The following is a 40,436-nucleotide window of genomic DNA, read 5'->3' on the forward strand; positions in this document are numbered from 1 at the left end:
CCAGATGTTGTCAATAACTCTTGGGGTGGTGGGCCTGGTCTTGATGAATGGTATCGGGACATGGTCAAAGCCTGGAGAACAGCTGGCATTTTCCCTGAATTCTCGGCAGGAAATACAGATTTATTCAATCCAGGTGGACCTGGTTCCGTTGCATCACCATCCAATTATCCGGAATCATTTGCAACTGGTGCAACAGACAGTGATGATATGATTGCTGACTTTTCATTACGTGGTCCTTCACCATACGATGAAATTAAACCGGATATTGCTGCACCTGGTGTCGATATACGTTCCGCCATGCCAGGTAGTGAATATGGTGGGATGAGTGGTACCTCAATGGCAGGACCTGCTGTGTCAGGCGTAGCATTACTATTAAGACAGGTAGATGGAAATATAAGTGTAGATGATATGGAAGAAATTTTAATGAATACCGCAACTGAAAGAACCGATGATGAGTATCCAGAAGCGCCGAATAATGGATATGGTTCCGGTCTCGTTAATGCATATGATGCGGTTTCTTCGATGCAGGATGGGCTTGGAACGATCGAAGGACAAGTTACTAGAGCAGGCGAAGATAAAGACGCATCAAAGGATAAAGATAAAACCAGTCTCCATGCAAAAAGTGATAAGACTTCCGCAAAAGCGGATGATACAAGCGGACTGGCAGCAAAAGTGAGTGTACTTGAAAGTGGACGTGCAGTAAATACAGATCCAGACGATGGAACCTATTCACTTCTTCATGCGGCGGGGGATTTCACCCTGCAAGCGGAAGCTTATGGTTTCCATTCAAGTGAACAATCAACAGCAATTGCGAAAGACGAAACATCAGAAGTAGATTTTAGTTTAGAGCAAATCGCGCAAAATACGGTTAATGGGACAATTACGGATGAAGCGACTGGAGAACCAATTGAAGATGCAACCGTTATGCTTGTAGAAGATGCTAATATTTCTCCAGTAGAATCGGATGCAGATGGTAATTTCTCCGTAGAGGGTTATGAAGGTGAATATACCTTAAAAGTATTGGCGAGTGGTTACCATGGAAAAGAAGTAGCAGTTAACTTAGCAGATGGCGATGTGGAAGTTAATGTGGAATTAGAACCACTTTACACCTATCCAGGTGGCGAAATTGGCTATGATGATGGCACCGCAGAAAATGCACGTGCATTCTATGATGCAGGCAATGGCTGGGCAGTAAAAATGTCCTTGCCTGAAGGAAAAGATACAGGTGTTGTAACAGACGGTGTATTTAAATTCTGGGGTGAGGAATTCCCTGAGCCAGGTGGTACAGAATTTGCCGTGGAAGTCTGGGATGCATCCGGTAAGGACGGTTTACCAGGTGAAAAACTTGCAGGGCCAATCGATGCAGAAGCAATCCGTGATGAAGGGGATTGGACCGAAGTAGATTTAAGTAAAGAAAGCATTCAAGTGGATGGCGACTTTTACATGGTTTATATTCAAACGAATGCAAACACCGAAGCGCCTGCATTGGCAACGGATGAAGACAGTCCGAATGCAGAAAGAAGTTATCAGTTTGTATCTGGTGACTGGGAAGCGTCTCCAGCAGATGAAGGAAACTATATGATCCGTGCACGTGTCGATTATGAAATTGAGACACCAGAAATCACTTCACCAGAAGACGGCAATTTAACGAATGAATCGGAAGTTACGGTGGAAGGGACTGCTTCTCCCACAACAACAATTCAGCTAGAAAATAACGGTGAAGAGGCGGCTTCACAAGAAGTCGACGATGATGGTAAGTTTTCTTTACCTGTTGAATTAACAGAAGGGGAAAACGCGATCACAGCCGTCTCTCAAATGGATGGGGATACGGTAGGAACTTCCGATCCGGTAACCGTAACATTAGATACAGAAGCACCAGAACTAACGATTGATAATCCGAAAGATGGAGACAAATCAAATAGCGAAACAGTGACAGTTGAAGGAACGGTTGCAGATGAACATCTGGATGCCGTTGAAGTAAATGGACAGAAGGCTAAAGTGGAAGATGGCAACTATTCTAAACGGATTCTACTAGATAATGGAGAGAATGAAATCGAAGTTGTTGCAGTAGATGAGGCTGGAAATAGTGCAAAAGAAAGTGTAAGCCTTCAGGTGAAATATGATGGTCCTGAAATTGAAAACCTCACACCAACGGAAGATGTAACCATTGAAGCTGGTGAGAGTGTGAAAGTTGAGTTTGATAGTGAGCCTGGATTGAAACCAACGTTTTTAATCCATTTACCACTTACAAATGCGAAGGCTACTGTTGCCAATGCAACAGAGCTTCCAATGATGGAGACGTCTGAAGGACATTATGAAGGGTATTGGACAGCAACAAATAATGTAAAAGCAGACGGCGCGGTAATTGAAGTGAAAGCAGTCGATGACTTCAAGAACGAAACCCGTCAAGAAGCGGATGGAAAACTTTTTATTAATGTTGATTAACTTACTGTATAGAACGGTTGGTTAACATCTTAAAATGGAAAAAGGTGTAGAGGCAATTTGCTTCTACACCTTTTTATTATATATTTCGTCTTTTAATTTTAAATAATCTGTGATAGAATTGAAAGAAAATTACTAATATGAAATAAACGAAGGGGGAATAGCATGAAGTTATACGTCTCAGTCGATATGGAAGGAATTACAGGCCTGCCAGATCAGTCATATGTTGACGCTGACAAGCATAATTATGAAAGAGCACGGAAAATCATGACAGACGAAACGAACCATGTCATTGAAGCAGCATTCGCGTCCGGCTGTGAGGATATTTTAATCAATGATAGTCATTCAAAAATGAATAATATATTAATAGATCAACTGCATCCGGAAGCACAATTAATTACCGGAGAAGTGAAACCGCTGTCAATGATGCAAGGTCTGGACAAAACATATGCAGGCGCAATGTTTGTCGGTTATCATGCGCGTGCCGGACAATTCGGCGTCATGTCCCATGCAATGGTCCATGCCGTTAGAAACTTCTATATCAATGACCATGTTATCGGAGAAATGGGTTTTAATGCATATGTTGCGGGCTACTTCGGTGTTCCAGTACTCTTCGTTGCTGGTGATGATCAGGCTGCAAAAGAGGCAGAGGAACTGATTCCCAATATCACAACAGCTGCTGTCAAAGAAACCATTTCACGCTCTGCTGTTAAATCACTGACACCCAAAAAAGCGGGTGAATTGATAACAGAAAAGGTAAAACAGGCGGTCGCAAATCGCCATCATGTAAAGCCACTTATTCCACCTGAACAACCCAAACTGAAGATAGAATTCAATAATCATGGCCAAGCAGAATGGGCCAATTTAATGCCAGGAACAGAGATTGAACCCGGAACAACGATTGTCAGCTACCAGGCGAAAGACATTTTAGAAGCGTATCAGGCGATGCTGGTAATGACGGAGCTAGCTATGGATACAACCTTCTCCTAGGAGTGGATCAGATGCTGCGTTATATTTTAAAACGATTACTCATTATGATTGTAACCATTTGGATTATTGTTACGCTCACCTTTGTCTTGATGATAAGTATTCCAGGTTCCCCATTTAATAGTGAACGGGGAACAAATGAAAATGTGCAGGCCAACTTGGAGGCACATTATAATCTTGATAAACCCTATCATATTCAGTATCTATTATATTTAAAGTCTATCGCTACCTTTGACTTTGGCCCATCGATCAAACAGCCGGGCCAGACAGTAAATGACTTACTTGGAAGGGGCTTCCCAGTTTCATTGGAACTAGGACTTGTCACAATTATTGTAGCGGTTATTTCTGGGATCATCTTAGGGATTCTCGCTGCCTTAAAGCATAATGGAATCCTTGATTATGCGGCAATGAGTTTTGCAGTGCTAGGTATTTCCATTCCTAACTTTGTTTTAGCGACATTACTCATTCAGGAATTAGCAGTAAATTGGCAAATTTTCCCGCCAGCAACATGGTCAAGTCCTGCACATATGGTTCTTCCGGTAATCGCATTGGCAACCGGCCCGATGGCAATCATTGCCCGATTGACAAGGTCCACCATGCTGGAGGTGCTGACCCAAGACTACATAAAAATGGCGCGCGCCAAAGGACTTTCTCCCTGGAAGATTGTTGTGAAGCATGCACTAAGAAACGCGCTGATGCCTGTTATAACCATTATGGGTACGCTCTTAGCCAGTATTTTAACGGGTACGTTTGTAATTGAAAAAATATTTGCCATCCCGGGAATGGGGAAATATTTTGTGGAAAGTATTAACCAGCGGGACTACCCGGTTATTATGGGTACGACTGTTTTCTACAGTACATTCCTGATATTTATGCTATTTCTTGTAGACATTGCTTATGGCATACTCGATCCTCGTATAAAAATAAACAAAAAGGGAGGCGAGTAATATGAAAATAAGAATCGGGACAGAGGCTTCCCAATCTACTGATCAAGTGCCTGATGATTGGTTTAATTGGAAGAAGAAGGATAAAGAAGAAGCCGAATCCGTTGCCAGACCATCGATGTCATATTGGCAGGATGCATGGAAGCGGCTCATCAAAAATAAATTAGCCATGCTGGGATTAATTTTTCTCATATTGCTCGGGTTCATGGCGATCTTTGGACCGATACTATCTCCCTATTCCGTGAAAATACAGGATTTGCCAAATCAGTATCAGCCTCCATCCAGTGACCACTGGTTCGGTACAGACTCCCATGGACGAGATGTATTTACGCGTACATGGTATGGGGCGCGAATTTCCTTGTTTGTCGGTTTAATGGCTGCACTCATCGACTTTACGATCGGTATAGTGTATGGCGGTATTTCCGGCTACAAGGGTGGACGCACAGATAGCATTCTCATGCGTATTATTGAAATCTTATATGGCCTGCCATATTTACTTGTCGTTATATTATTACTTGTTGTGATGGGACCGAGTTTAACGACGATTATTGTTGCTTTAACGGTAACTGGTTGGGTTGGCATGGCAAGGATTGTCAGAGGACAGGTGTTGCAGATTAAGAACTATGAATTTGTCCTTGCCTCGAAGTCGTTTGGCACGAAGACACCACGGATTATCCGAAAAAACCTATTGCCAAATACAATGGGGCCGATCATTGTACAGCTAACGTTAACCGTACCGTCAGCTATTTTTGCCGAAGCATTTCTGAGCTTTCTGGGGTTAGGGATCCAGGCACCACATGCCAGTTGGGGTGTGATGGCCAACGACTCACTTGGAGCTATTTTATCAGGAAATTGGTGGACATTATTTTTCCCGGCATTTTTCATTTCGTTTACGATGTTTGCATTTAACGTTTTAGGTGACGGTTTGCAGGATGCACTCGATCCGAAGTTAAGAAAGTAGGTGACCACCATGGAAAAAATATTAGAAGTAAAGGATCTTCACGTAACCTTCTCCACTTACGGGGGAACCGTCAAAGCGGTACGTGGCGTGAACTTCCATTTGAATAAGGGAGAAACACTGGCAATTGTTGGTGAATCTGGCTGCGGCAAAAGTGTCACTTCCAATGCGATTATGCGCCTAATTCCAGACCCACCAGGGAAAATTTCCAAAGGAGAAATCATCTTTCGTGGAAAAGATCTCACGAAGCTGTCGGAAAAGAAGATGCGTGGGCTACGGGGTGTGGATATTTCCATGATATTTCAGGATCCGATGACAGCACTAAACCCAACGCTTACAATTGGAACCCAGCTGAAGGAGGGTCTGCAACAGCATCGTAAAATATCCAGTGATGCTGCGGAGGTCAAGGCTATAGAGATGATGGATTTAGTTGGGATACCAAGTCCTAAGGAACGATTGAAACAATATCCACACCAGTTTAGTGGTGGAATGAGGCAAAGGATCGTTATTGCTATGGCTTTAATTTGTGAACCTGAATTGCTGATTGCAGATGAACCGACAACTGCGCTGGATGTAACAATCCAAGCACAGATTTTGGAACTTTTTGAAAAGATTCAGGAAGTGACTGGTGTATCGATTATTTTGATTACACATGACTTGGGGGTAGTTGCAAAAATTGCTGACCGAATTGTTGTAATGTATGCCGGAAAAATTATCGAAGTTGGGACCAAACGGGAAGTTTTTTATCAGCCGGAACATCCTTATACAAAAGGTTTATTGAATTCCGTTCCACGACTTGATTTACAGGGGGAAAAATTAACCCCAATCGACGGGACACCACCAGATTTATTCTCACCTCCGGCAGGTTGTCCGTTTACGGCGCGCTGTCCGTTTGCAATGGAGGTGTGTGATAAAGTTTATCCCACGGGTACTACGCTAAGCGAAACACATCAAGTGGATTGCTGGCTACAGGATGATCGAGCGAAACGTTTATTAGCAACAACAGCTGCAACAACAGCTGAAAAATAAATCACAAGGGGGAAACAAGATGAAGAAGTGGCTCGTAATTTTAATGTCCTTATTAACAATGATGGTACTCGCGGCATGTACTGCGAACGAAGATGCTGGTAAAGAAAAAGATGATTCCGGCAGTGATGATGGCGCAGAGGCAGCGGAGGAGGACAGCGGTGAAAAGGTACTTTATTTAAACAATAGTAAAGAGCCAACATCCTTCGATCCAGCAATCGGTTTTGATGCCCAATCATGGAATTCCTTAAATAACTTAATGGAAGGATTAACACGTCTAGGTGAAGATCATACGCCAGAAGCTGCCATAGCAGAAGATTGGGATGTCTCTGAAGATGGAAAAACATATACCTTCCATCTAAGGGAGAATGCGAATTGGTCGAATGGAGATCCGGTTACTTCCGATGACTTTGTTTATGCTTGGGAAAGGTTGTTGGATCCAGAAACAGGCTCTGCTGCTGCATTTCTAGGCTATTTTATTGAAGGCGGCGAAGATTTCAACAGTGGGGAAGGATCTGCCGATGATCTTGGTTTAACAGCGGTAGATGATAAGACGTTTGAAGTGCAATTAGAAAACCCAACAGGTTACTTCCTGCACGTTTTAACAAACCCGGCATTTTTCCCGGTAAATAAAGCAGTTGCGGAGGATAATCCCGATTGGCATACAGAAGCAGACTCATTTGTATCTAATGGTCCATTCGCTTTAGAAACATGGAAACATGATGATGAAATGATGATGGTGAAAAACGAGGAATACTGGGATGCAGACACAGTGAAATTAGATAAAGTTCACTGGGCAATGGTGGATAATGAAAATACAGAATACCAAATGTACCAAAGTGATGAACTGGATGCTTCAGATATCCCGGCAGATCTTTCCGACGAATTAATCGATGGAGACGATGTTGCAATGGAGGAACAAGGTGGATTAGAGTTCTATCGTTTCAATGTAAATGAGGAACCATTCACCAACAAAAAAATAAGAAAGGCATTTGCACTAGCTGCTAACCGTGAAGAAATTGCTCAATATGTAGTTAAAAATGGGGTAGAACCTGCCTTTGGATTTGTTTCACCTGGTTTCACCAGTCCGGACGACGGTGATTTCCGTGATGCAAATGGTGATCTTGTTACATTTGAACCTGATGAAGCGAAAAAGTTGCTGGCAGAAGGGATGGAAGAAGAAGGTTATGATGAGCTTCCACCAGTTACCTTGTCATACAGTACAGACGATACAAATAAAGCGATCGCCGAATCCCTGCAAAATATGTTTAGCGATGCACTTGATGTAGATGTTACATTGGAAAATAAAGAGTGGAACGTGTTCCAGGAAGAACAAAAGGAATTAAAGCATCAATTATCACGTAGTTCTTTCTTGTTTGACTATGCGGACCCAATTAATTTCTTAGAAAGCTTTATCACCGATTCGTCAATGAACCGTACAGGTTGGTCCAACGAAGCATATGATCAATTGATTAAAGACGCCAAAGCGGAAAAGGACGAAGGTAAACGTTGGGACTTGATGTATGAGGCAGAAGCATTGCTAGCAGAAGAAATGCCTTTATTCCCGATTCGTTATTATAATCAGGTGGAAGTAATCAAAGATGGTGTTACAGGAATACTTCGTCATCCAGTAGGTTATTTAGAGCTTAAGCATGCAGATGTTGAATAAGAAAGCAGATAGGAAAATGGAGGAAGGATTGGTCCCAATACATCTGTATCAGGGCCGCTCCTTTTTCTTACATTGATATGGAAGGCAGGGATGTAGATGATTTATCCGACACACTTACAACCTGGTGATACGATTGGTATCATCGCGCCAGCTGGCCCTGCAGATAGTGATAGACTCCGTAGAGGAATGTTCTTCTTGGAGGAAATGGGCCTCCATGTTAAATTGGGAAAAAACATTCACCAAGTATATGGCTATTTAGCGGGTACGGATGAAGCGCGACTTGCCGATTTCCATGAGATGGTGACTGATCCAACAATCAAAGCGATTTTTTTTGCGCGTGGTGGTTATGGAACAGGAAGGATTGTGTCTGCGATGAATTATGACACCATCAAGAATAACCCAAAAATCATCTGGGGTTACAGTGATATTACGTATTTACATACAGCGATAAGGCAGAAGGCGGGGCTCATTACCTTTCACGGTCCGATGGTTGCTTCAGATATCAGTAAGGATGATTTTGATGAACTGTCTGCCGGCATGTTTAAACAGCTCTTTGCACCAGCGGAATTAATTTATTCAGAGGCTATTTCGCCTTTACACATACATGCTCCTGGAGAAGTAACCGGGGTATTGGTGGGCGGCAACTTATCTGTCCTTGTCAGTACGATTGGAACAGCCTTTGAAATCGATGTGAAAGGAAAAATCCTTTTGATAGAAGATATTGGGGAGGAACCTTATCGAGTAGATAGCATGCTAAATCAATTGAACTTAACTGGGAAACTAGCAGAAGCGGCAGGAATTGTCGTTGGTGATTTTGCAAATACAGACACAGAGAAAAATCTAACACGAACGATGGAGCAAGTATTTGATGATTATTTTAATACGTTACCGATACCGGTGATGAGCGGCTTTAAAATCGGGCACTGCCTGCCACACTTTGCAGTTCCGCTTGGCACAGCGGCAACGCTCTCAACCAAGAGAAAAACACTCATTCTACAACCCGGCGTCAAATAATGGGGCAAGTCCCCGTCCGAGAGGAGCAGTCAACAGGATGAAACAAACATTTGAACCGTTTCCGGAAGCGATGTGGTTGACAGCAGTTCAAGTAGCGACCGTTTGGACGAATCCGGAATCGGCACGAACGATCGACGTATCTGGAACAGGAAACCCCACTGATATTGATGATTGGATTGCTGGTTTAACCTATGAAACAAATCTAGCATTATGTGACGAAAACAGGGTGCAGACGCAACTACTGTATGGGGAACCTGTCTTGATCATAGCAACACAGGGTGACTGGGCGCATGTTGTTATCCCGAGCCAACCTTCGTCCAAAGACACGCGCGGTTATCCTGGTTGGGTGCCATTGAACCAACTCACAAAGGTGAAAAAGAAAAACTGGATAAGTGATACCACTGCAGTCATCATGGATGATAAAGTCTGGTTGGAGAATGAAGTGGGCGAAAGGCAAATGAAACTCAGCTTCATGACACTTTTACCCATTGAAGAAATTGTAGGGGACCGTGTACAGGTTAAAACACCGCACGGAAAACGTTACCTGCCACGCAACCAGGTGAATATTTTTCCTAGTAAAATAGGAATGGAACAAGGAAGTGGCCGGGATATCGTTCAGTCTGCAGCAGCGTTTATTGGTCTTGATTACTTTTGGGGCGGTATGAGTGCATTTGGCTATGATTGTTCTGGTCTTGCCTATGCAGCATATAAGGCAAATGGTTATAAAATTGCCAGGGACGCAGGAGACCAGGCGACAAAAGGAAAGGCGGTCGCGTATGATCATTTACAGCTAGGTGACTTACTATTTTTCGCGTATGAAGAAGGAAAAGGCGCACTGCATCATGTCGGCATATACGCAGATGAGGGGAAGATGATTCACGCACCACAGACCGGCAAAGGTGTGGAGCGGCTCACTATAAAAGGCACAATTTATGAAAAAGAGCGCTGTGCAGTCAGGCGCTATGTTAGTTGAACAGAATCAGGAATTTACGGACTGTTTATCCACACCCTTCAGTTTTTCAAGTTTACTTATACTTAGAGGTGGGGATATTACAGCCCGTTAATGCGTGAGAAACAGAGGAGGCAGGCTAATGAATGAAAAAATTTTACAGGTGGAAAATCTGAAAAAGCATTTTACTGTCGAGAAAAAACAAGTCCTCCAGGCCGTTAATGATGTTAGCTTTTATGTGAACAAAGGGGAAACGTTTGGCCTTGTAGGTGAATCAGGTTGTGGCAAGTCAACCATCGGACGTACGATTATGGGACTCTATGAGAAAACTGCTGGCAATGTAATGTATGATGGCAGAAATGTTCATGAATTAACCGACAAGGAAAAATTCGGATTTTATCGGAATATGCAAATGATCTTTCAGGATCCATATGCTTCATTAAACCCCCGTTCCACGGTCAAGGAGGTTATTTCCGAGCCGATGGAGGTGCACGGGTTATATAAAAGTAAACGCAAACAGCTGGATCGGGTTTACGAGCTTTTAGAGGAGGTTGGCTTAAATCGCGACCACGCCAATCGTTATCCCCATGAATTCAGCGGGGGACAGCGTCAGCGCATCGGGATTGCCCGTGCACTGGCGTTGGATCCGGAATTCATTATCGCGGATGAACCGATCTCTGCCCTGGATGTCTCGGTGCAGGCACAGGTTGTTAATCTATTAAAAGACCTACAAATGGAAAAGGACTTAACCTTTTTATTCATTGCCCATGATTTATCCATGGTGAAGCAAATCTCTGATCGAATTGGCGTGATGTATTTAGGTAATCTGGTTGAGTTGACTGCAAGTGAGGCGCTTTATGAAAAGCCATTACACCCGTACACAAAAGCATTGCTGTCAGCGATACCGATTCCTGATCCAGATATCGAAGAAAGCCGGGAGCGGATTATTTTAGAAGGAGAGCTGCCGAGCCCGATCAACCCACCGTCTGGCTGCGTGTTCCGAACCCGCTGTCCGATGGCAATGGATATCTGCTCGATCGAGAAACCGCAATGGCAAGAGGTAGAACAAGCTCATTATGTTGCCTGTCACTTATATGATCATACAATAGGCAACAGGGATCCAGTAAACACATAGCATACATGCCTGTGGATACGCTGATAATTAGTATCCATGGGCATTTTTTGTACGGATAAGAATACTTGAGCTATGTATCGCAGAAGTAAACACCCTCGGTTAAATACGCACGGCTATCGCTTGACGAATGCTAAGTTTTCCAATGTGTGCGAACTTTTTTGGTCTAATTCTATTGTTTTCTGTATACATTAGTAGTAGGGATGCTAGAGTAATAACGATTTAAAACCACATCATGTACTGCTATGAACAGAATATCGTTTTCTTCCCGCATCTCAAATCAAAAGGGGGAAGGCAATGAAAAATCGCAACTATTCTAAATGGAATTCAAAAGCCCGCAAGAAGAAGCGTGCCACACTACTCAAACAGATACAGTTGAAGCAAAAGGTAAAAGTGCAAAAAGACAATACAACAAGCAATCAGACAGCTCCCTTTAAAAAAATAACACCAATCAAACGGAAAAAAATCTATAGAAACACACCACCACCAACCTGGAGAATTCCAACGGTTTTACTGTTGTCCAGTTTAATTCTATTTATACTGATCATTCCTACGCTGATTGTTGTACCATTCGCAAAGGATAATGAAAAGGGATCGGTGCCGGTGGAAAAACAGGAAGAACAAACTGCAGATGATACGGCAGCAGAAGCGGGAGCGGAGCAGAATGAATCAACAATATCTGTCGCTGTGATGCGTACGAAATCAGAGACGGTGGAAGATATTCCGTTAGAGTCTTATGTAGCGGGGGTTGTTTCATCAGAAATGAGCCCGGATTTTGAACCAGAAGCATTGAAAGCACAATCGCTGGCAGCCCGAACTTACATTGTTGATCATTTACTGCATCAGGATGACGGTCAAGAATCCGATGTAACGGACACAACGCAGCACCAAGTATTTAAAAATGATAACGAACTGAAAAAACAATGGGGTAGTAAATATGATGAAAATATGAAAAAAGTAAAAGCGGCAGTCACAGCTACAAAGGGCGAAATTCTGACATATAAAGATGCACCTATTTTTCCAGCCTTTTTCTCAACGAGTAATGGGTATACTGAGAACTCGGAAGACTATTGGGATGATGAACTTCCCTACTTACGAAGTGTGGAAAGTCCTTGGGATGAGGATTCACCTAAATTCCTGGATCAACAAACATTTACAATAGACCAAATCAAAGAGAAATTAGCAGTCGATCTACCTAATCAGGAACCACTGGGAATTGATGTGACCAGAACAGATAGTCAACGGGTAAAAGAAATAGATCTTGCTGGCAACAAACTATCTGGCAGAGAAGTTCGTGAGAAGCTAGAATTACAATCAAGTGATTTTACCATTAAACAAAAAAACGATCATCTGATATTTACAACTAAAGGCTATGGTCACGGGATTGGAATGAGTCAATATGGTGCCAATAGCATGGCGAAAGCAGGAAAAACGTATCAGGAGATTGTGAAATATTATTATTCGGATGTTGAAGTCGGTACCGTCACAGACACAGCACCAACCCTCGTCGCCAAATGATGAGGGTTTTTTTGTGAGTGGCGGAGTGGGCCTTTTGGTGCGATCGCCGGACCCTGTGTTCCGATCGCTGAACCTGCAGCTGCAAGCGCTGAACCATGTCGCGACCGCCGGACCTTCTGCCGTGAGCGCTGAACTATGTGCCGCGATCGCTGAACCCGCAACCGTAATCGCCGGACCCTATGCTGCGACCGCCGAACCCGCAGTCGTAAGCGCTGAACCCTGTCGCGATCGCTGAACTATGTGCCCCGATCACCGGACCTGCAGCCGTAATCGCCGGACCCCCTGCTCCGATCGCTGAACCCGCAGCCGTGAGCGCTGAACCCTGTGCCGCAAACGCTGAACCACATGCCCCGATCGCCGGACCTCTCGTCCAGAGCACTAAACCCACTGCCATTTTCCTACCCATAATCCCTTAACTTCCCCCATTATTCGAAAAAAACACGCAAATTTAATAAAAACTTTACTTAGAATGTATATATTTCCTTTTTTCTGATCAGAATGGTTGTTGAGGTGATGATATATGAATGAGGAAAACAATGGCGCTTCAAAAAATAAATGGAGCCGCATTTTCCGGAAAAAGTGGTTTTTCCCAGCACTATATTTAACAATTGCTGCACTTCTATTGTCGGTTGTTGTTTGGTATCAGAACATAGATAACCAAATTCCCGATGCACAGAAGGAGCAGGAAGGTACGGAAGACTATATCCCGAATCTACATGACGAGGATGATGCAGCATCCGTATTGGATCAACAGGAGGTTATTAAGACACCTGTAACAGAAGCAGATCAGGATCAAGCAGAAATCGTAACTAAATTTTATGATTACAACGCAGAAAAAGCAGATCAAGAAAATGCATTGGTTCTTTATAACAACCGCTACTATCAAAGCACAGGTGTCGATATCGCAACCGCTGATGATGATGCATTTGAAGTCACTGCAGCATTAAGTGGTACCGTTGAGGAAGTAAAGGAAGATCCACTTCTTGGGAATGTTGTTAGTTTAACCCATGAAAATGATGTAATGACGTACTATGCTAGCCTTGGTGAAATTGATGTAAAAGCAGGAGACGAAGTGAAGCAAGGTGATAAATTAGGCATAGCCGGGAAAAATCTATTTGGAAAAGACGTTGGAACACATGTCCATTTTCAATTAAGAAAAGATGACGAGGTCGTTAACCCGGAAACATTTTTCAATCAGCCTGTCAGTAAATTAGATAGTACTGCAGATGAAGATGTCGACGCAGAGGAAAAAGCAGATACAAATGAAAATGCAGATACAAATGAAGACGCAGATACAAATGAAGATGCTGACAAAGACGAAGATGCCAATATGGACGATGAAGCAGATGAGCCTGGTGATATGGAAGAAGCGCCAATCGATGATCAAGATCAAGGTGACGACGAAGGTCAAGATAGTGACCAAGATGAAGACGGCACAGGTAATGAGAATCCTGATCAAGAGGAAGATAGCGTTTCAGAACCATCAGCAAGTGCTTAATGTAAAGTTGGAAGAATGCTCTGGTAAAAGTGCCAGAGTATTTTTTCATGAGAAGCGCGAAATTTGTCGAACGAAAAGGCTACCATTCGCTGAAAATTATGTTATTATAGGGAATAATTACAGAAAAAGTAATATTTTGACGAAACATTTAAATGCACCTTTAGAAAACTTAGCATACGGCAAGCTTTTAAGGACGAGTACTTTAGCCTGACTTTATGCAGTATGGGAAGTTTTACACTTTCTATTTGACTAAAATAAACCGGATAGGAGAATTTTCAATGCTCAATCTACTAGACAATGTAAATAAGCAAGCATTAACATTGAAGCAATTGATGGAAATATTAAAACAGAAACATAACCATCAGCAAGTGATTGAATTAATGAAAACCTATTGTTTGGAATTACCTTCCTTATCCCTGATGAAAACAGGTATGGAGTTTTTGTATATAAACGGATTTTATGATGACTTACAGCAGTTGATCGAGAAGAATGAGCAATCTGACAATCCATCAAATCGGCAATGGGCGGCCATTTACCAACTGATCATCGACCGTAGAATGAACCGCTATTCGCCACACCAATTACTTCAAACGATTAATCGAATGAACACCACGGAAACAGAGCTACGATGTTTAATTGAATTTGTAAAAGTGACCGCATATTATGACTTGAATCAATTTAACCAAATCGGCAACTTTTTGCATAGACAGCAGTTTTTAATGGAGGCAATTGAGGACAGCCTGCTTGTATCCTATTTTAATATTCGGCTTCACCACATCATGCTAACGTATTATTTGATCCGCAATGAGCTCATTATGGCTAGAAAACATGCCTTTCGGGTATTAAATCTAACAGACAACCCAAGAACGAAAGCGAGTATTCATATTAAATTGGCGTTATCTTATACATTTGATACGTATGAACAAGGAATGTATCATCTGGAAGAAGCATTAAAGATTTCTAGGCAAAATCAGCTTGATCACATTACACATATTATTAAAAATCATAACATCCCTTTTTTATCGGCACATTTTAACAGAATAGAAGATATAATAACCGATGATAAAAGTGAACAAGCACATATCGAAATGGTCAGGGGAAATAATCAAAAAGCGATAGAAATACTGAATGAATTACCAATGGACAGCCCATTTCAGCTCTATTATATGGGGAAGGTAAAGCTGGATAGAGATTTACTGCTCCAGTCTTACAACCTTTTCATCCAAGAAAGAAGTGACTATTTCTTTAGTAGGTTACCACTCTTGGAATTAAAACGGATTGACAATGAATCTATTTGACCCAACTTTTACTTGTACTGTAAAAAAATAAACGGGAGGAATAAACATGAAAAAAAATTTGATCGCGTTATTAATAGCAGGTGCGCTTTTATTTTCCGTAAGCCCTGGCGTGTTTTCAGCAGATTCCCATATTATGAAAGATCCAGATCTTGGTGAACTGGATTAATTGCTTGAAGTTTTGAAAGTAAATAAAAAAATATTCACGCATGACATTTATTTTGTATAACAGGAATATAAATGTATGGTACAAGTAAAAGTTGTCTTTTTAATAAAAATGAATAGCAAATATAAAGTGAAAGCAGCAAATCGGATCTATTCCTGATTGCTGCTTTTATTTTTGGCAGTAAAGAAAGGCATCTATATTTTCTTTCTGCATACGGCGCTAACATTTCTGCTTGTCCTTTTTACAAAAGATTTAATTTTAATCATAAACCCACCCGTCCAGTAATAAAATATTACAAACCAAGCAATCAGAAATGTCTGGGGTGAGAGCTTGTGTGACTGTTAAAGTAGCGTCGTATGAAACCTTTTCCATACTTTACTTATAAAAACCATCGAAAACCAATTTACATATCGAAAAAAAAGAATGCAACAGCCTGTAGTCAATAGAAAGTGTACATAGCTACCATCGTTGTTCAGCGGATTCCTTAAGTAAATTAATATGTCACAACAAAATGAACACCTTGTCTCATACCGCACCTCGGAATAAACAACTTAGGGAGGCGAACGGTGTGCACGATTACATCAAAGAAAGAACGATCCGGATAGGAAATTATGTCGTGGAAACGCGAAAGACCGTCCGAAAGATCGCAAAAGAATTTGGTGTTTCCAAAAGCACAGTCCATAAAGATTTGACAGAGCGATTACCGGAAATAAACCCCGAATTAGCAAACCAGGTCAAGGAAATTCTTGAGTACCACAAAGCAATTCGTCATCTTCGCGGCGGGGAAGCAACGCGAAAGAAGTACAAAATAGATCCAAAAAAAGAAAGCGAAGTAAAACCAGTAGGCTAACCGCTAAATGAGTCCACAGCATTACAAAGGGGGTGATGCCCGCGAACGAAGCGCAAGCAGACAAGAAGTACTTACAGTGAAACCCAGCTCTTAGGCTGGGTTTAAATATGCATAAGACAGATGCTGTACCATTTGCTAGCCCGATGAATGGAGTTATTCGAAATCTAATTTATAATCTTCCGTCTTTACCCATTTCAATTTTGTGGAAAAGATATAGATAAAGAAAAGATTTAACACAATAGGAAGGATAATGAAGGTGCTGAGCATGATCGTGATATTTTCAAACGTCCATCCACCTGCTGCTAGGTTGATATAATTTAAAGGTCCAACGAGACCAGATAAGCCAAACCCTGCGCTATAAGGGGTACCTTGAATATTTAGGACACCAGCCAGTGCGCCTAGGATTGCTGCTGTGATTAACATGGGAAAGGCAATTTTCGGTTTCATAAAAAAGTTTTTCATTTGAATTTTAGGTGAACCCAATACATGGGCAAATGCGGTTCCCAATGAATTCGCTTTATAGCTTGCAATGCCTAAGCCTACACCTGCCGCAACAATCCCCAGATTTGCTGCACCTGAACCGATGCCAGAGAGCATGATGACGGTCGCTACCCCAACGGTCGAAATAGGAGATAGAATAATCAAACAAAATATAAAAGCAATAATAGCACCCATGATAATGGGTTGTAATGTCGTCACATTGCCAATAGCGGCACCGAGTAAACCCGTTGAAGATTTAACAAATGGCAGAATCGAATACCCAATCATTCCTGGTACCAAGATACTCAATGTTGGTATGAGAAGAATGGAATAAGCTTTTAATCCATTGCCAATCCACTGAATGAACAATACGGTGAGCGCAGCCGTAATGCCTGTATTGACAACAATACCAATCCCATTAAGCGCAAATAAACCTTCGGCCGTTTTTTCAATGGCACCACTACCAACCATTGCCGCAATACCGACACTTGCTGTTTGAATGGGTGTCAATTTAAATGAAATGCCTACCATTACCCCGATTAATACGGGTAATAAACTCATCACAAACACGGTAATATCTAATAGATGTTGTAAGGATGGAAAATAAGGGATCAATAACTTTATTAATTCACCTAAAAGTGCATTTGGAATTAATGCCACAACGATACCGATACTCATGCCATTTAATAGCTTGCTGAAAAAGTCCTTCATTATAATAATCCCCAATCTCCTATGTATTGGGAATTATTATAGGCAAAATTCGGAAAGTAGTCAACAACTTTCTTTATTACAGTAACGCGACAATGTGCGAAAGTAATTTTGGATTGATCCAGCAAATCCCCTCGTTTTGACCTTTTCACCCCCTATATTGTCCTACAAATCCAAATATCCCTCCAATCGACAAATTTCACACAAAAATTTTATAAAAATGAAGTTAAATGTTGTACTTTGTGGTAAAATATTATATTAGTAGCATTGTGTTTTTTTGACGGTGCAAGATAGTTATTTACGCTAGGAGGATCTTGGTTCATGTTTTCTAGAGATATCGGAATTGACCTTGGAACTGCCAATGTTTTAATTCATGTTAAAGGTAAAGGAATCGTTTTGAATGAACCGTCAGTCGTAGCAATGGACCGCTATACAGGAAAAGTACTTGAGGTCGGAGAAGCTGCACATCAGATGGTTGGACGTACACCAGGAAATATTGAAGCAATTCGCCCATTAAAAGATGGCGTTATTGCCGATTTTGACGTAACAGAAGCAATGTTAAAGCATTTTATAAATAAAATTAATGTAAAAGGTTTTCTTTCTAAGCCAAGAATGCTGATATGTTGCCCGACGAACATTACAAAAGTAGAACAAAAGGCAATTAAAGAAGCGGCTGAAAAATCCGGGGGAAAAAGAATTTACTTGGAGGAAGAGCCCAAAGTAGCATCGATTGGTGCAGGCATGGAAATATTCCAGCCAAGCGGGAATATGGTTGTTGACATCGGTGGAGGAACAACAGATGTAGCTGTTCTGTCCATGGGAGATATTGTCACAGCGGAATCCATTAAGATGGCTGGAGACAAATTCGACGTGGAAATTCTGCAGTATGTCAAGAAACAATACAAACTGCTGATTGGTGAGCGCACAGCCGAGGACATTAAGATTCAGATAGCCACTGTCTTTAAAGGTTCCCGAAAAGAAGAACTGGAAATACGCGGACGTGATATGGTATCCGGATTACCGCGTACGATTACCGTTTACTCTGCGGAGATCGAGGAAGCATTACGCGAATCGGTTTATTTAATTGTACAAGCTGCGAAGACTGTGTTGGAACGTACGCCGCCAGAGCTTTCTGCAGATATCATTGATCGTGGTGTCATCTTAACCGGTGGTGGTTCAATGATCCACGGAATCGATCAGTTATTAGCGGAAGAGCTGAAGGTACCTGTCTTTGTTGCAGAAGAACCAATGAATTGTGTAGCTAAAGGAACTGGCATCATGCTTGAAAATATTGACAAGATTGAGCGTAAAAGCAAAGTTATTTAAACTTTACCAATAGAAAAACCAGGATAAGTCTTTTTAGTCTATTAGGGATTTACCCTGGTTTTTAATTTTTAAACGGATACATAGGAAATGCGAGATGGGGAGGGGAATTTTTTGCTAAGAGGTTTTTATACAGCAGCCAGTGGAATGATTTCCCAGCAGCGCCAGCAGGAAGTATTATCAAATAATATTGCAAATGAAAACACACCAGGCTATAAGGCAGATCAGGCGACATTACGTGCTTTTCCCGAGATGCTAATACGAGCAATGGGTACGAAAAAGCTCCCAGTGACAAATGGCTTTCAGGTACCAGTGAATAGCCCGGTTGGGGCACTGAACACGGGTGTGTATGTGCAGGAAAACATCCCCGATTATAAACAAGGAGATGTTCGTGAGACAGGCGTGACAACTGACCTGGCAATCGTAAATGGGGATCTTCCGGATGAAACTGGCAGTTTGTTTTTTACTGTTCAAGGTGAGGATGGGGAAGCACTTTACACGAGGAATGGTAATTTTACCGTTGACGGTCAAGGATTTCTTGTAACCAATGAGGGGAATTATGTATTGGATCAAGCTGGAAATCAAATCCAAACAGACAGTATGGAGTTTACGGTTTCAGGTGACGGCATGCTGCAAACAGCAGGGCAATCTGTCCCGCTTGGGATAACTTACATAGCAAATGCGAATACGTTAACCAAGGAAGGAAATGGTTTATTCAGTGGAGATGCCGATAATTTACCGGCAGGAGTTACTTTTGGCATTCAACAAGGGGCCCTGGAGCAATCCAACGTGGATTCTATGCAAACAATGACTGAGATGATGGAATCGTACCGCATGTTTGAAACGAATCAGCGTGTTTTAAAAGCGTATGACGAAAGCATGGGGAAAGCAGTCAACGAGGTTGGGCGTTTAGGCTAAACAAATTATTTAAAAAGTGATCGAAAATGGTCTACCGTCTTTGGATTCCTTTTTAAATGGATAGGAGGAACTTTTATGTCACGACCAATGATACAAGCAGCTGTTACGATGAATCAGCTACAAAATAAATTGGATTTGATCGGAAATAATATGGCAAATAGCCAAACAACAGGTTATAAAAATCGCCAGACAGATTTTTCTTCTTTATTGTTTCAGCAAATTAACAATCTGTCAGATCCGGCCAATGCGGAAGGTCGATTAACACCGGATGGTATTCGGGTTGGTGCAGGAGCGAAGCTGGGAGCGACGAACATTGACTTGTCCCATGGCGCAATTGTGGAGACGGAACGTGTATTAGATGCAGCTTTAACCGGAGAAAACCATTTTTTCCAAATTGAAACAACCGAAAATGGGGTCACGGAAACGCGTTATACTCGAGATGGATCCTTTTATTTGAATCCCGTTAATAACAATCAATCGGTCATGCTAACAACAAAAGATGGGGACCCAGTACTTGGAGAAAATGGACCAATCATCATTGCTGAAGGGTTTGATGGGATCGCGATTCAAGAAGATGGACAAATTATGGTTGATCGTGGTAATCAAACGGAGATAGCTGGCAGCATTGCAGCGGTAGATATCGCACGACCAAGGTTACTCGAAGCAGCGGGAGAAAATGCCTTTCGCCTCCCGAACTTGGCAGAGCTAGAGCTTACCATGGGTGAAGTGATTCGCGATGTGCCACAAGACGAAGCGATTTTACAAAGTGGTGCACTGGAACAATCGAATGTTGATGTAGCACAACAAATGACGGATATGATGATGACGCAAAGATCCTATCAATTGAATGCAAGAACTATTTCCATGGGCGACCAGATGCAGGGATTAATTAACCAGCTCAGGTAAACCATTGGGAAATGAAATGCCCGATATGATAAACTAACTGTTGATAGATATAGACTTATGGATGTAGTATCACGCGCCGTAAGGAAGTAAGGAGAAACAAGTTATGCCTACAAACCATCAATCTGAAGAAGCTGCTGCGAGGAAACAGACAAGGAAGACTTATAAAAAAGAGAAGAAAAAGCAACTTCCAGCAAGTAAGCAGCGAACTGAAGCGTTAAACACAAAAAAACAAACGAGAAAACAAATAAAGCAACAGCATCAGGAAGAAAAACTGTATGCAAAAAAACCGAGGAGACGGATATTCCCCATTTGGATGCGGATTATTGTCGTGCTTCTTCTTTGTGCGATCGCACTTATTGCTGGTTTAATGATTGGATTTGGCATACTGGGTGACGGTGTTCCTGAAGATGTCTTAAAAAAGGAAACCTGGCAACATATCATTGATATGGTGACGAAAGTGAAATAACAATGAAAAGCATTTCACCAAACCTACAGATGAAATGCTTTATCTTAGATATGTGGTTACGGGGCGCGCCCTGTAACGAGACGGATGATCAATACAATTAAGGCAATCACAAGTAATATGTGTACAAGTCCACCAGCAATTTTGAAAGAAAATCCGAGTACCCATAAAATGAGTAATACAAAAAATATAGTCCAAAGCATCATGGTACCTCCTTTCCACAGCAGGTTATTATCGTCCTCTGTTAAAAATAACTAACCATTATTGAAGCTGTTACAGATCAAATTCCTCTTTTAGCTTATTATGAAACATTTCTCTGATATAATGTACAATAGCTGAAGTTCCTAACCATTACTTTTGAACAAGGAGAGATTGAATCATGGACATCCAACAAATTAAAGAAACGATTCCACACCGCTATCCATTTTTATTCGTGGACAAGGTGACAGAAATAGAGGAAGGTAAACGTGTCGTCGGGCTGAAAAATGTTACCATTAACGAGCCATTTTTCCAAGGACACTTTCCAGAGTATCCAGTGATGCCAGGTGTATTGATTCTCGAAGCACTAGCACAGGTCGGCGCGATTGCTGTACTTGGTATCGAGAAGAACAAGGGAAAAATCGGTTTTCTTGCAGGCGTAGACAAAGCCCGCTTCAAACGCGAAGTTAAACCAGGGGACACCTTGAAGTTAGAAGTTGAAATCATCCGGATGAAGGGCCCGATCGGTAAAGGAAAAGGTGTTGCAACGGTTGATGGAGAAATAGCCTGCGAAGCAGAAATTATGTTTGCGATAAAGTGAAACTTCATGCAGTGGAAAAATAAATGAAATAATAAGTATCACTTCCTAATAATTGGTTAAGCTAATTGCGAAAGCGAACACCAAAGGAGGGAACTTATGATGAAAAAGCATTATCTGGTAAAATTAGCCGCACCGCTTTTAGCATTATCATTGGTCGCTGCATGTGGTACAACCAACGATCGGAATGATGACCAAAACCCGGCGGACAATGAAGCACCGCTTGAGGAAGACAATGGCAACCTGAACGAAAATGAACCAGGTACAGATAACAACCCTAACGATGAAATGGATAGGGATAACGATCAAAATGAAGATATACCTAATGATGATTTAAATAAAGACCGCGACAACGAATAATAGTGATAAAAGCAGAACGTCCTTGTAAAGGAATATGTTCTGCTTTTATTTTTTGTCATTCTTTAAAAGGTGATTTTTTTAAGAGAACCCTATTTATTATGTCACCGTTTATATCAATAGCAACAATGCGAAAAAAGTCTATTTTTTCAACCCGCCAGAAGTTGCACATGGCGGGTTGCTTTCTTTTTCATTCGAAATTAATGCGAATCTTATGTATGATTGAGTGAGATTGAAAACATATAATTTTAAAAATATAAATGAGAATATAGTAGAGGTGGAGAATAGCGCAATGAAAAAGATCTTACGCTGCATGACAACTATTTTATTGCTTGGAATTCTTGCTGCTTGCAATGATGACGATACCGATCAGCAATCAGAAAATCGGAAAACATCTGTGGAAACGGAAGCAGTGGTTAAGGATGATTTTATCATAGAAAAGTCGGTATATGGTCGCATATCACCGAGCAGTACTACACCGGTTACGCTGGATGCTCCAGGGGAAATCGATTCATTGGAAGTTGAAAATGGCGACAAAGTTACAAAGGATGATTTAATTGCCACGCTGAAAACCCCAGCTGGTCAGCAAAACATCCGCGCACCAAAGGATGGGGAGATTGCAAAAGTAGAGGCATCCGGTGGTGACATGGTATCTGATGAAGACCCGCTAGCAGTCATAATCGATATGGAAAAACTAAAACTTGAATTTACGGTTACAGCTAGCGTGCAGTCCCTTTTTTCCAAGGATGATACGCTAGAGGCAAATGTTGACGATTATGAACTGAAGGTAAAAATAAAATCGATCGGCAATATGCCCGATGATACTGGATTGTACCCAATCAAAGCAACCGCGGAAAATAAGGACAAAGCTATATTACCTGGTATGGTTGCAACCATACTTGTTCCTGAAAAACGGGTAAAGGACGCGATGATTGTACCAACAGAAGCCGTTGTGGAAGAAGATGGCTCAGCATTTCTATTTGTGATTAAGGACGATGAAGCAGAGAAAATAGACGTGGAGATCGAAGAAACACAGTCAGATAAAACAGCAATAAAGGGTGACGTTAAGGCGGGTGACCAGGTCGTAATAAATGGTCAAACGACACTGGATGATGGTGAAGCGGTCGACGTTGTGAAAGGGGAATAAATCTTGAAGCTTGTAAATACATCTGTAAAAAGACCTGTTGGCGTCATCATGATCGTGATTGCAATTATTGCACTTGGCTTTGTCTCTGTGCGAAACCTCGCTATCGATCTTTTTCCGGAAATTGACTTGCCTGTGGCAGTTGTAGCGACTACATACGAGGATGCGGCACCACAGGAAGTGGAAAATTTAATCAGCCGACCGATTGAAGGGGTTGTTAGTACGGTGGAAGGCATTGAAACCGTTCAATCGCAATCCCAATCCGGCAATTCACTGGTCATCATGGAATTTAATAATGGTACCGATCTGGATCAGGCATTATTGGATGTCAGAGAAAAAATCGACCAGGTAGGTGGAACGTTACCAGAAGATGCCGGTGATCCGAACATTATGCGATTCAGCCCTGATCAGCTCCCAGTTATGTGGGTGGGATTGACAGGGGAAGATGCATCTGCACTAACCGATATTGCCAATGATCAGGTTGTGCCCTTCTTTGAACGACAAGGTGGCGTTGCTTCTGTTTCGGTTGAAGGGAAAAAGGAGCGTGAAATCCAGCTGGAACTTGATGCTGCACAAATGCAGCAATATGGCGTGACTTCTGAAACGATCATGCAGGCATTAGGTAGCTCCAATCAATCAGCCTCTGCTGGTACTGTGGAAAAAGGGGACAAAGATCTTCAGTTGCGTGTCACAGGTGAATTTGAATCGATTGATGATATCAAACAAACCATTATTCAAACCGAAGAGGGGCAGGCAATACATCTAGATGATGTTGCAGTGGTAGAGGATTCGTTTAAAGCATTGTCATCATCAACCCTGGTGAATGGAAAACCCTCAGTTGTGTTATCCATTTCGAAAAAGACGGACAGCAATACAGTGGATGTGGCGACTAACATTCAAGATGGGCTGGATGAAATCAACGAACAATTACCTGGAGGAGCCAAGCTGGATGTGATCATCGATACATCTGAATTTATTCAAATGTCGATCGACTCTGTCATACAAAACATTTTAATTGGTGGCGCCATCTCTATCCTTATTTTGCTCCTGTTTCTGAAGAGTATTCGCGCAACGATCGTGATTGGAGTATCGATTCCGATCGCAGTGATCTCAACATTTGCGTTAATGTATTTCACCGGGCAATCATTAAACGTGCTGACCCTTGGTGGTTTGGCACTGGGTATTGGGATGATGGTCGACAGCTCGATTGTTATCTTGGAAAATATATATTCCTACAGGCAGCGTGGCTACAGCTTGTTTGAATCCGCAACAAAGGGTGCATCGGAATTAGCGCCGGCAGTGATCGCCTCCACGACAACAACATTGGTTGTGTTTTTACCAATTGTGTTTGTGGAAGGCATTGCATCTGATTTATTTACACCACTTGCGTTAACAGTATCTTTTTCATTAATTGCATCCCTAGTTGTTGCGATTACATTGGTGCCAATGCTGTCTTCAAAATTGTTATCGAAAGCAATGGCGGAGGATGGTCGACGTTATTGGTTCAATACATTTCTAGGTTGGCTTGCAAGCAAATATCAAGCTGTCCTGGAATGGGTGCTTAAATTCCGGAAAATAACGATTACGGGTGTTATCCTGATCATCGCAGGAAGTTTAGCATTAATCCCACAAATTGGTGCCGAATTTATTCCAGCGGCCGACCAGGGACAAATGGAAATTAGCGTCGAAACCGATGCAGGCAGCTCTCTGAAACACACCGAAGAAATTGCCGAACAAGTGAATGAAAAAATAGCAGACTATGATCCATTGATTGAAACAAATTATGTCAGTATTGGTGGTGGGAGCGTCGTTGGAATGGGTGGCGGTGAGGGAAGCACGGCAACTTATACGATGCAGCTCATTCCTTCTGATGAGCGCGACCAAACAACCATAGAGATTGTACAAAAAATAGACAAGGAACTGCAAACAATTCCGGGTGCAGAAATTACGGTCAGTTCCATGGATGCTGGAATGGGAATGGGGGATCCAATCGAAATAAAACTAAGCGGACCGGAGCATGAGCCGTTACGTGACCTGTCAAAAGAAGTGGTTGACGTTATTTCCAAAGTGGATGGGGTGTATAATCCGGAAACTGGCGCAACGGATGCTGTACCACAAATGAATATCGTGGTCGATGATGAGAAGGCAGCCATGTATGGATTAACAGAGGAACAAATACGCGGACAAATTCAATTACAATTCACTGGTCAGGTGGCAACACAGTATCGTGAAGCAGGTCATGAAATGGACGTTTCTGTGTTATATCCGACAGATGAGCGAAGCACGATAAATGATCTACAGAACATGAAGCTCGAGTCACCATCAGGCGGTTCCATTCCATTGGAGGAAGTCGCTACATTCCAGGCAAAAAATGGTCCAGTTGCCTTGTTGAGACAAAACCAACAGCCACAAATGAATATTACAAGTGACGTGGTTGATCGTGACCTGGCTAGCGTAGTGAAGGATATTGAAAAGCAGCTCGATAACATGAATTTACCTGAAGGCTATAACTATGAAATCGGTGGTCAGGCACAGGATATGGCAGATTCATTTAGTGATTTGGCTATCGCCCTGATATTCTCGATCTTTCTTGTATATGCGGTAATGGCAGTACAATTTGAGAACTTCCTATTCCCGCTAATTATCATGTTCTCCATGCCAGCAACAGTCGTCGGCGTGATTGGCGGACTATATGTAACAGGACTATCGCTTAGTATTCCAGGCTTTATCGGGATTATCATGCTTGCCGGAATCGTTGTCAATAATTCGATCATTCTTGTCGATTATATTAATATATTACGGCGAAGAGGCATGGATAGGTATGAAGCCATCCTGCAAGCAGGCAAAAGCCGATTGCGTCCCATTCTCATGACAACATTAACGACGGTCCTAGCAATGATCCCGCTTGGGCTCGCATTGGGAGAAGGGGCGGAAACCCAGCAGCCGCTCGCAGTAACGATTATATTTGGCTTGAGTGTATCAACGATCTTTACTCTATTATTAATCCCGGTTGTCTACACTTTATTTGATGATTTAACACAAAAGATAGTTGGAAGGAAAAAAACATGAATAGAATAAGGCGCTCCGCTTAGATGGAGCGCCTTATTTGTACGATGAGTTAAATAAACGCTCTTTTCGTAAATTCTGTTGCTTTTTAATGCTCGCATTTGATAGGAACTGTGATATAACATACCGCTGCGGAAATACACTACGCTTTCCGCGGGCTCGCGATAAGCCTCCTCACTTGCAAAGAACGCTCGCTGCGGGGTCTTATCGTCTTCGCTTTCCCGCAGGAGTCTTCGTGTCTTTCCTTCGCTGGTATTGCACTTACTACCATTAACTGTAGAAGTACTATCTATAAAATTGTATCCTACCAATTCACTAGTCTGGGTGAGTGGTGGGCGGTGACTCCTACGGGCACAGATATGTCTGAAGACACCAAAGCGCGGTTGGTGATGAGGGTCGATTAAAACCGTCCAGCTCATAGGTAGGCAAGCTAATTACGGCCTTTGCGGGCAACAGCTTGTAGACCTCTTGTCGAAGCCACACCATCGGCATACCCCTTGCCGGAGCAAGGAGGCGGAGGCTGTGTCCGTGGGAAGCATCCGGCATCGATATCGGACGGCAGCAATAACACTCATCTTGGAAAGCCAACCAGCACATATGTCGCAGTTTATAGATTTTCTGTTAAGGTACAGTCCTAGACTTCGAGAAAAGAGCCTAAATAAAAATGCCCAAGCTTACCGCAGTGATCATGGCCAGCAAAAGCAATATTTTTTCACAGAAGGTGACTTGTTGGTGATCTGCTACATTCACTTTCATCACGAAAAACACCGCGATAACGATTGTAATAACCAAACTGATAGTCGCCCAGATTCGATCAGTGCCGATCCATAATGCACATAACCCCGCTGCAAGCAGATAAAGCAAAGCCGGAATCCGTGCAGAATAAAGACCGAATTTATTCGTGAACCATACGACGCTCGTCCGCTTCATTGGAACCGCCTGTTTATCAGCCTCCAAATCAGGAATATGATGAACCATCACCCAAGCAAGACAAAAGAAGGCGTTAATTACAGCATTTTGCATCGCCCACAATGGGATGGATCCTAAGATAATCCACGGTCCGGAAAATCCAAGAAAAAGGATAGCTGGAAATAAGCTGAGCCATTCTCCTAAAAAGGGCCGATAGCTTAAACGTAAAGGGGGAAGCGAATAAGAGGCTGCTGCCCAGACACCTATTAATAATAAAATAGTCAGCTCGTATTGCGCAAAAATCGCAAACAGCACAGCAATGATAAGCAGCACAATAGCCAGCCACTTCCCCAATTGTCCGAGTGTATGTAAGGGAATCATGCCTTTTTGGATAACACGGCTTCCGCCTGACAAAATAGCTGGACTATAATCATCTGTACCAGAATGATAATCCGCATAATCATTAAAAGCATGTGTAAGGACACCGTGAATGATAAAAGCGCCGATCGTAAGCATGATAAACAGTGAAAATAAATATCCGGTAGGAATAGAAGTATATAAAAATAAAGGAAGTGTGGTTGATATAATTGTTGCGATACTGGAGGAGATAACTGCAATAGAACGCAGTAAAACCGATCCCCCGCGGAGAATAGTAAGCACTTGATTGGCCATTATTATCGTATCTCCTTTCTTTATTTCAGGAAAAGTTTAGGTGGCGAAGCTTTGTATGTATGCCTTTACCCTCTAATGCGACGGTTAAATCTAATCTGAATGCCTGTGAAAAAAGCTCACGAGCGATCGTTCGCACGTGAGCTTTTTTCACAGGTAGTAGGAAACGATTCAGTGGGGGTTTTTACCCGCCAAACTGCGATAAAACTTTCCTATTGCATCAGTTTAGTCTAAGGCACTCACCATTAAAGGATTGACGAATGCTACACTTTTTAATCCTCAGTTGTAGGCCACCAATGGAATCCATCTTTTTCGAGCAGTTCATGTGCCGCTTTTGGACCCATTGAACCCGCTTCGTAATTCGGGAAAGTAGCTTTTTGATCTGTCCACACGTTCAAGATGCTGTCGATAAATTTCCAGGACAGTGCCACTTCATCCCAGTGGGTAAAGTTGGTTGCATCACCAATCATACAACCATAAAGTAATTTCTCATATGCCTCAGGCGTGTTGATCCCATGCACATTCTCGTTATTATAATCGAGATCGATGGGCTTGGCCATGGAGCCAACGCCAGATTTCTTCGCGTTCAATCTTAAGGTGATGCCTTCGTTTGGCTGAATATTGATCGTAAGTAAATTTGGTTGTCTTTCTTCATTGGTTTCATAAAATAAATTCATTGGTATATCTTTAAATTCGACAACGATTTTCGTTGATTTTCCTTCCAGGCGTTTCCCGGTTCGGATATAGAACGGTACACCGGCCCAGCGGTAATTATCAATCATAATTTTTCCGGCTACAAATGTTTCTGTGTTTGAATCGACCAGATCCTCTGCCTCTTCACGATAGCCTTTAATATATTTGCCATTGATTTTGCCGTGGCCATATTGACCTCGGACAAAGTAATCATCAACCATCGTATCATCAATTTGTCGGAGTGCGCGGAGTACTTTTATTTTTTCAGAACGAATTTCCTCGGTTGATAAATTAATTGGTGGTTCCATTGCGAGCAACGCAACCATTTGCAGCATATGGTTTTGTGCCATATCCCTTGTTGCACCTGAATGGTCATAGTATCTGGATCGGTCCTCGACACCAATTGCCTCACTGGATGTAACTTGGATATTCGAAATGAAACGATTGTTCCAGAGATGCTCGAATATACCGTTGGCGAAACGGATGACTTCGATGTTTTGCACCATTTCTTTTCCTAAATAATGATCGATTCGGTAAATTTGCTTTTCATCAAATGCTTCACGAATTTGATTATTGAGCTCTTTTGCCGAGGCCAAATCATGTCCAAATGGCTTCTCAATAACAAGGCGTGACCATCCGGTGCTGCCTTTTAATCCAAATGTATTCAGTTTATTGGCGATTGTACCGAAGAAGTTCGGTGCCATTGCCAAGTAAAATATTCGATTGCCGTCCGTTTCATAAACGCCTTCGAGATCATTCAATAAACTGCCCAAATCCTGATAGGATGCATCGTCCGTCACATCAAATGGATGATAATAAAAGTGTGATGTGAATGCATCCAAATTATCATCCGTAGAAAGGGAGTGTGAAATTGAATTATTTACATTGTCGCGAAAAACGTCATTTGTCCATGAACGCCGTGCCAGCCCAACCACTGCGAAATCCTCACCAATCGCGCCATTCTGATAAAGCCGATAGATGGAAGGGAATAATTTTCGTTTCGCTAAATCACCTGTTGCTCCAAATATAACGATTAGTACTTTTGGTTGTTGTTTTTTATCCACGATGGATGCCCTCACTTCGTTAAAATATATCGAACTAATCTTTTATTTTATAGGAAATAAATTTAAAATCAACTGATGAAGATTGATCAAAAGACAATAAATGCCTGTTCGTGATCATCTACGTGCCGGAAATTTCCTGATAATCTGATTAATTACCTCGGAAAACATTAACCCAATGGCGATTCCGCCCGACAGCAGCATCACTTGTGCGGATAATTGCACACCGGTAAAATAATCATTTTCCACAAAATGCTGCATCGCGTCATATGCGACCCCGCCAGGAACGAGCGGTATAATGCCAGAAATATTAAAAATGATAATCGGCGTCTTCCTGAATCTCGCGAACACTTGACTCAGAACTGCTACAAGCATTGCCCCCAACACAGTGGCAGGAACAATATCCATTTCGTGGGTTGTGAGCGTGTAATATAAAATCCAACCGAACATGCCGACCAAACCGCTATGAACAAGATCCCTTCGTGGTGCATTAAATAAAATACCAAATCCAGCTGAAGCAATGAAGCTTGTGATGAGATGCGCTACAATTATCATTTGATTATTCCTCCTTCCCGATTAAACAAGTCCAAAGACAAGCGCAATCCCCGCACCAATGGCAAAGGCTGTTAGACCGGCCTCCACACCTTTAGAGAGACCTGCAACCAGATGCCCAGCCATTAAATCGCGAACAGCATTTGTAATCGGCACACCAGGCACCATCGGCATTACCGCACCAATGATGACGCGGTCCAGGCTTGCCCCGAATCCGTAGTGAAGAAATGCCACAGCCAATATTCCAATAATAAAACCACCAAGAAATTCGGAAACAAAGCGAATATCAACCAAGCGATCACATGCGATCATCCCAGCAAAACCAGCTGCACCAGCGATAAACGCAGGGAGAACGTCTGGCCATGTTCCACCAAACATATAGGCAAAACTTCCACTCACAAAAGCAGCCGCAATGATTTGCACCCAGCCAGGGAAATGTAACTTCTTATCATCAATGTGCTTGATGGTCCTGAGTGCTTCCCTAGCATCCAGCTCTCCAGCAGTAATTTGCCGGGAAATATGATTAACCACAGCAATTTTATGTAAATCTGTCGACCGGTTGTTGATTCTCAGAAAGTTAGTTTCCGTCGCTACACCAATGGAAAAATTAATAGCAGTTGGCGTCGCATAACTCTGTACATTTTCCAGGTCATAAGCAGCCGCAATTCGGTTCATCGTATCTTCCACACGAGACGTTTCTGCACCGCTCTTTAGCATGATTTTTCCAGCTAGCAAACAAACCTTCACGATCGTAATATGCTCTTTCACATCAACACCTCCGGCTAACATCTATCATCTATTATAGAGTGGGAGGGGTGGGAATGGAAGTATAACCGGTTTAGATGGATATGCTCGAATTGTTAGAAGTTCACGCTAGAAGCGTTGGGGTTCAAAATGCGGGCAATTATAAAGGCAGATTATGATACAAAAAAGAGCACCCAATTATACGGGCACTCTCCATGGCAGATAGCCACTATTTCTTCTTTTCATATAAAATGGTCTGGGCGATTCCGATAAAATACTCCGACTCATCAATAATATGATCAATCAGGACCCCTGCTGTCGGGTTCCCCGCCGCGGCATTACTTTCATTTTTCACCTGCCGACAAAATTGGATGAAAGCAACACTCTCCTGCAAACAAAATGAAACAAGCTCCAGCACTTGCTGATAAAGCTCAGGTGCCAGCTCATTATCAGCCCTTACTGCAGACTCAACATACCTTTTTACCTGCTGGTGCGTCGTTTCCAGCACGTCTTCCCAGCGTTTTAACGCATCCACATACTCTGATTCCAAATCATGCATCAGCTCACGCATTACCACCGTATGTTCCGCTTCCTGCTGCTTCCAAAACTCCGCCTCATCCAATACCCGTAGTGGCATTTGACTTCCATAATAAAATTGCAAAATTACAGCCTCCCCGTTGCAAACTACAAATGAACATCCATTAATATGTATGCAAAGGGGGCAAGCATCATGCATGGGGAAACGAGACTGTCGTCAAATGTAGGTTGCGGTTGCGCTCACTCGCGCAGCAACCGCACCAACTCGCGCACCAGCCACTCTAACTCGCGCAGCAACCGCACCAACTCGCGCACCAGCCACTCTAACTCGCACGACAACCGCACCAACTCGTGCGCCAACCACGTTAACTCGCGCAATAAAACCTCACCCGATTCAAGCGGTGCTCCATCGCGATACGAACCAAAAGTGAGATTGACAGGTTTTCCAAAATGCTATAATCTTAAATAGGCTTTCTGAGGGTTTGGCTTTCCAAACACGCCCTCAAGAATGATGATGCTTCAGGTCATTGTAAGTAGAACGAGTGAAAACCTATAGATGTATAATTAATTATTTTATTGTATAAAGATAAGGGGAGAGAATGAGATTGAAAGCAAAATCTGAACATAAATTTAAAGTTCCTCATGTATATGTTATTATCTTCTGTTTGATTATATTGGCTGCAATTGCGACATATCTTGTGCCCGCTGGGGAATATGAGCGTGTGACAGAGAATGGCGTGACGGTTGTCGTCAATGATACGTATTCACAAGTCGCGTCCAGTCCTGTTGGATTTTTTGGCATCTTTAAATCTGTGCACGAGGGGATGAGTGAAGCCGCTGGGATTATTTTCTTCATCTTTATTGTTGGTGGAGCTTTTGGTATATTCCGTGCTACGGGAACGGTAGATGGAGCCATTCATACGCTCTCGAAGAAATTGGGCGGTAAGGAAATACTGTTAATACCGGGATTAATGATATTTTTCGCATTGGGCGGAGCTATCTTTGGATTGGCGGAAGAAACAATTCCATATATCATGATTGTCACGCCGCTTGCATTAATGCTTGGCTATGATCGAATGGTCGGTGTTGGAATTGTACTTGGCGGTGCGGCTGCTGGTTTTACGGCAGCATTTATGAACCCATTCACGATTGGTGTGGCCCAGGGCATAGCAGAGATCCCGATCTATTCTGGACTTGTGACACGGATTGTATTTTGGGTTATTTTTCTCTCTGTAAGTATCGTTTATGTCATGCTATACGCAAGGAAAGTCAAGAAAGATCCAACCAAAAGTGTTTTGTATGGGGAAGAACCAAATGATGAACTGACGATTAATCCGGAAAATCAGCACCCATTGACGATCAGACAAGGTTTTATATTGGCTACGCTATTTTTAACGGTTATCGGTTTGGCGATTGGCGTCATCAAATTCGATTGGTATATCACCGAAATTTCCGGCATGTTTTTGTTGATGGGTATTGTCATGGGGATTATTGGGAAAATGCACGTGAACGATATGGCGGAAGCATTTATAGAAGGCTGTAAAGTGCTGGTCATGGGAGCGTTAGTGGTCGGCTTTGCCTATGCCATTTTGATTGTATTGGAAAATGGAAATATAATGGATACGATTTTATATGGGCTAGCGAACTTAGTGAGTGGGCTGCCTTCCGGATTAACGGCAATTGGCATGTATCTGGCGCAATGCCTGCTGAATTTCATCGTACCATCCGGAAGCGGACAGGCGGCATTAACCATGCCAATTATGACACCTCTTGCTGATCTTGTAGGTGTTAATCGGCAGACGGCTGTTTTAGCCTTTCAGTTTGGTGATGGCATATCTAATATTTTAACACCAACTTCCGGTTATTTTATGGCAGGATTAGCTGTTGCAGGCGTAGCGTGGACAAAATGGGTGCGATTTATTTGGCCATTAATTTTAATTCAATATGCGCTTGGAGCTATATTTGTGACAGTCGCACATTTATTTATTTGGACGTAATTTTTAGGAGGAAATGGTTTGACGATAAAAACAACATTAGAAGAACTAGCAGAAGAAGCAATAGAAAATCGCAGGTATTTGCATCAGCATCCAGAGGTATCTGGAGCTGAATTCGAAACGGCTGTGTATATTCATAAACAATTAGAAGGATTAGGTATCCAGATATTGGACTATAAAGCACCAAGTGTTGTTGGATTTGTGCAAGGGACTTCAGGCAAAAAAACAATCGCATTGCGCGCAGATATCGACGCATTACCGATTACGGAAGAGGGGAATAAGCCATATATGTCCCGAAATGATGGCGTGATGCATGCTTGCGGCCATGATGGACATACGGCTATCCTGTTAGCTGTTGCCAAATGGCTTGTGGAAAACAAAGCAGACATACAACCGAACGTTATGCTCATTTTTCAATCGTCGGAAGAACAAGTTCCAAGTGGCGCTGACTTGTTGGTGCGTCAAGGCATATTGGAAGATGTAGATGAAATTTATGGCTTGCACTTGTGGCAACCCATGGCAAAGGGGAAAATCGGTTTGGCGCACGGTCCAATGATGGCCTCCACGGATGACTTTGACATTACGATTCATGGTAATGGCGGGCATGGATCAATGCCGCATGACACAGTTGATCCCATCTATTTATCGAGTCATTTAATTCAAGCCTATCAATCAATTGTAAGTCGGCAAACGAATCCAACCTTGCCACTCGTTATTTCGATCGGAAATATAGCAGCCGGGGCAACGTATAATATTATTCCCAATACATTAACAATGAAGGGAACAATTCGAGCCCTGGACTTTGCCGCACCGGCAATAGCACGAGAGCAAATGAATAAAGTGACAGCGGGAATTTGCGAAAGCTTTGGAGCAACGTGGGAAATAAATCATATTGATGGAACACCAGCCGTGATCAATGATCCATCTGTTAGTCAATTTGTGGAAAATGTTATTCAGCAAACATTTGAAAAGGGTACGTATGAGGCAGTTGATCCTGTAATGGGCGGGGAGGATTTTGGATTTTATTTACGCGAAAAACCCGGCGCCTTTATATTTGTCGGCATGGGAGGCGAAAAAAGTGCCTATCCACATCACCATCCAAAATTTGATATCGATGAAGATGTGATCCGATCCGCAATCAAGTTGTTTACTGAAATAGTAAAAAGTGGAGGAACGCCCACTGACTCCATCTAAAACGAGGCCACTGAAAAAGTTAAACATAGCACAATATATGTGGATCTACCATCGCATCTTCGAATTACTGCGCTTTCCGCGGGCGAGTGTCGAGTCTCCTCGGACTACCGTCCTGCGGGGTCTTCGACGTACAGGATGTACTAGTACAGACGTTGCGACAGGACGTCGCGAATTTAGTCTGTGTACCACTTAATTACTTCCCGCAGGAGTCTTCGTATATTCGAGATGCTAGATTAAGGTGAAAAGACAAGATTTTTAAAATCTACCACTTTTTCAGTGGCCTCTCTAAAACAGGGGGGAGCGCTCCCCAAAGTATCCACACAAAATTATTAAAGCAATTCCACCCATGCAGGCACATTTAACCCACGTAATATCCGTAACTCTTCTTCACGCATCTCAACATAAGAGCTCACACCGCGCAAATCCTCATCAACAAACGCGGGATGAACCATAACCTCAACGGTATCCACATCTAGCCCATGCAATTTTTCGAAGATAACCTCATCTACGCTATCACCATAAAAATCCAGCCAGAGTTTTTCCGTTAATAATATTTCGTGCTCATGTTTCAGAGATTCAACATAACGAACAGGTACCTCATATTCACGTGCTAGCTTAACTACAACGTCTTTCAATGGTTCCCAACCATGGACATGATGATGACTATCAATGTGATGCAGTGGCAATCCAGTCGCTATAAATGCCTCGATCTGCGCACGCCATTCTGTTTCAACTTCATGCACATCTGGTGCTTCCATATCCCTGTACGTATTCTTATATTTAAAATGGCCATCTGTATCAATTAAACTAGCAACACCATCACAACTCACCGGACGTCCCCACGTTAAAACCAGGTGAATACCGACCTTTAAAGTTGGATGTTTCTTCGCTAGTGTTACCGCATCGTTCACTGCCTTTCCATTCATCATTAATGTAGTAGACCCAACAACACCGTTTAAATGGGCATCGATAATACCATCGGTAACTCCTTTTGTTAAGCCGAAATCATCTGCATTAAATAACACTTTCATTACAATTCCCCCTTGTTTGAAAGACTCAATCTGTCGATGGATAATTTCGTTCAATGATGAAGTTTGTTTTATCACCGCGGAAGTAGGAGCGGGAAAATTCGACTTTTTTCCCCTGATCATTTTCAGCAACGGTTTCAATATAAAAGCATGGCAAGCCTGGTTCACATTGTAAATGTACACAAGATCGTTCATCAGACAGTGCGATTTCGACATGCTCGGTTGTTTTTGCAATATGAACGTCAAATTCATCTTTCATTGCGGCATACAGGGATGTTTCTGCATGTGTCTGTGTGATACCAGGTGCTACACTCCAAGGAATATAAGCAATTTCGTATTGGGTTGGCGCGCCATTTGCTTTTCTGACGCGTTCAATGCGTTGTATAGGGTCATTGACCGTAACGCCTAAAGATTGTTGTAACATTTCCGTGGCTGGTACAACGTGAATACTGATTAACGTAATCTCCGCTTCTTTTCCTTGGAATGCTACTTGATCACTGTAGCGTTTCACAGTGTGAGAAAGTGTTTGGTTGACCTTCTGATCTGCCACGTATGTACCTTTTCCTTGTTGACGGACCAAATAACCTTCTAATGTAAGCTGATTTAATGCAGCTCTAACCGTTGTGCGGCTCACATCGAAATCTTTACATAGTTCCAGCTCGGTAGGGATTTGGTCGCCTACTTTATATTTATTCGATTTAATTCGATGCAGTAATTCTTCTTTAATATATGCGTGCAATGATTGGTTTTTTTCCATATTTTACGCCCCTTCGAACACTCTTTAAATAAAGTGTACAAGATTGTACATATAATGACAACTTAAATAATTGTAGTAACAACTTGGCGGAATATGATTATTTGATATAGACAACTATATAATTGTATGATACATTTAAAACGAGTTGAAGCATAGAATATAAGACAGCAAGATTTTTTATCAATAGGTTAACGGGTAGTAAAACTCCTACTTCAAATATGGAGGATAACTGCCTGTAAAAGTTCAATTCGCTCATTCATAGCAACTGACATCATCATTAAAAAGAAAACGTTTACTAAAACAGGATAAGGAGTCTGACCAAAATGACATTAAAATTAGTAATAGTTGGTGGGGGTTCCAGCTACACACCAGAGATTATTGAGGGAATTATTCGCCGTCATGATACATTCCCGGTAACAGATATCGTACTTGTAGACGTCGAAGCAGGAAAAGAAAAACTCGAAATCATTGGCAATCTATCATTACGAATGATTAAAAAGGCCAAAAAGCCAATCCATTTAACGTGGACATTGAATCGTAAGAAAGCATTGCAACAAGCGGACTTTGTTTCCACGCAAATTCGCGTCGGTGGTTTGGAAGCGCGCTCAAAGGATGAACGGATTCCATTAAGTCATGGCTTTATCGGTCAGGAAACAAATGGAGCTGGTGGCATTTTCAAAGCATTTCGTACCATTCCTGTTTTATTGGAACTGGCCAAAGATGTACACACCATTTGTCCGAATGCATGGATTATCAATTTTACGAATCCAGCAGGCATTGTAACAGAGGCGCTTTTAAAGCATTCACCACATAAAAAGGTTATTGGCGTTTGTAACATCCCATACAATATGCGGCACTCGACAGCAGAAATTTTAAATGTTTCTCCAGCAGATGTGAAAATTGAGTTTGTCGGAATGAATCACTTCGTCTTTGGTAAGAAAGTGTATGTTAATGGCGTAGATCGAACGGCAGAGGTTCTGGAGAAGCTGAAAGGAGGACTAGATTACTCCCCAGCCAATATCGTAAATCTCGGGTGGTCAAAAACCTTTATCGAATCTACTGGACTATTACCTAATCCGTATCATCAATACTATTTTCAAACGAGAGATGTCTTGGAAAAAGATATCAAAGCATACGAAGAGAATGGAACACGGGCAGAAGTTGTACAGCAATTGGAAGTATCTCTTTTTAAACTTTATAACAACCCGGAATTGCAAGATAAACCAAAAGAATTAGAAGAACGGGGGGGTGCATTTTATAGTGATGTTGCTTGTAGCCTGATGGATTCAATTTACAATAATAAAGAAGATGTTCAAACGGTCAACACCGTTAACAATGGTGCCATTCCGGATTTACCGGATGATGCCGTCATTGAAGTTAATTGTGTGATCACAAATCATGGACCAAAGCCACTAGCAGTGGGTCCGATACCTGCAGTTGTAAAAGGATTAATGTACCAAATGAAGGCGTTTGAAGAGTTAGTGATTCGCGCAAGCTTAACTGGAAATTACAACGATGCGTATACAGCCCTGATTATGAATCCGTTAATTGCCGACGAAAAACGCAGTAAGCTTATGCTTGATGAGCTGTTAGAAGCACATATTGCTTATTTACCACAATTTAATTCATAGGGGGAATTAGAATGAATAATAAGTTTATGGGAAAATTTATTGAAATAGCGGGTCGTATCGGGGCACAACGCCACTTGGTAGCAATTCGTGATGGTTTCGTCGCAATCATGCCACTCATTATCATTGGTTCTATTGGAATTCTAATCAATAACTTTCCACCACTTGGTAAATTTGAATTGGTTGAATGGATGAATGGCATATTTGGTGATGGAAATTGGCAGGCGGTCGGTGGGAGTATATGGAATGGGACCTTTGCTGTATTAGGGTTGTTAGTCGCCTTTTCTATTGCTTATAATTTAGCAAAGTCATATGAAGTGGATGGATTGTCAGCGGGTTTAATATCAGCTGCCGCTTACATTATGCTTGTACCAGAAACGCCGGACTGGGGCTTGAACTTTGCTTGGCTCGGGGCACAGGGGCTGTTTGTTGCTATTATCCTTGCACTGGTTTTAACCGAACTATTTCGTGTACTCATACAATCAAAGTTTACGATTAAAATGCCTGAAGGAGTTCCAGAAGGTGTTGCACGTTCATTTACAGCCTTAATTCCAGCTACGGTTATTTTAATTATTGTAGGATTTTTCCAAGCCCTTATTAATGTTTTCGCCGATGTTAGTATTTTCGAAATGATATTTAATATCATTCAAGAACCGTTACAAGGGTTAGGTAACACATTACCAGCGGCAATGGTAGTTGCCTTTCTCAATCATATTCTATGGTTCTTTGGACTCCACGGAACAAATATTATTGGATCTGTTATCGAACCCGTTTACTTACCATTAATTCAAGAAAACCTGGAACTGTTTAGTAGTGGAATGTCAGCCTTTGATGTACCAAACTTAGTAACAAAACCATTTCTTGATTCGTTTGTCTTTATGGGGGGCTCGGGAACAACACTGGCATTACTTATCGCCATCTTTATTGTTGTTCGAAGGGAAAAGAATCATCCATACAGAGAAGTTGCTAAACTTTCAGCACCAGCATCCTTATTTAACATTAATGAACCAGTCATTTTCGGGTTACCAATCGTATTGAATCCAGTGATGCTGATACCATTTATATTAGTACCTGTTACACTGACCATCATATCGTATGTTGCACTTGCGACAGGTATTGTTCCAAAAACAGTTGCTATCCTACCATGGACAACACCACCATTGTTAAGTGGTTATCTTGTCACTGGGGGAAGCTGGCGTGGTGTTGGATTACAGATCATCAACTTAGCAGTTGCAGTAGTTCTTTATGTGCCATTTGTTATGGCTGGTGTACGCGCATTAAAACAACGTATGGAGGGATAATTTATGCCAGAAACAACAGAAGAAATACAGATGCTATCTTTTAATATTATATTACATGCAGGTAACGCCCGATCATGTGCAATGGAAGCAATTGGATTTGCAAAGGCCTATGAATTTACAGCAGCACGTGGAAAAATAGCAGAAGCTGATAAATCATTTACGGAAGCACATCATGTCCAAACCAAGCTCCTACAAGATGAAGCCAATGGCAAAAAAAGTGAAGTAACGGTAATATTAGTTCATGCACAAGACCATCTTATGACCGCTATGACGGTAAAAGAACTAGCAAGTGAAATGATTGATATGTATGAAAGAATGGAAAAACTGGAGGGGAAATGATGAAAATAATACTGGTATGTTCAGCAGGTATGTCTACATCCATGCTCGTCAACAAAATGAAAAAGTCTGCAGAAGAAAGAAATATAACAGCAGATATCGAAGCGATGGCAGAATCCGAGTTGAAAAATAACCTGGACAATCTGGACGTTGTACTAATCGGTCCGCAAGTTCGTTATCTGGAAAAGAAAATAAAAGCACAATTAGATCCAAAAGGAATTAAAGTAGAAGTTATGGATCAAAGGGCTTACGGCATGATCCAGGGTGATAAAGTATTAGATCAAGCCATTGCGCTAACAGAATAATAAACAAAAACCCCCAAAAGGTGTTGAACTGCCCCCTGTCAAGTAGACAGTGGAAATAATAAAATAATTTAGGCGGCCATAGTCCTATATTCTATAGGGCTGTGGCCATTTAATTTGTC

Annotated in this window: 36 protein-coding genes (1 of these 36 cut by a window edge); 27 read left to right on the forward strand and 9 right to left on the reverse strand. The window is 42.0% G+C overall.

What is annotated here, in order from left to right; all coding sequences use genetic code 11:
* The 13 genes from JOC34_RS17695 to spoIIID form a co-directional block, all read left to right on the forward strand.
* Positions 1–2,445, forward strand: the 3' portion of a protein-coding gene (locus JOC34_RS17695) for a S8 family serine peptidase (RefSeq protein WP_205138153.1). The gene continues 978 nt to the left of window position 1, outside the view; 2,445 of the gene's 3,423 nt are visible here — the last part of the coding sequence; its start codon lies beyond the left edge, outside the window; its stop codon occupies positions 2,443–2,445.
* 162 nt (positions 2,446–2,607) lie between these two features.
* Positions 2,608–3,432, forward strand: coding sequence for a M55 family metallopeptidase (locus JOC34_RS17700; protein WP_205138113.1), 825 nt, complete (start codon positions 2,608–2,610; stop codon positions 3,430–3,432).
* 11 nt (positions 3,433–3,443) lie between these two features.
* Positions 3,444–4,376 (forward strand): ABC transporter permease, encoded by a 933-nt coding sequence (locus JOC34_RS17705; RefSeq protein WP_205138114.1) that lies wholly within the window; start codon positions 3,444–3,446, stop codon positions 4,374–4,376.
* Position 4,377: 1 nt separating this feature from the next.
* Positions 4,378–5,334 (forward strand): ABC transporter permease, encoded by a 957-nt coding sequence (locus JOC34_RS17710; RefSeq protein ID WP_205138115.1) that lies wholly within the window; start codon positions 4,378–4,380, stop codon positions 5,332–5,334.
* A 9-nt stretch (positions 5,335–5,343) separates the two neighbouring features.
* A complete protein-coding gene (locus tag JOC34_RS17715; protein WP_205138116.1) occupies positions 5,344–6,360 on the forward strand; it encodes an ABC transporter ATP-binding protein in 1,017 nt (338 codons plus the stop codon).
* Between the two features lie 19 nt (positions 6,361–6,379).
* Complete coding sequence (locus JOC34_RS17720) at positions 6,380–8,026, forward strand: peptide ABC transporter substrate-binding protein (protein WP_205138117.1); 1,647 nt, start codon at positions 6,380–6,382, stop codon at positions 8,024–8,026.
* Positions 8,027–8,122: 96 nt separating this feature from the next.
* The gene (locus JOC34_RS17725) at positions 8,123–9,040 is read left to right on the forward strand and encodes a S66 peptidase family protein (protein WP_205138118.1); all 918 of its coding nucleotides are present in this window, start codon (positions 8,123–8,125) and stop codon (positions 9,038–9,040) included.
* Between the two features lie 37 nt (positions 9,041–9,077).
* A complete protein-coding gene (locus JOC34_RS17730) occupies positions 9,078–10,013 on the forward strand; it encodes a C40 family peptidase (protein ID WP_205138119.1) in 936 nt (311 codons plus the stop codon).
* Positions 10,014–10,131: 118 nt separating this feature from the next.
* Positions 10,132–11,124 (forward strand): ABC transporter ATP-binding protein, encoded by a 993-nt coding sequence (locus tag JOC34_RS17735; RefSeq protein ID WP_205138120.1) that lies wholly within the window; start codon positions 10,132–10,134, stop codon positions 11,122–11,124.
* A 294-nt stretch (positions 11,125–11,418) separates the two neighbouring features.
* Positions 11,419–12,639 (forward strand): stage II sporulation protein D, encoded by a 1,221-nt coding sequence (spoIID, locus tag JOC34_RS17740; RefSeq protein WP_205138121.1) that lies wholly within the window; start codon positions 11,419–11,421, stop codon positions 12,637–12,639.
* Positions 12,640–13,159: 520 nt separating this feature from the next.
* The gene (locus JOC34_RS17745; protein WP_205138122.1) at positions 13,160–14,137 is read left to right on the forward strand and encodes a stage II sporulation protein SpoIIQ; all 978 of its coding nucleotides are present in this window, start codon (positions 13,160–13,162) and stop codon (positions 14,135–14,137) included.
* Positions 14,138–14,415: 278 nt separating this feature from the next.
* On the forward strand, positions 14,416–15,435 hold the full coding sequence (locus JOC34_RS17750; RefSeq protein ID WP_205138123.1) for an AimR family lysis-lysogeny pheromone receptor: 1,020 nt from the start codon (positions 14,416–14,418) through the stop codon (positions 15,433–15,435).
* 731 nt (positions 15,436–16,166) lie between these two features.
* Complete coding sequence (gene spoIIID, locus JOC34_RS17755; RefSeq protein ID WP_338062697.1) at positions 16,167–16,448, forward strand: sporulation transcriptional regulator SpoIIID; 282 nt, start codon at positions 16,167–16,169, stop codon at positions 16,446–16,448.
* 153 nt (positions 16,449–16,601) lie between these two features.
* Here spoIIID and JOC34_RS17760 read toward each other — a convergent pair whose 3' ends face one another.
* The gene (locus tag JOC34_RS17760) at positions 16,602–17,639 is read right to left on the reverse strand and encodes a PTS sugar transporter subunit IIC (protein WP_205138125.1); all 1,038 of its coding nucleotides are present in this window, start codon (positions 17,637–17,639) and stop codon (positions 16,602–16,604) included.
* 318 nt (positions 17,640–17,957) lie between these two features.
* Here JOC34_RS17760 and mreB point away from each other — a divergent pair, with 318 nt between their 5' ends.
* From mreB to JOC34_RS17780, 4 genes are all read left to right on the forward strand, one after another.
* The gene (gene mreB, locus JOC34_RS17765; RefSeq protein ID WP_205138126.1) at positions 17,958–18,962 is read left to right on the forward strand and encodes a rod shape-determining protein; all 1,005 of its coding nucleotides are present in this window, start codon (positions 17,958–17,960) and stop codon (positions 18,960–18,962) included.
* Between the two features lie 111 nt (positions 18,963–19,073).
* The gene (locus JOC34_RS17770; RefSeq protein WP_205138127.1) at positions 19,074–19,877 is read left to right on the forward strand and encodes a flagellar hook-basal body protein; all 804 of its coding nucleotides are present in this window, start codon (positions 19,074–19,076) and stop codon (positions 19,875–19,877) included.
* Between the two features lie 75 nt (positions 19,878–19,952).
* Positions 19,953–20,783, forward strand: coding sequence for a flagellar hook-basal body protein (locus JOC34_RS17775; protein ID WP_205138128.1), 831 nt, complete (start codon positions 19,953–19,955; stop codon positions 20,781–20,783).
* Positions 20,784–20,886: 103 nt separating this feature from the next.
* Complete coding sequence (locus JOC34_RS17780; protein WP_205138129.1) at positions 20,887–21,249, forward strand: DNA-directed RNA polymerase subunit beta; 363 nt, start codon at positions 20,887–20,889, stop codon at positions 21,247–21,249.
* Between the two features lie 56 nt (positions 21,250–21,305).
* Here the strand turns inward: JOC34_RS17780 and JOC34_RS17785 are convergent, their stop codons facing one another.
* Positions 21,306–21,449, reverse strand: a complete 144-nt coding sequence (locus JOC34_RS17785; protein WP_205138130.1) for a lmo0937 family membrane protein — start codon at positions 21,447–21,449, stop codon at positions 21,306–21,308.
* A gap of 176 nt (positions 21,450–21,625) precedes the next feature.
* Between JOC34_RS17785 and fabZ the strand changes: the two genes are divergently transcribed.
* The 4 genes from fabZ to JOC34_RS17805 all read left to right on the forward strand — a co-directional run bounded on the left by fabZ (position 21,626) and on the right by JOC34_RS17805 (position 26,612).
* The gene (gene fabZ, locus JOC34_RS17790; RefSeq protein ID WP_205138131.1) at positions 21,626–22,045 is read left to right on the forward strand and encodes a 3-hydroxyacyl-ACP dehydratase FabZ; all 420 of its coding nucleotides are present in this window, start codon (positions 21,626–21,628) and stop codon (positions 22,043–22,045) included.
* Positions 22,046–22,141: 96 nt separating this feature from the next.
* Complete coding sequence (locus JOC34_RS17795; RefSeq protein WP_239544557.1) at positions 22,142–22,402, forward strand: hypothetical protein; 261 nt, start codon at positions 22,142–22,144, stop codon at positions 22,400–22,402.
* Between the two features lie 289 nt (positions 22,403–22,691).
* Positions 22,692–23,546: an efflux RND transporter periplasmic adaptor subunit gene (locus tag JOC34_RS17800; RefSeq protein ID WP_205138132.1), complete on the forward strand. Its 855-nt coding sequence runs from the start codon at positions 22,692–22,694 to the stop codon at positions 23,544–23,546.
* Between the two features lie 3 nt (positions 23,547–23,549).
* The gene (locus JOC34_RS17805) at positions 23,550–26,612 is read left to right on the forward strand and encodes an efflux RND transporter permease subunit (protein ID WP_205138133.1); all 3,063 of its coding nucleotides are present in this window, start codon (positions 23,550–23,552) and stop codon (positions 26,610–26,612) included.
* A gap of 651 nt (positions 26,613–27,263) precedes the next feature.
* Here JOC34_RS17805 and JOC34_RS17810 read toward each other — a convergent pair.
* From JOC34_RS17810 to JOC34_RS17830, 5 genes are all read right to left on the reverse strand, one after another.
* Positions 27,264–28,190 carry a prenyltransferase gene (locus tag JOC34_RS17810; protein WP_205138134.1) on the reverse strand — a complete coding sequence of 309 codons (927 nt, stop codon included), beginning with the start codon at positions 28,188–28,190 and terminating at the stop codon, positions 27,264–27,266.
* 269 nt (positions 28,191–28,459) lie between these two features.
* Positions 28,460–29,944 (reverse strand): glucose-6-phosphate dehydrogenase, encoded by a 1,485-nt coding sequence (gene zwf / locus JOC34_RS17815; protein ID WP_205138135.1) that lies wholly within the window; start codon positions 29,942–29,944, stop codon positions 28,460–28,462.
* Positions 29,945–30,058: 114 nt separating this feature from the next.
* Positions 30,059–30,496: a threonine/serine exporter family protein gene (locus JOC34_RS17820; RefSeq protein ID WP_205138136.1), complete on the reverse strand. Its 438-nt coding sequence runs from the start codon at positions 30,494–30,496 to the stop codon at positions 30,059–30,061.
* A gap of 21 nt (positions 30,497–30,517) precedes the next feature.
* Positions 30,518–31,282 carry a threonine/serine exporter family protein gene (locus JOC34_RS17825; protein WP_205138137.1) on the reverse strand — a complete coding sequence of 255 codons (765 nt, stop codon included), beginning with the start codon at positions 31,280–31,282 and terminating at the stop codon, positions 30,518–30,520.
* 184 nt (positions 31,283–31,466) lie between these two features.
* On the reverse strand, positions 31,467–31,898 hold the full coding sequence (locus tag JOC34_RS17830) for a DUF2935 domain-containing protein (protein WP_205138138.1): 432 nt from the start codon (positions 31,896–31,898) through the stop codon (positions 31,467–31,469).
* A 481-nt stretch (positions 31,899–32,379) separates the two neighbouring features.
* On the opposite strand from JOC34_RS17830, the gene JOC34_RS17835 reads away from it, so the two are divergent.
* Complete coding sequence (locus JOC34_RS17835; protein ID WP_239544559.1) at positions 32,380–33,771, forward strand: YfcC family protein; 1,392 nt, start codon at positions 32,380–32,382, stop codon at positions 33,769–33,771.
* Between the two features lie 18 nt (positions 33,772–33,789).
* The gene (locus JOC34_RS17840) at positions 33,790–34,962 is read left to right on the forward strand and encodes a M20 metallopeptidase family protein (RefSeq protein WP_239544561.1); all 1,173 of its coding nucleotides are present in this window, start codon (positions 33,790–33,792) and stop codon (positions 34,960–34,962) included.
* A gap of 329 nt (positions 34,963–35,291) precedes the next feature.
* Here the strand turns inward: JOC34_RS17840 and chbG are convergent, their stop codons facing one another.
* Both chbG and JOC34_RS17850 read right to left on the reverse strand, forming a co-directional pair.
* Positions 35,292–35,993: a chitin disaccharide deacetylase gene (chbG, locus tag JOC34_RS17845; RefSeq protein WP_205138140.1), complete on the reverse strand. Its 702-nt coding sequence runs from the start codon at positions 35,991–35,993 to the stop codon at positions 35,292–35,294.
* A 25-nt stretch (positions 35,994–36,018) separates the two neighbouring features.
* Entirely contained in the window at positions 36,019–36,747 is a 729-nt protein-coding gene (locus JOC34_RS17850) for a GntR family transcriptional regulator (RefSeq protein ID WP_205138141.1), read from the reverse strand.
* Between the two features lie 323 nt (positions 36,748–37,070).
* Here JOC34_RS17850 and JOC34_RS17855 point away from each other — a divergent pair, with 323 nt between their 5' ends.
* Genes JOC34_RS17855 through JOC34_RS17870 form a run of 4 tightly spaced genes read left to right on the forward strand, consistent with a single transcriptional unit; the run spans position 37,071 to position 40,317 of the window.
* Positions 37,071–38,378, forward strand: a complete 1,308-nt coding sequence (locus JOC34_RS17855; RefSeq protein ID WP_205138142.1) for a 6-phospho-beta-glucosidase — start codon at positions 37,071–37,073, stop codon at positions 38,376–38,378.
* 11 nt (positions 38,379–38,389) lie between these two features.
* Positions 38,390–39,676 carry a PTS sugar transporter subunit IIC gene (locus JOC34_RS17860; protein WP_205138143.1) on the forward strand — a complete coding sequence of 429 codons (1,287 nt, stop codon included), beginning with the start codon at positions 38,390–38,392 and terminating at the stop codon, positions 39,674–39,676.
* Between the two features lie 3 nt (positions 39,677–39,679).
* Entirely contained in the window at positions 39,680–40,015 is a 336-nt protein-coding gene (locus JOC34_RS17865; RefSeq protein WP_205138144.1) for a PTS lactose/cellobiose transporter subunit IIA, read from the forward strand.
* Complete coding sequence (locus JOC34_RS17870) at positions 40,012–40,317, forward strand: PTS sugar transporter subunit IIB (protein WP_205138145.1); 306 nt, start codon at positions 40,012–40,014, stop codon at positions 40,315–40,317. The genes JOC34_RS17865 and JOC34_RS17870 overlap by 4 nt, the downstream gene beginning before the upstream one ends.
* The last annotated feature ends 119 nt before the right edge of the window (positions 40,318–40,436 follow it).

The organism is Virgibacillus halotolerans (assembly GCF_016908515.1).
Classification (GTDB): Bacteria; Bacillota; Bacilli; order Bacillales; family Amphibacillaceae; genus Virgibacillus_M; species Virgibacillus_M halotolerans.

Excerpts from the sequence above, each read along its gene's own strand:
- JOC34_RS17700 (WP_205138113.1), top strand. The coding sequence starts at position 2,608 with ATGAAGTTATACGTCTCAGTCGATATGGAAGGAATTACAGGCCTGCCA.
- JOC34_RS17705 (WP_205138114.1), top strand. The coding sequence starts at position 3,444 with ATGCTGCGTTATATTTTAAAACGATTACTCATTATGATTGTAACCATT.
- JOC34_RS17710 (WP_205138115.1), top strand. The coding sequence starts at position 4,378 with ATGAAAATAAGAATCGGGACAGAGGCTTCCCAATCTACTGATCAAGTG.
- JOC34_RS17715 (WP_205138116.1), top strand. The coding sequence starts at position 5,344 with ATGGAAAAAATATTAGAAGTAAAGGATCTTCACGTAACCTTCTCCACT.
- JOC34_RS17720 (WP_205138117.1), top strand. The coding sequence starts at position 6,380 with ATGAAGAAGTGGCTCGTAATTTTAATGTCCTTATTAACAATGATGGTA.
- JOC34_RS17725 (WP_205138118.1), top strand. The coding sequence starts at position 8,123 with ATGATTTATCCGACACACTTACAACCTGGTGATACGATTGGTATCATC.
- JOC34_RS17730 (WP_205138119.1), top strand. The coding sequence starts at position 9,078 with ATGAAACAAACATTTGAACCGTTTCCGGAAGCGATGTGGTTGACAGCA.
- JOC34_RS17735 (WP_205138120.1), top strand. The coding sequence starts at position 10,132 with ATGAATGAAAAAATTTTACAGGTGGAAAATCTGAAAAAGCATTTTACT.
- spoIID (WP_205138121.1), top strand. The coding sequence starts at position 11,419 with ATGAAAAATCGCAACTATTCTAAATGGAATTCAAAAGCCCGCAAGAAG.
- JOC34_RS17745 (WP_205138122.1), top strand. The coding sequence starts at position 13,160 with ATGAATGAGGAAAACAATGGCGCTTCAAAAAATAAATGGAGCCGCATT.
- JOC34_RS17750 (WP_205138123.1), top strand. The coding sequence starts at position 14,416 with ATGCTCAATCTACTAGACAATGTAAATAAGCAAGCATTAACATTGAAG.
- JOC34_RS17760 (WP_205138125.1), bottom strand. The coding sequence starts at position 17,639 with ATGAAGGACTTTTTCAGCAAGCTATTAAATGGCATGAGTATCGGTATC.
- mreB (WP_205138126.1), top strand. The coding sequence starts at position 17,958 with ATGTTTTCTAGAGATATCGGAATTGACCTTGGAACTGCCAATGTTTTA.
- JOC34_RS17775 (WP_205138128.1), top strand. The coding sequence starts at position 19,953 with ATGTCACGACCAATGATACAAGCAGCTGTTACGATGAATCAGCTACAA.
- JOC34_RS17780 (WP_205138129.1), top strand. The coding sequence starts at position 20,887 with ATGCCTACAAACCATCAATCTGAAGAAGCTGCTGCGAGGAAACAGACA.
- JOC34_RS17785 (WP_205138130.1), bottom strand. The coding sequence starts at position 21,449 with ATGCTTTGGACTATATTTTTTGTATTACTCATTTTATGGGTACTCGGA.
- fabZ (WP_205138131.1), top strand. The coding sequence starts at position 21,626 with ATGGACATCCAACAAATTAAAGAAACGATTCCACACCGCTATCCATTT.
- JOC34_RS17795 (WP_239544557.1), top strand. The coding sequence starts at position 22,142 with ATGATGAAAAAGCATTATCTGGTAAAATTAGCCGCACCGCTTTTAGCA.
- JOC34_RS17800 (WP_205138132.1), top strand. The coding sequence starts at position 22,692 with ATGAAAAAGATCTTACGCTGCATGACAACTATTTTATTGCTTGGAATT.
- JOC34_RS17810 (WP_205138134.1), bottom strand. The coding sequence starts at position 28,190 with ATGGCCAATCAAGTGCTTACTATTCTCCGCGGGGGATCGGTTTTACTG.
- JOC34_RS17820 (WP_205138136.1), bottom strand. The coding sequence starts at position 30,496 with ATGATAATTGTAGCGCATCTCATCACAAGCTTCATTGCTTCAGCTGGA.
- JOC34_RS17825 (WP_205138137.1), bottom strand. The coding sequence starts at position 31,282 with ATGTTAGCCGGAGGTGTTGATGTGAAAGAGCATATTACGATCGTGAAG.
- chbG (WP_205138140.1), bottom strand. The coding sequence starts at position 35,993 with ATGAAAGTGTTATTTAATGCAGATGATTTCGGCTTAACAAAAGGAGTT.
- JOC34_RS17850 (WP_205138141.1), bottom strand. The coding sequence starts at position 36,747 with ATGGAAAAAAACCAATCATTGCACGCATATATTAAAGAAGAATTACTG.
- JOC34_RS17855 (WP_205138142.1), top strand. The coding sequence starts at position 37,071 with ATGACATTAAAATTAGTAATAGTTGGTGGGGGTTCCAGCTACACACCA.
- JOC34_RS17860 (WP_205138143.1), top strand. The coding sequence starts at position 38,390 with ATGAATAATAAGTTTATGGGAAAATTTATTGAAATAGCGGGTCGTATC.
- JOC34_RS17865 (WP_205138144.1), top strand. The coding sequence starts at position 39,680 with ATGCCAGAAACAACAGAAGAAATACAGATGCTATCTTTTAATATTATA.
- JOC34_RS17870 (WP_205138145.1), top strand. The coding sequence starts at position 40,012 with ATGATGAAAATAATACTGGTATGTTCAGCAGGTATGTCTACATCCATG.